Genomic DNA, 54088 nt, shown 5'->3' with positions numbered 1-54088 from the left:
GCCGAATATCGGCGAGGGCGACGAGATCGTGCTGTCGATCATGGAGCATCATTCCAACATCGTTCCGTGGCATTTCATCCGCGAACGCCAGGGCGCCAAGCTGGTCTGGGTTCCGGTCGACGATCTCGGCGTGTTCCATATCGAGGAATTCGAGAAGCGCCTGACGGATAGGACAAAACTGGTCGCGATCACCCATATGTCGAATGCGCTGGGCACGGTGACGCCGATCAAGGAGATCGTGCGGATTGCCCATGCCCGGGGTATTCCGGTGCTGGTCGACGGCAGCCAGGCGGCCGTGCACATGCCGGTCGACGTGCAGGATCTCGACTGCGATTTCTACGTATTCACCGGCCACAAGGTCTATGGCCCGTCCGGCATCGGCGTGCTCTACGGCAAGCGCGATATGCTGGAGCGGATGAGGCCGTTCCAGGGTGGCGGCGAGATGATCTTCGAGGTGACTGAAGAGGAGGTCACCTACAACGACCCGCCGCACCGCTTCGAGGCCGGCACGCCGCCGATCGTCCAGGCGATCGGGCTGGGCGCGGCGCTCGAATATATGGAGAAGATCGGCCGCGAGCGGATCGCCGCGCACGAAGCGGAGCTGAAGAAATACGCCCATGAGCGGCTGCGCTCGATCAATTCGCTGCGCATTTTCGGCGACGCGCCGGGCAAGGGCGCGATCGTCTCCTTCGAGCTGCAGGGCATCCATTCGCACGACGTCGCGATGGTGATCGACAGGCAAGGCGTTGCGGTGCGGGCCGGAACCCATTGCGCCCAGCCGCTGTTGAAACGCTTTGGCGTGACCTCCACATGCAGGGCATCGTTCGGCATGTACAATACGAAGGCCGAAATCGACGTTCTGGCCGAAGCGCTTGAAAAGGCGCGGAAATTTTTCGGGTGATGAGCATGGACGACGCAACGGTTACGACAGAACAGACTTCGCCGGCAGCGGCTACGCCTGCTGCGGCCATTCCCGCCGAGGAACTGGCGCGGCTGACCGACGACATCGTCTCGGCGCTGAAGACCGTCTACGACCCGGAAATCCCCGCCGACATCTATGAGCTCGGCCTGGTCTACAAGATCGACATCGAGGACGATCGCTCGGTCAAGATCGACATGACGCTGACTGCGCCCGGCTGCCCGGTCGCCGGCGAAATGCCGGGCTGGGTGCAGAACGCGGTCAGCGCCGTCGAAGGCGTTTCCGATGTGGAGGTCAACATGACCTTCGACCCGCCCTGGACTCCCGACCGCATGTCGGAAGAGGCGCAGGTCGCGGTCGGGTGGTATTAGGGCGCCCCGATTATGTCGGGACGCCCCTACGCATTCAGTCGATGATGTGAACGACCCTGCGGGTTTCCGGTTCGATCAGGACGGTGCGGCCGTCCATGACGACATACTGATATCTTTGCTCCAGCGTGTTTTCGGCCAGTTCGCCAGGCTTCAGGATGTCGGGGATGATGGCGCCGACTACCAGTTCAAAGTTGGACGGACGATCGACCACGACCGGGTTGGTCTTCACGTATTCGCGGACCACGGTTTCCTGTTCGGGCGAGACCACGACAGTCTGGGCCGCCGCGAAAGCGGTTCCGGCGAGCAGGATCGTGGCGGCAATTGTGCTTCGGAAAATCATATCAACCTCCTGGGTTTGAGGTGCCCTAACCGCCAGCGGCCAAAACTGTTCCGCACATGTGAAGTATGTTACGGCCGATCACGGGCTTGCATGGGGTGGGAATCTTCACCACATTGGTATAGAAAACAGCATTCCGCAGGCCTTGAACCTGCGTGGAATGGAGAAGGACAAAAATGGGACGCTTCGCCGTCATCAGCATGACCGAGAAGGCCGCCGCTCGCGTGAACGAGATCATGGCGACGCGCGAGAACGCCAGGGGCGTTCGCCTGGGCATCAAGAAGGGCGGCTGCGCCGGCATGGAATATACGGTCGACCTGGTGACCGAGCCCAACCCGAAGGACGACCACATCGAGCGCGACGGTGCGCATGTCTATGTCGCGCCGGAGGCAGCGCTCTTTCTGTTCGGCACGGTGATGGATTTCGAGGCGACGACGCTGCGCACCGGCTTCACCTTCACCAATCCCAACCAGAGCTCAGCATGCGGCTGCGGCGAATCGGTCGAGCTCAAGCCCGCCGATCTGAAGCAGCTCGCCGAGGCGAGGGCTGGGGCAGCCTGATCACGGCAAGATTTCAATCCACCCAGAGCCCGCGCTTCCTGTGCCAGTCGGCGATCGACTCCTCCGGATAGACATCAAACGTCTGGTCGCCGTCGTGGGTGTTCGGCTCCACCCATGACGCCTTGTATTTCAGCATGATGTGCACGCGCTCCGGCGCCTTCGGCAGGTCGCTGTCGATCGCCGAGGCGAACGGGTGCACCAGTTCCGGCCAGGTCGGGTCATAGAGCCATAGCGCCGACCCGCATTCGCGGCAGAAGCGGCGCTCGCCGGTCGAAACCTCGCAATGCGTGCGCTCGTCATCCTCGATTTCCGCCCGGTAGAGGCCGAGATGTTCTTCGCCCTCGACCTTGAGCGTGGACGAATCGGCCCCGAGATTGATCGCATATCCGCCGCCGCCCTGCTGCTTGCGGCAGATCGAGCAGTAGCACAGCATGAAAGGAACGGGCGTGTGGCTGGCGACCTGGAAGCGGATCGCGCCGCAGCGGCAGGAACCCTTGAGCAGCATCGGCATTTTTCGCTCCTGATATCCGACGCTGTCAGGATAACGCAGCAGTCGCGGCGACCGCAATGACAGCCGCCCGGACTGCTGACATAATCGGCCGATGGACCACGACGCGATATCCGACCTGTTTGCCGGCCTCGGGCCGGTGTCGATCCGCCGCATGTTCGGCGGCAAGGGCATCTATTTCGACGGCGTCATCATTGCCGTGGAGCTGCGCGGCGAGCTGATGCTGAAAGGCGATGCGGTGGTCGCGCCGGAGTACGAGGCGGCAGGCGCGAAGCAATGGACCTATGTCCATTCGCGCCACGGAAAATCTGTCGCCATGCCCTACTGGACGCTGCCCGACGGCGCGGCCGACAGCGCCGACGAGATGACGCCCTGGGCGAGGAAGGCCTTTGAGGCCGGCAAGCGGGCAGGCAAAGCCTGATCGTTACGTCTCGATACGGGTCGAGCCAGTTATCCGATACCCGGATCCGAACGGGATGCGCATCTCGTTGTTCTTAAACTCTGGTGCTCTGGATTCCGGGTTCCGCTTCGCGGCTCCGGAATGACGAAGATGAATGTACCATAGATGGGACAATGATCGACGTCAGGATCCAGGTGCGTCAGAATCCCGCAAAGCCAAGATTGCCGAAAGCACTCGTCATTCCGGGGGCCGCGAAGCGGAACCCGGAATCCAGAGCACTGGCATTGGAAAACTAAAGCGCTTTGGCGATCCGCGCCGCCAGCCTGGCATTGTTCTCGACCAGCGCGATATTGGTTTTCAGGCTTTCGCCGCCGGTGAGTTCGAGGATTTTCGACAGCAGGAACGGCGTTACCGCCTTGCCCGAGACGCGCTGCGCCTCGGCAGCCTGCTGCGCCGCCAGGATATGCCCGGCCATCACCTCCGCCGCGATCTCGTCGGCCTCCGGCACGGGGTTGGCGATCAGCATGCCGCCATCGGTCCCCAATGCGCGCCGCGTCTTGAAGAAATCCGCGATCGCCTCGGCCGTATCGAGCCGCAGCGGCGCGGCGAATGGCGACTGCCGCGACCAGAAGGCGGGCATGACGTCCGAGCCATAAGCCACGACCGGGATGCCTCGCGTCTCCAGCACTTCCAGCGTCTTTTCGATATCCAGTATCGCCTTTGCGCCGGCAGACACCACGATCACCGGCGTGCGCGCCAGTTCGTCGAGATCGGCCGAAATGTCGAAGCTCTTTTCCGCACCTTTGTGCACGCCGCCTATGCCGCCGGTGGCGAAGACCGAAATGCCGGCGAGATGCGCGGCGATCATCGTCGCCGCCACCGTTGTACCGCCGGTGAGGCCCTGCGCCACCGCAAAGCCGAGATCGGCCCGCGACAGCTTCATGGCGCCCGTGGCCTTGGCCAGCGCCTCGCGCTCGGCGTCGGAAAGCCCGATCTTCAGTCGGCCGCCGATGACCGCGATCGTGGCCGGCGTCGCGCCCTCGTTGCGGATGATCTTCTCGACATTGGCGGCCATGTTGTTGTTGTCGGGAAAGGGCATGCCGTGGGTGATGATGGTGCTCTCCAGCGCCACCACCGGCCGCGCCGCGGCCAGCGCGTCGGCGACGGGCGGGTGGATGTCTATGAAGGGCCGCGCTTTCTCAGGCATCATTGGTCTCTCCGATCTTGCCGCCCTGATGCAACGCCTCGGTCTTTGGCACAAGGGCAAGGGCGGCAGTGAAGTCGCCGGCGGAGAATTCCGGCGCCGAGGCCGGGCTCTCGACCGCCAGCATCGCCGCCGCCATGCCATCGCGCAACGCCTCGCCGAGGGAAAGGCCGCGCAGCAGGGCAACCATCGTTGCTCCCGCCAGCGCGTCGCCCGCGCCGGTCACGTCGACAATTTTGCGCGGGCGCGGCGGTTTGATGGAAAAGAGGGCGGAGCGGTCGAATGCGGCGGTCGGTGCGCCGCCGTGGCTGACAATGGCGCTCGAAAGCCCCATGCCGCGCAGGCGGGGAACGACATCATCGACACGTGCGTCGCCCGGCAATCCGGCAAGGCAGGCCGCCTCGCGAAAATTCATGAACAAACAGGAGAGGGTTTCCAGGATTCCGGAGAGTCGCACCACCTTGGCCGGCGAGATGGCGATGGCGAAGAGCGGCTTGCCCGACGCCAGCCTGGCCAGCCGCGCAAGGGCGTCGGCCGACAGATTGGCGTCGCACAGCAGGGCGTCGGCCTCTGTCACGGCTGCGCGAAAGTTGGCGCGGCGAAGCTGCTTGGCGAATGCGATCTCGTAGAGCGCCATGTCGGCAAGCGCTGCGATCACGTCGCCGTCGCGGTCGAGGAGCGCGGTATAGCTCGGCGTGGTACGGTCGAGAAAGATCGCCGACAAGTCGGCGATTCCCGCGTCGAGAATGGCGCGCGAAACGGTCTCGCCGGCCGCATCGCCGCCGCGAACCGACATGATGGCGCCGCTCGCGCCGCGGCGAACCGCATTGCGCAAGGCGTTGAACGCGCCGCCACCGACATCCTCGGCCATCACGCCGGGGTTGGATGCGCCGGCCACATAGGCGCCTGTGACCTGGCCCCGCCGGTCGATATGCGCGCCGCCGACGGCCAAAATTTTCGGGAAGGACATGAAAGCGCCTGCCGAGCGTCTATTCTTCTAGGTTGGGCGCGACATTAGTGTCAGCATCCCTCGCGGGCAACCGCCGCGCCGAATCGTCACTTGGCGGCGTGGCTGGGCCGGTGGTTCGGCCCATCCGGAGCGTTCCGGTGAGCACAAAACTGGAACAAAATTGGAAAATGCAATGGAATCATACCCTTGAGCCCTCTTGCCAAATGAGAACAAAAGAGGTACGAATTAGCAGGGATACCGGATTGTCGGGCCTTCATTGACGACCAAGGGGTAATGTATCATGGCTCAGAATTCATTGCGGCTGGTAGAGGACAAATCGGTGGATAAATCTAAGGCTCTGGACGCCGCGCTATCCCAAATCGAGCGCGCCTTCGGCAAGGGCTCGATCATGCGGCTGGGGGCGAACGAGAAGATCGTCGAGATCGAGACGGTGCCGACCGGCTCGCTCGGGCTAGACATAGCGCTTGGCGTCGGCGGCCTGCCGCGCGGGCGCATCATTGAAATCTACGGGCCGGAAAGCTCGGGCAAGACGACGCTGGCGCTGCACACGGTGGCCGAGGCGCAGAAGAAGGGCGGCATCTGCGCCTTCGTCGACGCCGAGCACGCGCTCGACCCGGTCTATGCCCGCAAACTTGGGGTCGATCTCGAAAACCTGCTGATCTCGCAGCCCGACACCGGCGAGCAGGCGCTTGAGATCTGCGATACGCTGGTGCGCTCCGGCGCGGTGGATGTGCTGGTCGTCGATTCGGTGGCGGCGCTGACGCCGCGTGCGGAAATCGAAGGCGAGATGGGCGATTCGCTGCCCGGCCTGCAGGCGCGGCTGATGAGCCAGGCGCTGCGGAAGCTCACCGCTTCGATCTCGCGCTCCAACACCATGGTCATCTTCATCAATCAGATCCGCATGAAGATCGGCGTCATGTTCGGCTCGCCCGAAACCACGACGGGCGGCAACGCGCTGAAGTTCTACGCCTCCGTGCGGCTCGACATCCGCCGCATCGGCGCGGTCAAGGACCGCGACGAGGTGGTCGGCAACCAGACCCGGGTCAAGGTGGTCAAGAACAAGCTGGCGCCGCCCTTCAAGCAGGTCGAGTTCGACATCATGTATGGCGAGGGCGTGTCCAAGACAGGCGAGCTCGTTGATCTCGGCGTCAAGGCCGGCGTGGTCGAAAAGTCGGGCGCGTGGTTCTCCTACAATTCCCAGCGCCTCGGCCAGGGCCGCGAGAACGCCAAGCTTTTCCTGCGCGACAATCCCGACACGGCGCGCGAGATCGAGCTGGCGCTGCGGCAGAATGCGGGGCTGATCGCCGAAAAGTTCCTCGAAGGCGGCGGCCCGGGCGACGGTTTCGAAGACGAAGCCGGTGAGATGTAACCGGTTCAGCCCCGATCCTTGCGAAGCCGCCGGCCTCTGTGCCGGCGGTTTCGTTTTGAATGAGCCTGCCGGATATCGCCTGCGAAGCGGCTGTTTTCCGCCAATTCGTGTTTGTGGACAGGTCCGGAAGCGCCCGCTAAAAGGCCATGTCCAATTTCCCCGGCAGGGCGGCAACAAAGGCTGTGACATGAGTGGCGTGAACGAAATCCGGTCGGCATTTCTCGACTATTTCCGCAAGAACGGGCACGAGGTCGTGGCCTCGAGCCCGCTCGTGCCGCGCAATGATCCGACGCTGATGTTCGTCAATGCCGGCATGGTGCAGTTCAAGAATGTCTTCACCGGCCTGGAAAGCCGCTCCTATTCGCGCGCCGCGACCTCGCAGAAATGCGTGCGCGCCGGCGGCAAGCACAATGATCTGGACAATGTCGGCTATACCGCCCGCCACCACACATTCTTCGAGATGCTCGGCAATTTCTCCTTCGGCGATTATTTCAAGGAGCGCGCAATCGAGCTTGCGTGGAACCTGATCACGAAGGAGTTCGGCCTCGACGCCAGGCGGCTCCTGGTCACCGTCTATCATACCGATGACGAGGCGGCCGGGTTCTGGCGCAAAATCGCCGGCCTGCCCGAGGACAGGATCATCCGCATCGCGACCAGCGATAATTTCTGGGCAATGGGCGACACCGGACCGTGCGGTCCGTGTTCGGAAATCTTCTACGACCATGGCGACCAGATTCCTGGCGGCCCGCCCGGCAGCGCCGACGAGGATGGCGACCGCTTCATCGAGATATGGAATCTCGTCTTCATGCAGTTCGAGCAACTGACGAAGGAGCAGCGCGTCCCGCTGCCGCGTCCGTCGATCGATACCGGCATGGGACTGGAGCGCATCGCCGCCGTCATGCAGGGCGTGCACGACAATTACGATATCGACCTGTTCAAGGCGCTGATCCGCGCCTCCGAAGAGGCGACCGGCGTCAAGGCGGAAGGCAAGAACCGGGCGAGCCACCGCGTCATCGCCGACCATTTGCGCGCATCGAGCTTCCTGATTGCCGATGGCGTGCTGCCCTCGAATGAGGGCCGGGGCTATGTGCTACGCCGCATAATGCGCCGCGCCATGCGCCATGCGCAGCTGCTCGGCGCGGCCGACCCGCTGATGTGGCGGCTGGTGCCGGCGCTGGTGCGCGAAATGGGCCTTGCTTATCCGGAACTCGCGCGCGGCGAGGCGCTGATTTCCGAAACGCTGAAGCTTGAGGAAACCCGCTTCCGCAAGACGCTGGCGCGTGGCCTCGGGCTCTTGTCTGAGGCGACGGAGAAACTGGGCAAAGGCGACCGGCTCGACGGCGAAACCGCGTTCAAGCTCTACGACACCTATGGCTTTCCGCTCGATCTGACGCAGGACGCGCTGCGTCAGCGCGGCGTTTCGGTCGATCTCGAAGGTTTCGATGCCGCCATGCAGCGCCAGAAGGCCGAGGCCCGCGCCAATTGGGCGGGCTCCGGCGAAGCAGCGACCGAGACTGTCTGGTTCGTGGTCAAGGAAAAGACCGGCGCGACGGAATTTTTAGGCTACGACACCGAGGAGGCCGAAGGCATCGTGCTGGCGCTGGTCAGGGACGGCGCCGTCGTCGACGGCGCGTCGGCTGGCGAGACGGTTGCGATCGTCGTCAACCAGACGCCGTTCTACGCCGAATCCGGCGGCCAGATGGGCGATAGCGGCACGATGACGGGCGACGGCTTCGCGATCGACATCACCGATACGCAGAAAAAGGGCGACGGCCTCATCGTGCATTTCGGCCGAGTGGCCGAGGGTGCGCTGAAAGCCGGCGCCGCGGTCGGCATGAGGGTCGATCACGCGCGCCGCACCCGGCTGCGCTCCAACCATTCGGCGACGCATCTCGTGCATGAGGCGCTGCGCGAGGTTCTGGGCAGCCATGTCGCACAGAAAGGTTCGCTGGTGGCACCGGAACGGCTGCGCTTCGACTTTTCGCACCCGAAGCCGATTTCGGCCGCCGAACTGGAGCGCGTCGAGGCGATGGCCAACGAGGTCGTTGTGCAGAACAGCCCCGTCGCGACCCGGCTGATGAGCGTCGACGACGCCATCGCCGAGGGCGCGATGGCGCTGTTCGGCGAAAAATATGGCGACGAGGTGCGGGTGGTTTCGATGGGAACCGCAACGCATGGCGACAAGGCCGGCAAGCCGTATTCGGTCGAGCTTTGCGGCGGCACGCATGTCAACGCCACCGGCGACATTGGGCTGATCCGCCTGGTCTCGGAGGCGGCGGTGGCGTCCGGCGTGCGCCGCATCGAGGCGCTCACGGGCGAAGCGGCGCGCCGCCATCTCGACGAGCAGGACCGCCGCCTGAAGGCGGTCGCGGCGGCGCTGAAAGTGTCGCCGGCCGACGCGGTCTCGCGCGTCGAGGCCGTTCTGGAAGAGCGGCGCAGGCTGGAAAGAGAACTCGCCGAGGCGCGCAAGAAGCTCGCGCTGGGCGGCGGCTCATCGGCCGATACGGGCGGCGACAGCGAAACGGTCGCGGGCGTCGGCTTTCTCGGCAAGGCGGTTTCAGGCGTGTCGCCGAGGGACCTGAAGCCGCTGGCGGATGCCGGCAAGGAGTCGCTGGGTTCAGGCGTCGTGGTGTTCGTCGGCGCCGGCGAGGACGGGAAGGCCAGCGTGGTGGTGGCTGTCACCGACGACCTCACCAACCGGTTCAGCGCCGTCGACCTGGTGCGGGCAGCTTCCGCGGCGCTCGGCGGGCAGGGCGGCGGCGGCCGTCCGGACATGGCGCAGGCGGGCGGGCCGGATGCGGCCAAGTCGGGCGAGGCGATCGCGGCGGTCAAGGCGGCGATGGAAGCGGCCTGAGCCGAAATCAGATCCTCTGAAATCAAGCGGCCGGTCCCTTTTGGAACCGGCCGCATTGTTTTGGCGCGGATGGCGTCAGGCCATCGCCTTCTGCAGGTTCTCGTCGATCTTGTCCAGGAAGCCGGTGGTCGAAAGCCAGGGCTGGTCGGGGCCGATGAGAAGCGACAGATCCTTGGTCATGTAGCCGGCCTCGACTGTCTGCACGCAGACCTTTTCCAGCGTATCCGCGAATTTCTTGAGTTCCGCATTGTCGTCCAGCTTGGCGCGATGGGCGAGGCCTCGCGTCCAGGCGAAGATCGAGGCGATGGAGTTGGTCGAGGTTTCCTCGCCCTTCTGGTGCTGGCGGTAGTGGCGGGTGACCGTGCCGTGCGCGGCCTCGGCCTCGACGGTCTTGCCGTCCGGCGTCATCAGCACCGAGGTCATCAGGCCGAGCGAGCCGAACCCTTGCGCCACGGTGTCGGATTGCACGTCGCCGTCATAGTTCTTGCAGGCCCAGATGTAGCCGCCGGACCATTTCAGGCTCGACGCCACCATGTCGTCGATCAGACGGTGCTCGTACCAGATCTTCTTCGCCTTGAATTCCTCTTCGAACTCGGCCTCGTAGACCTCCTGGAAGATGTCCTTGAAGCGGCCGTCATAGGCCTTGAGGATGGTGTTCTTGGTCGAGAGATAGACCGGATAGCCGCGCAGCAGGCCGTAATTCAGCGAGGCGCGGGCGAATTCGCGGATCGATTCGTCGACATTGTACATGGCCATGGCGACGCCGGAGGAGGGCGCGTCATAGACCTCGTGTTCGATGACCTGGCCGTCGTCGCCGACGAACTTGATCGACAGCTTGCCCTTGCCGGGGAAGCGGAAATCGGTGGCCTTGTACTGGTCGCCGAAGGCATGGCGGCCGACGATGATCGGCTTGGTCCAGCCGGGCACCAGGCGCGGCACGTTCTTCATGATGATCGGCTCGCGGAAGATGACGCCGCCCAGAATGTTGCGGATCGTGCCGTTCGGCGATTTCCACATCTTCTTGAGGTTGAATTCCTCGACGCGCTGCTCGTCGGGCGTGATCGTCGCGCATTTGACGCCGACGCCGTGCTTCTTGATGGCGTTGGCCGCGTCGACCGTCACCTGGTCGTTTGTCGCATCGCGGTGCTCGACGCCCAGATCGTAATATTCGAGGTCGATGTCGAGATAAGGGTGGATCAGCTTGTCCTTGATGAACTGCCAGATGATGCGGGTCATCTCGTCGCCGTCGAGTTCGACGACGGGATTGGCCACCTTGATCTTCGCCATGAAAAGTACCTCGTTTTCGGGATCGGAGCGCCGGATTTCCGGGCTTTGCTGCAGGGAGTGCGGCCCCTATAGCAAAGCGGGAATGCGTGCGCAAACGCTGTTGAAACACGCGTTGCGAGACGCAGACAGTGGCGCTACTTTTTCTTCGGCGGAAGCGTTTCGACGAAATTGGCGGCGAGCGCGACCCAGTCGTTCAGTGCCTGCTCTTCGCCAAGCCGGTCGGCCGAGACGACGACGAAACCCTTCATCGCGCGCCCGCCATGCACCATTCCGCTGGCTCCCGGCAGCGCCAGCGCCTGCACTTCCTGATGCGGGCCGACGCGGAACAGGCCGTTGCCGTCTCTCATCGCGCAGCAATGCATGTTACCGTTGATGGTGAAGCAGACGCCGCCGAACATGCGGATTTCTTCGCTGTTGGCGTAATTGTTCGTTTGCGAGCGCATACGGTCGGCGAGCTGCGTTGCCATCGTTCTGCCGTTAGCCCGAGCTTCATCTTCGAAGCGGAATATGGCAGGGACGGCCCAGACGCGCAAATGAAGGATCAGCGCATTCATGACAGACAGGGAAGGCGGGCCGATCGCCGAAGGGCCGGTGATCATACTGGTCGAGCCGCAGATGGGCGAAAATATCGGCATGGTGGCGCGCGCCATGGCCAATTTCGGCTTGGCGGAACTGCGGCTGGTCAAGCCGCGCGACGGCTGGCCGAACGAGAAGGCGACTGCCGCGGCGAGCCGCGCCACGCATGTCATCGAGAACACCGCCGTGTTCGACGACCTGCCCTCCGCGCTCTCCGGCCTGGAATTCGTCTTCGCCACCACGGCGCGCGAGCGCGACGGCTTCAAGCCGGTGCGCGGGCCGGTCGAGGCGGGCAGGGCGCTTCGGGCGCGGCATCGCGCCGGGCAGCGCACCGGCATCATGTTCGGGCGCGAGAAATTCGGCCTCGCCAATGAGGAGATCAGCCTGGCCGACGAGATCGTCACCTTTCCGGTCATTCCCGAATACGCTTCGCTGAACATCGCGCAGGCGACGCTGCTAATGGCCTATGAGTGGATGAAGTCCGGCCTCGAACGGGAGACCGACACGGCTTTTACCGGGCCGACAGTCAAGCCCGCCGCCAAGGAGCATTTGCATGGCCTGTTCGAGCATCTCGAAGCGGCGCTCGACGCGCGCGGCTATTTCCGCACGCCGGCCAAGAAACCGAAAATGGTCGACAAGGTGCGCGCGGTGCTGACCCGCGCCGGCTTTTCAGAGAAGGAACTCGAAGTGCTGCGCGGCGTCGTCGCTTCGCTCGACTATTTTTCGCCGAAGGAACCACGCGGCTCGGGCTATCCGGCGCGCAAGGCCGAGGCGGACGCCAGCGCCGGAAGCGGCAGGCGCAAGCCAGGCGGGGAGGCGCCCGAGAATGACTGACCGGCCGATACTGATGTTCGATTCCGGCATTGGCGGGCTGACGGTGCTGCGCGAGGCACGCGTGCTGATGCCCGACCGCCGCTTCGTCTATGTCGCGGACGATGCGGCCTTTCCCTATGGCGATTGGGAAGAGGAGGCGCTGAGCGCGCGCATCGTCGAACTTTGCGGCAGCCTGATCGCCAGGCACGACCCGGAAATCTTCGTCATTCCGTGCAACACGGCCTCGACGCTGGTGCTTGCCGAACTTCGCGCGGCCTATCCCGATATGCCGTTCATCGGCACGGTGCCTGCGATCAAGCCGGCCGCCGAGCGGACGCGCTCGGGGCTTGTGTCGGTGCTGGCCACGCCGGGCACGGTGAAGCGGCAATACACGCGCGACCTGATCGTCAAATGGGCTTCGAAGTGCAATGTCCGGCTGGTCGGCAGCACGAATCTCGCTGCGCTCGCCGAGACCTATATGCGCCACGGCTTCGTCGACGAGGAGGCGGTGCGGGCGGAGATCGCGCCATGCTTTATCGAGCGCGACGGCGGCCGGACCGACATCGTCGTGCTCGCCTGCACGCACTATCCGTTTCTCGCCAACCGCATGCGCAAGACCGCGCCCTGGCCGGTGGATTGGCTCGATCCCGCCGAGGCGATCGCACGGCGGGCGCTGTCGCTGCTTGCCGAGCGCGCGCCCTTCGAAAAACGCGCCGACGCCGCGCAAGGCCTGGATCTCGCCGTATTCACATCCGGCAGGCCCGATTTCGCCATCCGCCGGCTGATGCAGGGGTTTGGGCTGACGGTCGCCTAGGGTGTGCCGATATTCAGGTGACGCCGGCCTGACCTGAATACCCCCGGAAGCGGGCGGCAGGAACTTCGCCTGCCTTCCCGAGTTCCTCCCGAAGCGCAATCACGGGAGACGCACAGATGCCTGCGAAATCCAAGGCTCAGCAGAAGGCGGCCGGCGCGGCCTTGTCGGCCAAGCGCGGCGAAACCAAGAAGAGCGAGCTCAAGGGCGCGTCCAAGGGGATGGTCGAGTCCATGAGCGAGAAGCAACTCGAGGAATTGGCCGAAACCAAGCGCAAGGGCCTGCCGGAGAAGAAGAAGTCGAAGGACTGATCTCCGGCAGGGCGGTTCTTCAGTATGCGACGGTGAAACGCTTGCGCGGGTGTTCCGCACGCTCCGCTTCGTCGACCAAGGCGACGGCGAAATCGGCGGTAGAGATCGTGCTTTGGCCGGCTTCGTCGAATACCGGCTGCTCGCTGCCCGTCCGGTATTTTCCAGTGCGTTCACCCGGCTTCAAGACGAAGGCCGGGGACAGGAAACTCCAATTCAGTTCCGTTTCGTTGCGCAGTTCGGCGAGCGCGTCGCGCGCGGCCAATGCGCCTTGTTTCCACTCGGCGGGAAATTCGGGCGAATCGACAAACTGGCTGCCGTCGGGCGCGTGAAGGCTGCCGGCGCCGCCCACCACGATCAATCGCGTCTTCGCGGCCTTGGCGGCGCTGACGATTGCGCGCGAGCCATCGAGGTGCTTGCGATAGATGTCCGGGTCGCCCCAGCCGCCGTTGAAGGCGGAAATCACGACCTCGTGTCCGGCGATAGCGCGCGTCAGCCCGGCATGGTCCGTGGCGTCGACCGCCTTTGGCGTCACGCCGTCGAGCCGCTCGACCTTGCCGGCATCGCGCGCTATGGCGGTGACGGCATGGCCGCGGCTGACAGCTTCCTTGAGGATAGCGCTGCCGACGAAGCCCGACGCGCCGATGAGTGCGATTTTCATCCAAAATACTCCATGCTTGGCTCTTTTACCGTTTGGCTAAAGAGGCATTTGTGGTAATCAGGTTACCCAAAGTCACCACTAGCCGCGAAAGCAGGAACGCGTAAGTACGCATGATTATCTGCCCAGGTTACCCGGAGGGAACCGCATGAACGCTCGGACGAACGCTTCCGCTGCATCGCCGATGCTGGACAGCCATCCGGGCTTCGAGCCCGACGAAGAGGGCAATTGCCCCATACGCGAGGTTCTGGATCGCGTCGGCGACACGTGGAGCCTTCTGGTCATCATCAATCTTCAGGCGGCGCCAACGCGCTTCAACGCGCTCAAGCGGTCGATCGAGGGCATCTCGCAGCGCATGCTGACCGTGACGCTGCGTTCGCTCGAGCGCGACGGGCTGGTGCGGCGCACGGTAAGGCCGACGATGCCGCCGGAGGTTGAATATGCGCTGACCGAACTCGGCCATTCGATTGCCGTGCCGGTGGCGGCGCTTGGCATCTGGGCGGTGCGCAACCGCGATGCACTGAAGGCGGCGCGCAGCAGGTTCGACACGGGGCAGCTATAGCTGCGCTTTGCCCTTGACGCACTCTCCCCGGCCGGTCGATAGGCTGACCGCGGCAGGCTCACTCGGCCCGCGGATTGCCTCGGAGAACAGGATAGTGAGTAACCCCAAACGCGGGATGGTGCAGCCGCTGCGGCTTGCGACCGGTTTGGTCCTGTTCGCCTATGCGACTTCTCACCTCCTGAACCACGCCTTCGGGATCAGGTCCGCCGGGACAATGGAAGCGGCCGCCAAGTTGCTGCTGGATCCCTGGCAGTCCGCGCCGGGCCTGGTGCTGCTCTACGGCGCTGTCGCCATCCACGTCGCCTTGGGTCTCTACTCGCTCTACCGGCGCCGCCATTTCCGCATGCCGGCAAGCGAGGCAATGCAGATCGCCCTCGGCCTGACGATACCATTGCTCCTGATCTCCCATGCCGCGGCCATCCGGATCGGCGAGGGCATCTACGATCTGAGTGTCGGCTATGATCGCGTGCTGTACCTCTATTGGGTGGCGACGCCGGATTTTGGCCTGCCGAGACAGTATTTTCTTCTGGCGATCGTGTGGATTCATGGCTGCCTGGGCATTCGCGCCTGGCTGAGATCCAAGCGGTGGTATGTGCGCGCGGTGCCCGCGCTTGCAGCGCTGGCTACGCTGGTGCCGGTGCTCGCCGCTCTCGGCTTCCTGAATGCCGGCCTCGACATGCGTTATGTAGTCGCCAATGCGCCGGCATCGCTCGGCGATCACGTGGTCGATCGGCCGGGCACAAGGCAAGCCAGCGACTGGGCGGAGGTGAGCCGCATCGTCGACGCCATTCTTGTCGGCTATATCGGGCTGGTCGCAGGCGTTTTCACACTGCGCGCGGCCCGCAACTGGCATGCGCGGCGCTATGGTTCGATCCGCGTCACCTATCCGGATGGCCGCATGGTGTCGGTCCCGGCCGGCTTTTCGGTACTCGAAGCCAGCCGCTGGGCGGGCGTACCGCACGCTTCGGTATGTGGAGGGCGCGGCCGCTGCTCGACCTGCCGCGTCGGGATCCTTGCCGGTGCTGGGAACCTTTCCCCTCCGGGCGGAGACGAACTTCGCCTGCTCACCAGGATCGGCGCTCCTCCGGATGTGCGGCTTGCCTGCCAGATCCGGCCGACCGGCGACGTCACGGTCGTTCCGCTGGTCAATCCGGCGAGCGATCCGGTCCTGGCCTCGCGCCGCTTCGGCGCGATCGGGAGTGGCCGCGAGATGGAGATCGCCGCCCTGTTCGTCGACATGCGTCAGTCGACACGGCTTGCCGACGACCGCCTGCCCTATGACGTGCTGTTCCTGTTCGACCGCTACATCCAGATGGTGTCGACGGCGGTCAGAGAAAGCGGCGGCCACGTTACCAACATCGCCGGTGACGGTATCATGAGCGTCTTCGGCGTCGATGGAACCGCCGAGAAAGCGGCTCGCGACGCTTTCAGCGCCGCGTTGCGGGTTTGGGACGGGATCGACGCCCTGAACGCGGAACTCAGGGCCGAGTTGCCCGAACCGTTTCGCATCGGCATGGGACTGCATGTCGGGGTGGCCGTCGTCGGCGCTGGCTGGAAGGGCGGCGCGGACGGGCTGCCGTTCCTGGGCGATACCGGCAATGTTGCGGCAAGGCTCGAGGCCGAGGCCAAACGGCTCGACTGTACACTGGTGGCCTCCGCCGAAGCACTGTCGTTGCTGGACAGTTCAATGGAGGGCGCCGCGCTCGATACGGTGATGATCAGGGGGAAGTTCGAACCGGTTCGCGTGGCGCGGTTCGCCGGGAGCGACGAGTTGCGCAAGCTTCTGGCGCGCCGGACGACCAGGAAGGTAGCGTAGCCTGCGACCGGGGTGACCGCGTTTGACGCTGCCGCCGGTAGCGGCGCAACCGCGCAAGAAACGGAATGCCCTTCTGCCTCCCGCCGAATAGCTTCGACGCGGCGAACAAGGACAGTGAAGGAGAAGGGCGATGAACCCTTGGAATGTGGTGGCGGAACTCGACTGGGACACGATCGCTCGGGAACTCGACGAGTTCGGGGTCGCACGGACGGGCCCGCTGCTTAGCGAGGATGAATGCCATGCCCTGCGGCGTCTTTACGACAATGACGGAGCGTTCCGTAGCCGTATCGTCATGCAGCGACATGGATTTGGAGCCGGGGAATACAAATATTTTGCCAATCCGCTGCCGGAACCGGTCGCTGGGCTGCGCCGGCGTTTTTACGAGCGGCTCGTGCCGTTGGCCAACGGCTGGAATGCGCGCACGGGCATAGACCGGGTCTTTCCGGCGGCGCATGACGGGTTCCTGGCCGAATGCCATGCGGACGGGCAGACGCGGCCAACGCCGCTGCTGCTCAAATATGGGCCGGGCGACTACAATTGCCTGCATCAGGATATTTACGGAAAGCACTTTTCCCGATCCAATTGGTGATTCTGCTAAGTGCCCCCGGCGAGGAATTCGAAGGCGGCGAACTGGTGCTCACCGAGCAGCGGCCGCGCATGCAGTCGCGCGCGGAAGTCGTGCCTTTGGAACAGGGGCATGGCGCGCTGTTTGCCGTCAATGACAGGCCGAAGGCGGGCACGCGAGGCGATTACCGCGTCAAGATGCGCCACGGCGTCAGCCGCATTCGTTCCGGCGAGCGGTTCACCGCCGGGATCATCTTCCACGATGCGGCGTAAAGCAGGCCTGAAGCGCCGATGCGGCCCCGAAATCCTTGACAACAGCGAGGCTCTCCTTTAGAGCCACGCCAACGCCGGGCCGAAAGGTCCGGCGCTTCTGTTGTAATGCCGCAAGACCAGACGGAAAATCGCTTACACTTTTCCAGGTCTTGCTTGAATGACGTGTCCCGTGGGTTTCTTCGCAAAGCGTGCGTGGGAAATCCTGTCAGGTCTCGAAACGGAGGCCAGAGGAGGGCGCGTTTCCTTCATTCGTGACATGAGGTTGCGGGTGTATCTATTTGAAAGGGAATGCGATGAGCAAGCGCGAATCAGCAAAGTACAAGATCGACCGCCGTCTCGGCGAAAACATCTGGGGCCGCCCGAAGTCCCCGGTCAACAAGCGTGAATACGGTCCCGGCCAGCATGGCCAGCGCCGCAAGGGAAAGCTTTCCGACTTCGGCCTGCAGCTTCGCGCCAAGCAGAAGCTGAAGGGCCACTATGGCGACATTTCGGAAAAGCAGTTCCGCAAGACCTACGAGGAAGCCAACCGCCGCAAGGGCGATACGCCTGAAAACCTGATCGGCCTGCTCGAATCGCGCCTCGACGCGGTGGTCTATCGCGCCAAGTTCGTGCCGACCATTTTCGCGGCCCGCCAGTTCGTCAACCACGGCCACGTGAACGTGAACGGCAAGCGCACCAATATCGGCTCGTACCGCTGCAAGGCCGGCGATGTGATCGAGGTCCGCGAGAAGTCGAAGCAGCTGGTCATCGTTCTGGAATCGGTGCAGCTCGCCGAGCGCGACGTGCCGGACTATATCGAAGTCGACCACAACAAAATGGTCGCCACCTTTAACCGCGTTCCCGGCCTGGCCGACGTTCCCTACGCGGTCCAGATGGAACCGAACCTGGTCGTCGAGTTTTATTCCCGTTAATCGGAATACTCCGTTCCAGTTCAAAGGCCGCCTTCGGGCGGCCTTTTCTTTGTCGGTACGGTCCGGTAAGCCGGACGCATTGAGCCAAGCAGGCTGGACGCGCCCATGAATATGATGCCCGATCTGGTCGTCGAAACCGACGATGCAAGCTGCCATCCGATGTTCCGGGATGCGCCGTCCTCGGTCGAATTCAACAAGCTGCGCAAGCGGCTGCTGCGCCAGACGCGGCAGGCTATCGACGAGTTCGCGATGGCCCGACCCGGCGACCGCTGGCTGGTGGCGCTTTCGGGCGGCAAGGATTCCTACGGGCTGCTGGCGCTGCTTCTCGATATGAAATGGCGCGGCCTGCTGCCCGTCGAACTCGTCGCCTGCAATCTCGACCAGGGCCAGCCGAATTTCCCGAAGCATATCCTGCCGGATTTCCTCGAAAGCCACGGTATCCGCCACCGCATCGAATATCGCGACACCTATTCGATCGTCACCGACAAGATCGGCGAGGGCAACACCTACTGTTCGCTGTGCTCGCGGCTGCGGCGCGGCCATCTCTATCGCATCGCACGCGAGGAGGGCTGCTCGTCGCTGGTGCTCGGGCATCACCGCGAGGATATACTCGAAACGTTCTTCATGAACCTCTTCCATGGCGGCAGGCTGGCGGCGATGCCGCCGAAACTCCTCAACGACGACGGCGACGTGACAGTGCTGCGTCCGCTTGCCTATTGCGCCGAGGCCGACCTGCAGAAATTCGCCGACGCGATGAAGTTCCCGATCATCCCGTGCGATTTGTGCGGCAGCCAGGAGGGGCTGCAGCGCAATCTCATGAAGCAGATGCTGGACGACATCGAAAAGCGCATGCCCGGCCGCAAGGACACCATGATCCGGGCGTTGGCAAACGTCCGGCCGTCGCATCTCCTCGACCGCAAGCTGTTCGATTTCGCGGCGCTGCGCTGAATGAACCCGCGAGCGCATGGCCCGAAACCGGTATCGCTTTCGGAATGCACCATGCGCGGGTTCGGCTCTGGAGCGTCCTTTGCGCGTCCGAAAGGACGCGCGCCGTCGCAAGCATCAGACCGGCGGATTGTGCGGCTGGAATAGCCTTCCTTTTTCGGCAACCAGAACCATTCCGAGCGCCGCCAGTCCCAGGAGAAAATAGCCTGCCGCCATCGGAACCACGGTGCCGTCGAAACTCTGGCCGATTATGGCGCCGACGATGCCGCCGCCAACCGTCTGCATAAAACCCTGAACGGAAGAGGCGGTGCCCGCCACATGGCCGAGCGGCTCCATGGCCAGCGCGTTAAAATTGGAGCCGATCCAGCTGAACTGGAACATGGCGAGGGCGAAAAGCGTCACGAACAGCCACAACGGCAGCGGCCCGAGCAGCGACAGGGCGAACGCCAGGCCCGTGACCGCCAGGAAGCCGAGCAGCGCGCCATGGGCCAGCCGACGCATGCCGAACTTTCCGACGAAGCGGGAATTGAGGAACGATGACAGAGCCATCAACCCTGCGACGGCCGCGAAATACACCGGAAACAGCGCGCCCACTTCATAGATGCCCACATAGATCTGCTGCGCGGAATTGATGAAGCCGAACAATGCACCAAAAAGGGCGGTTATGGCGACGGTGTAGCAGATGGCGATGCGGTTGGTCAGAACGATGCGGAAACCGTCGGTGATGACAGCGGCGGTAAGGGGCCGGCGAAACGATGCGTGCAGCGTCTCGGGCAGCCTCCTCCAGGTCCAGATGGTGAAGGCGAGCGAGACAACGCCCATGAAAGTAAAGATCATGTGCCATTCGCCCGCCAACATGATGATCTGGCCGACGCTGGGCGCGACAACCGGGATGATCATAAACACCATAAAGACCAGCGACATGACCTCCGCCATGGCGCGCCCTCCAAACGTATCGCGCACGACTGAAACGGCGATGACGCGGGTGGCCGCTGCGCCGAGACCCTGGACGAAACGGAATGCGAGCAGCGCTCCGAAGGTCGGTACGAAGGCGCAGGCAAACGCGGCCGCCACATAGACTGCAAGGCCCGCAAGCAACGGTACGCGCCGCCCAAACCGATCGGAAAGCGGGCCGAAGAAAAGCTGCGCCAAGCCGAAACCGGTAATATATGCGGTGATGACATACTGGCGCGCATTCTCGTCGGCGACGCCGAGACTGGCGCCGATCTGCTGCAGCCCAGGCAGCATGATGTCGATGGCGAGCGCGTTGAGCGCCATGAGTGCGGCGGCAAGCGCGATGAACTCCCAGCGCGGGATCGACAGGCCTGTCGTCACGGTAGTCGGTGTAGCCTGCTGGTCCATGAGAGCTTCCTAATGCTATGCTCAAAAAGGAAATGCGCCGGGGGGCCCGGCGCATCCTAAAAATTGATTCCGGAGAGAACCGGAATCTATCGGTCTGGTTCCCCTATCAGGCAGCGCCCTTGGCGCTGATGCCCTTTTCGGCGAGGTAGCTCTGCAACTCGCCAGCTTGGAACATTTCGCGGATGATGTCGCAGCCGCCGACGAATTCGCCCTTCACGTAGAGCTGCGGGATCGTCGGCCAGTTGGAATAATCCTTGATGCCCTGACGCAGTTCGTTCGAGGTCAGAACATCGACGCCTTTGTAGTCGACGCCAACATAATCGAGGATCTGCACGACCTGGCCCGAAAATCCGCACTGCGGAAAACCGGGCGTGCCCTTCATGAACACGACCACGTCGTTGCTCTTCACCTCATTGTCTATGTATTCGTTGATTCCGCTCATCATGTTATCCTGAGATTGCGCCGGTCTAGGAACCGACCGTGTTTGGTGTTTCCAACATCGATATCCGGTGGCTGTGTTCGTCAAGCCGCCGGACGACGTCGAGAATTTCATTCATGCGGTTGAGCATCTGGTTTTCAACGAGAACGATATCGCTTCGGACTTCGCCCAAATCCCTTCTCACGTCACCCAGATCACGCTCGATGCGTCCAAGGCGAGTCTCGTGCCGGAGAAGCACCTCCGTCACCGACTTCAGTTGGCTTTCGATGCGCCTCAGATATGCGAATGTGTGGTTCGCAATCTGACCCGCAGTCATGCTCTCCGTCTCTTCCATGAAGGGGATATATCACTCCGGAGCGCTGGTTTGAAGGGCAAGCGCGTGAAGAACACCGCCCATATTGCCCTTCAGCGCGTCATAGACCATCTGGTGCTGCTGCACACGTGTCTTGCCGCGGAAGCTTTCGGCCACCACTTCGGCGGCATAGTGGTCTCCGTCGCCGGCCAGATCGCGGATAGTCACTTTTGCGTCAGGTATACCGTCCCGGATCAGTTTTTCGATCTCGTGCGCGTCCATAGCCATTGATTTGCTCCCGCATCAGCTTCCACAATCCGCCAGTAGCGGTCACGTATACGTCGGACTTTGCGGACCAGAGATCAAGACCGGTCGTGCGCGCGACGTCGGGGTCTGCCGTAAAGATCGGTGCGCCGCGCCTGCGCAATTCTTCGATCAGGGCGAGATCGGTCTCGGCATGCAAGCGTCTGGCGCCGGCCCCGTTGTAGAAATGACCCGCGGAACGGGGATCGATGCCGGAGAGGATCACGGAGGGAGCGCCGCTGGCCAGCGCATAAAAAACTGCCGTCAATCCATTGGAGAATTTGACGGAATTGTCTTTCTCCTCGTTCAATCGCCGCATAATCGCCAGATGCAGCGCCATGCGGTGATATCTGGATATTTGGTGCAGTCGGTCATAGCGGTAGTCGAACGCAGCAAGGCCGCTTTGCAGCGCCTCAAGCCCGAGCGTCCAGCGAATCACGTACAGTTCGCCTGTCCGCCGCCCGGCAAGCACACGCCGCACCGCCCGCGCGTTCTCCGAATCGCCCTCGACGTTGTAAAAATGGATGAAGGTTGCCGCCGGCTTGTCGACGCCCCACTCGTCCAGCTTGGCCTGCGAGGCGTTGACCGTGACGACATGGTAGCTGGCTGGATCGAAGCCCGCAGGCTTGGCGCTCGATGGTGCAGAACCCAGGATCACGACCGGACCGGCGAAACCGCCAGGATGGCGCGGCGGCCTCGGGCCGACAAATTTCAGGCGGGCCCACCGCCGAAAATGCGTCCAGCCAGTCAGACGCCGCCTCCGTACACAGAACCCCCCCTTTGAGTTCTACGCGCCGCTCACTTGTCCATGAAGCTCGGAAACCAGGATTCGTGAGCAGCGGTCAATTCTGTCACAGGTATGGCACGGGTATGCCCGAGTTTCAATTCGCTGCCGCCCGTGGTGCCGATCCATGGGGCGAAAATGCCGAGTTGCTTCAGCTCAGCGAGCATCGCTTCGAATTCGTCGCTTTGAGCCGAAAGATTGATCGTTACCAGGTAGCGGCCCTGGTCCTCGCCGAAAAACTGCGGGATTGGATCGCCTTGGGCAAGCTGCGAGACGGTGGCGCCGATGCTCGAAGCCATCGCCATCTCGGCCAGCCCGACGGCAAGACCGCCATCTGAAAGGTCGTGCACCGCGGTTGCGATGCCCGAGCGGATCAGCTTGCGGACATAGTCGCCGACCTTTTTCTCGTGCGTGAGATCGACCGGAGGTGGGGGGCCGTCGGCGCGGCCGTGAATGTCGCGCATATACGCCGACTGACCGAGATGCATGCCCCACCAGTCGGGAGCGCCGAACAGCAGGATCATCTCGCCTTCGCGGGCAAAGCCGATCCGCGCCATCTTCGACCAATCCTGGATCAGGCCGACGCCGCCTATGGTTGGGGTCGGCAATATGCCCTGGCCGTTGGTTTCATTGTATAACGAGACGTTGCCTGACACGATCGGGAAGCCGAGCGCCCGGCAGGCATCGCCTATGCCCTGCACGGCCTTGACCAGTTGGCCCATGATTTCGGGCCGCTCGGGATTGCCGAAATTCAGATTGTCGGTGGCCGCCAGCGGCATGGCGCCCGTCGCAGTCAGATTGCGCCAGCATTCGGCGACCGCCTGCTTGCCACCTTCATAGGGGTCGGCCTCGCAGTAGCGCGGCGTAACGTCTGAGGAGAAGGCCAGAGCCTTAGTGGCATGGCCCTCGACGCGAACGACGCCGGCGTCGCCACCCGGAATCTGCAGCGAATTGCCCTGGATCAGCGTGTCGTACTGCTCCCAGACCCAGCGGCGGCTGGACAGGTCCGGCCCGCCAAGCATTTTCAGCAGGGCGTCGGCGATGTCGGCTTGCGGGATGTCATCGCTGGCGAGCGGCTGGCGTGGCGTCGGCTCGACCCATGGGCGATCATATTCCGGGGCCTGGTCGCCGAGATCCTTGATAGGCAGGTTTGCGACTTCCTCGCCCTGATGAATGATGCGGAAGCGCAGATCGTCGGTTGTATGGCCGACGATGGCGAAATCCAGCCCCCATTTGCGGAAGATCGCCTCGGCCTCCTCCTCTTTTTCCGGGCGCAGCACCATCAACATGCGCTCCTGGCTTTCGGAGAGCATCATCTCGTAGGCCGACATGCGATCCTCGCGAACCGGTACTTTGTCGAGTTCGAGCTGGATGCCGAGATCGCCTTTTGCGCCCATTTCAACTGCCGAGCAGGTGAGGCCGGCAGCTCCCATGTCCTGGATGGCAATGACCGCGCCGGATGCCATGAGTTCGAGGCAGGCCTCGAGCAGGCATTTTTCGGTGAACGGATCGCCGACCTGAACGGTCGGGCGCTTCTCGTCGATCTTGTCGTCGAATTCGGCCGACGCCATTGTCGCGCCGCCGACGCCGTCGCGGCCGGTTTTAGCGCCGAGATAGACGACCGGCAGGCCGACGCCCTTGGCCTCCGACAGGAAGATAGCATCGGTCTTGGCGAGGCCCGCCGCGAAGGCATTGACCAGGCAGTTGCCGTTGTAGCGCGGATCGAAATTGACCTCGCCGCCGACCGTCGGAACGCCGAAGGCATTGCCGTAGCCGCCGATGCCGGCCACCACGCCCGAGACGAGATGCCGGGTTTTGGGGTGGTCCGGCGCGCCGAAGCGCAGCGCGTTCATCGCCGCGATCGGGCGCGCGCCCATGGTGAAGACGTCGCGCAGAATGCCGCCGACGCCGGTCGCCGCGCCCTGGTAAGGCTCGATATAGGAGGGGTGGTTGTGGCTCTCCATCTTGAAGACCACGCAATCGCCGTCGCCGATATCCACGACGCCGGCGTTTTCACCCGGCCCCTGGATCACCTGCGGACCACTTGTCGGCAGGGTGCGCAGCCATTTCTTCGAGGATTTGTACGAGCAGTGCTCGTTCCACATGGCCGAAAAGATGCCGAGTTCGGTGAAGGTCGGCTCGCGGCCGACGAGGTCGAGGATGCGCTGATACTCGTCGGGCTTCAGCCCGTGTGCTGCGATAAGCTCGTCAGTGATCTTCGCGGTGTTGGAAATGGTCATGGTCCTGTCCGGTTGCTCGGGCTGGAAGTCTGTCTAATGCGATCCGCCAAATCGCGCGAAATTATCAAGCGGTTCCACCGCAATCGTCATTGCCTGCCGCCCAGCGGCTGATGTCGGCGCCGATGCGCGCACCGAGCGGCTCGCCCATCAGCGGTCCGAACACATCGACCCGGGATGAATTTCCCGTGGCCTGGACCACCAACAGCGGCTTGCCGCCATAATCCTTCGCCGGAACCAGCAGGAAACGCGGCGTGCCACTGAACGAGTTCAGCTCATTGGCCATGCGATAGGCCTTGAATGCAGGGTCCTTGGCGGCGAACCAGCATTTATGTGCCGCGATGGCCACGGTTTCCATTGCTTTCAGCGAGGCGCTCTTCCCGACCGCGGCGGGCGCGGGCGTTTTGGACTGGCAGGCCGCCAGCGCCAGAAGCAATGAAGCTGCGCCGGCGACAATCGCAAATTTCTTCATCCGCAAAGATCCGCCTGTCTGGAGAAGTTGTCCGGGTATCAGGCCGGTTCTGGTTGCGGGGCGGCGATGCCGAGCGCGCTTTCGAACAAGGGGCGGCCGTCGCTGCCGCCATGCGCGGCTTCGATCAGGTTTTCCGGATGCGGCATCAGACCAAGCACATTGCCGCGATCGTTGACGATCCCGGCAATGTCGTTGATCGAGCCGTTCGGATTGGTGTTTTCAGCATAGCGGAACAGAACCCGGCCTTCGCCTTCTATGCGGGCCAGCGTTTCGGGGTCGGCGAAATAGTTGCCGTCATGATGGGCGACCGGCGCACGGATGATCTGGCCGGGCGCATAGTTGCGGGTAAAGCTCGTATTGGCGTTCTCGACGCGCAGCTTCACTTCGCGGCAGACGAATTTCAGATGGTCGTTGCGCATCAGCGCGCCGGGCAGCATGCCGGCCTCGACCAGGATCTGGAAGCCGTTGCAGACGCCGATCACCTGCACGCCTTTTTCGGCCTTTTCCGCCACCGCACGCATCACGGGCATGCGCGCCGCAATCGCGCCGCAGCGCAGATAGTCGCCATAGGAAAAGCCGCCGGGAATGACGACCAGGTCGACATCCGGGATCTCCGTGTCGGTTTGCCAGACCGTGACCGGGACTTTGCCGGAGATTTTCGTCAGCGCCGCGATCATGTCGCGGTCGCGATTGAGGCCAGGAAGGACGACGACGGCTGATTTCATGTGGTGTGATCGAATGGTTTTTGAGGTTCGGCGAGTTCGCGCAGTTCGAGGCGGTGTTCTATACGGTCGAGGCGCTCGTGGCGTCCGAGAATGCCGTAGATATTGTGGAGGTCACCCTGCATCGCCACCATCGTGCCGCGCATATTGTTCACCTCCGACTTCAACTCGGGCGCGAAGTCGACCTTATCGAAACGCTCATGCATCTTCTTCAGAAGCTCGTACATGAACTCGCTGGTCGTTTCGGCCATTCCCGTTCCTCTGCACAACCTCAATCTATGGCTACAGTATAGTTCTCGATCACCGTGTTCGCCAGCAATCGGTCGCACATGGCTTTCAGATCGGCTTCGGCCTTGGCGCGGTCGGCGTTGTCGATCTCGATGTCGAACACCTTGCCCTGGCGCACCGATCCGACGCCGGCGAAGCCGAGGCCATCGAGCGCATGCTCGATCGCCTTGCCCTGCGGGTCGAGAACGCCGTTCTTGAGGGTTACGGTCACACGAGCCTTGATCACGCCTGCTACGCTCCTGTCTGGTGTCCAAGTGAGCCGGTTAGTGCGGCTTGCCTTTCGGGCCGTCGGCTGAAGCGACCAGAACCGGGCCGGTCGGGCGGGGCGGCTCGTTCTCGTTCATGATGCCGAGGCGGCGGGCAACTTCCTGGTAGGCCTCGACGAGGCCGCCCATGTCGCGGCGGAACCGGTCCTTGTCCATCTTTTCCTGGGTGTTCACGTCCCACAGGCGGCAGGAATCCGGCGAAATCTCATCGGCAACCACGATGCGCATCATGTCACCCTCGAACAGGCGGCCGCATTCGATCTTGAAGTCGACGAGCTGGATGCCGATGCCCATGAACAGGCCGGAAAGGAAATCGTTGACGCGGATGGCCAGCGCCATGATGTCGTCGATCTCCTGCGGGCTTGCCCAGCCGAAGGCGGTGATGTGCCCTTCCGAGACCATCGGATCGTCGAGCGCGTCGGCCTTGTAGTAGAACTCGATGATCGAGCGCGGCAGAACCGTGCCTTCCTCGATGCCGAGCCGCTTGGCGAGCGAGCCGGCGGCGATGTTGCGGACCACCACTTCGAGCGGGATGATCTCGACTTCCTTGATCAACTGCTCGCGCATGTTGAGCCGGCGGATGAAGTGCGTCGGAATGCCCATCCGGTTCAGATGGTTGAAGATGTGCTCGGAGATGCGGTTGTTGATGACGCCCTTGCCGTCGACGATCTCGTGCTTTTTCTTGTTGAAGGCGGTGGCGTCGTCCTTGAAGAACTGGACCAGCGTTCCCGGCTCGGGGCCTTCATACAGGATCTTGGCCTTGCCTTCGTAGATGCGGCGGCGATTTTTCATCTGGTTTTTCTCTGGATTGGGGCAGGCGCCTGGCAACCGACCCTTGCGTCAACGCTCATGCGCGGCAATGACGGGTTTCAACGCGGTCTCTATCCCAATCCCGCCAATTCCTCAATCGGCAAATCAGGTCAATCAACCGCTTTCCCGAGCGAAATGCCGCACTGCAGCAGAAGACAGGGCGTATTGACCGGGGCGCGACCTTTTGGTTTGTGCTGCGGAAGCCCATATTGATCGGCAGTAACGAATCGCAGCCACCCCCGGAGGACCAGCCATGAGCACCATGAACGATCGCGAAAAGGGCTTTGAGAAAAAGTTCGCGATGGATGAGGAACAGCGTTTCAAGGCGACGGTCCGGCGTAACAAGATGCTCGGCCTCTGGGCCGCCGAGAAGCTCGGCAAGTCGGGTGATGATGCCGAAGCCTACGCCAAGGAAGTGATCAACTCGGATTTCGAGGAAGCGGGCGACCACGACGTGTTCCGCAAGATTCGCAAGGATTTCGACGCTGCCGGGGTAGAGCAGTCGGACCACCAGATCCAACGCACCATGGAAGAACTGCTGGCGCAGGCGATCGAGCAGATAAAGAACAGCTGATCCTGCCGTGGACCAACGAACCGTCCGCCTTAGCGGGCGGTTTTTCTTTGCGTTCACGGACGTTTCCGGGTGAAGATGCGATCCCCGATCGAGGAAAGCTCCACATGCAATTGGCAACGCGACTGGAAGCCGGCGAAACCTTGTTCACAGCCTGGTCGGGCGTACCGGACGCGCTGACCGTCGAAATCGTCGCCGCACAGGCGTTCGATGCCGTCACACTCGATATGCAGCATGGCGGGCACCACGAGGACAGCGTGGTTCGCAGCATATTGCCGGTCATGCACGCCAAGAAGCACCCGGTGGTCCGCATTCCGGTCGGCCGCTTCGACATGGCGAGCCGCGCGCTTGATTTCGGCGCCGAAGCGGTGATCGCTCCGATGGTCAATTCGGTCGCGGACGCCCGGCAGTTTGCCGCGGCGATGAAATATCCGCCGGTCGGAGAGCGTTCCTGGGGTCCGACCTACGCCTTTCCCCGGCAGAAGGGCAGTAATTTTAATGCCTGGTTGGCCGACATGAATGCGCGCACCGTCTCCTTCGCTATGATCGAGACTCGCGCCGCGCTCGATGCGCTCGACGGCATTCTCGACACGCCCGGCATAGACGGCATATTCGTCGGCCCCGCCGATTTCTCGATCGCCTGGAGCAATGGCTCGACCGTGGATGGAACGCTCGAGGACATGATGGAGACGATAGCCTCGATCGCGCGTCGCGCCAGGGACGCCGGCAAGCACGCCGCGATCTATGTCGTCGACCCGAACATGGTTGGCCGCTTCGTCTCGATGGGTTACCGATTAATGGCCCTTGGCGGGGAGCCGAGATACATCGCGCTGGGCGCCGAGACGCTGCTGAAGGCCGCCCGCGGATCGATGGGCTAAAGCTTCGTCAGGAAGTTCGCGAAGGCCATCGTGCCCTCGGGCCACGGGCCGTAGCCCGCTTCGGCATTGATGTGCTCGGCATCGCCCGCATGGATGAACAACGAGCCCCAGGCGGCGGCGATATCCTCGGCGACGTCGATCGGGCAGAACGGGTCGTTGCTGCTCGAAACCACGATAGAGGGAAAAGGCAGCGGCTCGCGCGGGTAGGGGCCGAAGGTCATCAGATGCCTCGGCCTGATGGACGGATTGGCGACATCCGGCGGCGCCACGAAAAACGCGCCGGCGATGGGCTTCCTGAACTGCGGTATGGCCTGGACGACGGTGGAGACGCCGAGCGAATGGGCGATGAAGACCACCGGCTTCTCGGCCTCGTTGACTGCCTTGGCGACCTCGGCCGTCCAATCCTCGCGAACCGGCTTCGACCACTCCGCCTGCTCGACGCGTCTTGCGGTCGACAGCCTGGCCTGCCAGCGGCTTTGCCAGTGTTCCGGCCCCGAATTGGTGTAGCCGGGCACGATGAGTATATCTGCGTCCTTGACCTTCATGGCGCGCCATGTAGCCACGCAGCGCCGGTCGCGCAACCTTTGCGGATGCTCTCGAATGCAGCACTATGATGAACAGCGTGTTCGCTCCCGAAGTGCTTGCGCAAAGCTGCGCGCACGCCGATGTTCACGGCAAGTTCGATTTTCCGGAGGCTACAGGAGCCCGATATGTCAGAAATGCCGTTTGCCGCGACAACGCCGGTCAGCGTGGCCCGCGTCGGCCTGAAGGCGCGTGACGCCGAGGCGCTTGCAAAATTCTATCGCGATGTCGTTGGCCTCGAGGAACTGTCACGAGGCGGCGAAACGATCAGTCTCGGCGCCGGCGGCAAGCCGCTGCTGGAGATCGAGGCCGAACCAGCCGCCAAGCCCGACGATCCGCGCAGCGCCGGCCTTTTCCACACAGCCTTCCTGCTGCCGACCCGCACCGATCTCGCCCGCTGGGTGAAGCATGCGATCGAAAAGCGCATTCCGGTGAGCGGCGCTTCGGACCATCTTGTCAGCGAGGCGCTGTATCTCAACGATCCGGAAGGCAACGGCATCGAAATCTATGCCGACCGGCCGCGCGACACATGGCTGTGGAACGGCTCGTCCGTCGAGATGGCGACCCAGAGGCTCGATATCGACGGGCTGATCGCCGCGATGCCGGCGGGAGATGCCGGTTGGCGGGGTGCGCCTGAAAACAGCGTCGTCGGCCACGTCCATCTGCGCGTCGGCGATCCGGTCGTTGCGGAAGATTGGTGGCGCGAAGAATTCGGATTCGACACCGTTGCCAGATACGGCACCGACGCCGTCTTCCTGTCCTCGGGCGGCTACCACCACCATATCGGCGCGAATCGCTGGCAGAGCGCCGGTGCGGGGATGCGCGATCCAGGCCGCGCCGGGCTTTCCTGGGTGGAAATGCGCTCGTCAGAAACTCGGTCCGAGAGAACTGTCCAGGATCCGTGGGGAACGGCTGTCCGTGTCGTGCCCGGCAAGGCCTGATGGTCGGGAGTGGACCTCGGATCTGCTACTGGCCCTCGATGATTCCGTTTTCGGGCGCCTCGATCCTCAACTCGATGCTGTCGGAGCGATCGAAATAGCCGTCCGCATAGAGAAACAGCGCCACCAGCGCGGCCACGGCCAGCGCTCCGGCCGCAAACCACACCACCTTCCCGTTTGTCGTGGTCGTGTCGTGATTGGCCATTCTCGCCCATCCTGGTTGAACCGGGCAACAACGCGTGATGTTATTGGCGGTTCCTTAATCAGGCTTCGCCGAACACCCGCCGGAAGATCGTGTCGACGTGCCTGGTGTGGTAGCCGAGATCGAATTTTTCGCGAATCTCGTTTTCCGGGAGGGCGGCCGTCACTTCGCTGTCGGCCAGGAGTTCATCAAGAAAATCAGCGCCCTGTTCCCAGACCTTCATGGCGTTTCGCTGCACAAGGCGATAGGCGTCCTCGCGTGAGACACCGGCCTGGGTCAGAGCCAGAAGCACACGCTGCGAGTGGACGAGGCCGCGGAACCGGTTCAGGTTCTTCAGCATGTTTTCGGGATAGACGACCAGCTTGTCGATAACGCCCGTGAGCCGCGCCAAAGCGAAATCGAGTGTGATCGTCGCGTCGGGGCCGATCATGCGCTCGACGGAGGAATGTGAAATGTCGCGCTCATGCCACAGCGCCACGTTCTCCATGGCCGGCATGGCGAAGGAGCGGACCATGCGCGCGAGGCCGGTCAGATTTTCGGTCAGCACCGGATTGCGCTTGTGCGGCATTGCCGACGAGCCCTTCTGGCCCGGCGAAAAATACTCCTCCGCCTCCAGCACCTCGGTTCGCTGCAGATGTCGGATTTCGGTCGCCAGCCGCTCGATCGAGGAGGCGACCACGCCAAGCGTGGCAAAGAACATCGCGTGCCGGTCGCGCGGTATGACCTGCGTCGAAACGGGTTCCGGCTTCAGGCCGAGCTTGGCCGCGACATGCTCTTCAACGCGCGGATCGATATTGGCGAAGGTGCCGACCGCGCCCGAGATCGCGCAGGTGGCGATTTCCTCGCGTGCATGTACAAGGCGCTCGCGGCAGCGCGAGAACTCGGCGTAGGCGAGGGCAAGCTTGACGCCGAACGTCGTAGGCTCGGCATGGATGCCGTGGCTGCGGCCGATCGTGACGGTGTCCTTGTGTTCGAAGGCGCGGCGCTTCAGCGCGGCGAGAAGCTGGTCGATATCGGCTAGCAGTATGTCGCTCGCCCGGGCGAGTTGCACGCTGAAGCAGGTGTCGAGCACGTCCGACGAGGTCATGCCCTGATGGATGAAGCGCGAGTCGGGGCCGACGAATTCGGCGAGGTGGGTGAGGAATGCGATCACGTCGTGCTTGGTGACGCGCTCGATCTCGTCGATCCGCTCGACGTCGAATTTGGCGCCGCCGCCCTTTTCCCATATCGTCCTGGCGGCCTCTTTCGGGATCACGCCGAGTTCGGCCAGCGCGTCGCAGGCATGCGCCTCGATCTCGAACCAGATGCGGAAGCGGGTTTCCGGCGACCAGATGGCGACCATTTCCGGCCGCGAATAACGAGGGATCATCCCGGGTCCAGTTCTGTTGGAGGCAAATCCTGCCGCGTCCTAACAGAGGCGGCGGAAATGCTCAACGTGGACTGCGCGCAAACCATAATGCGGCGGCAAACAGCGCCAAAAAGCCGAACGGGAAGAACAGCCGGACGCCGAGCACCAAAAACTGATAGAGCGCGGCCAGCGTCGTGAAAACCAACTGGAACGCCCACGTGATGGAGAAAGCCTCCGCGTGCCACGCCGAATAGTAGGAACGGTACTGGATAGCGTAGAGGAGGGCCGTCACCGCCACGGTGGCGGCGGCGAAGGAAATGAACCCAGCGGCAAAAGACGCTTCGGCGCGCCGCCGTTCGGACAGGAGCCGGGCGAGAAACAGCCCCAAAGGGAAGGCAAGCGCGCCACCGGCTACAAACAGTACCGCCACGAATTGCAGCTTGGCCGGGGTCTCCCAAGCGTCCAGGAAAAGGTTGGCGTAGGCGCTAGCGCCCATCGCAGACCCCCACAGCACCGCCCCGGCGAGAGCTGTGCCGACAGAAGGCGCGGCGCGGCGCAGCCGCGCCGGAAACGCGCCGCTACCGGGGCGACCGTGAGCGGCGCTGTCGACCGGCAAGATCACCACCGCCCCGGGACCGCGATCCAGCGGAAATCCGGGCCCTCAAAGCCGTATGTGCGTACCGAAATGAGCACCGCATAGGCGGACTGGCCGCCGTCGTGGTAGAAAGTCTGCACTGCGCCTATGCCGTAGCCGTAGGGGCAGCCGCGGCTCTGCGGGATCGACTTGTCCTCGTGCAGAACCTGCGTCTGGCCGCCTTTCGACGCGTCTATGCGCAGGAGGCGGAAGCCATTGACCTCGCCGTGGTTCTCGCACCGCTCGGTGTTGTTGAGCGGGATTTCCTCCAGCCGGAACTCGAGAGGCTTGTCGACCGGATAGAAGATCGGCCGCGGATTGACCAGCATCCGGTGGGGATCGGCGGACAGTTCGGTCACGGCATTAGACCCGGCGGTGAAGCCCCGGTTGGCGGCCAGCACCGACTGGCCGACGATCTTTTCGCCGCGCTCGCCCGATTGCCGCCGCGCTTCCTCGATCATGGCGTTCTCGTCTTCGAGACGCACCCGGATCGGCGTTGCCGGCAGGAACTTATCGCTGTCGACATCGATGTAGTAGCGGTTGGAATAGGGGAAGCCGGAGCCGTCAAACGCGCCGTATTCCTCGAAGGCGAAAACCGAGCCGTCATCGCTGAAGCCCAGTATTTCGAGTTCGGCGACGTCGCCCGCGAGCGAAGCCGGCGCGACCGCCAGAAGGATAAGCAGGGCAAGGGCGGTTCGCATGGTTTCTCCGTGGAGCCATCGAGCTCGCCTGAATATCGCGCGCGAACCCTAATTTCGCGTTCACGAACGCGATGCATCCAATTCTGCCGCCGACCGTTAGGGCGTCAGGTCAGAAGCAAGGAGGCAGACAATGGCCGACATGAGCGGCATTCGCGAGCATATGGAAGTGATCGGCGCCGACGGCGTGCATATCGGCACGGTGGACAAGGTCGAAGGCCAGCGCATCAAGCTGACCCGCAAGGACAGCGGCGAGGGCTCCCACAAGGGGCATCACCACTTCATACCGGCCAGCCTCATCGCCGAGGTGGAAGGCGACAAGGTGCGGCTGTCGGCCAATTCCAACGTCGCCGTCACCTTCGAAGAGGAATAACAGCCCAGTAGCCCCGGCTCAGGGGCGAGAGGACCATACCGGAAACAGATCGCCGTCGGCGGCCGTTGCAGCATGGACGCCGCGTGCTATGGCGCGCGCCATTGTCGCGCCGGCGGCGGCATAAAGGTCGATCGCGTCGTCCAGTTCGACCGTCTTGCCGCTGCGCCCGGTCGCCAGCGCGAAGACGAGATCGCCGTCCGCCGGCGTGTGCGTCGGCCAGATCGCACGCACGAAGCCGTCATGCGCGGCGATGGCAAGACGCTTGGCGTCGGCCTTGGTCAGTACCGCGTCCGTTGCGATGACAGCGATGGTGGTGTTTCCGGTCGCGTTCCTGTCGCGAATTTTCAGCAGGACTTTCCTGGCGTTGTCGGGCATTGGCGAGGGATAGCCGAGGCCGCCGAACTCGTTGCCGATCTCGAAAGGGGCGGCCCAGAAATGGCGGCTGCGCCCCACCGTCACCGAGCCAATCGGATTGACCGCCGCGAGCGCCCCGATGGTGATGCCGTTGTCGAGCACGACCGAAGCCGAGCCGAGGCCGCCCTTCAGGCCGGCCGACAGCGCTCCGGTTCCGGCGCCGGCGGTGCCGATCGAAAAATCGCGGCCTACCGCCTGCACGGCATCGTGGCCGAGTTCGCGATAGGGCGGATAGCGGCCCCAGTCCTTGCCGCCGCCGTTGCGAAGGTCGAACAGGATAGCGCTGGGCACGATCGGAACGCGATACCCGCCCACCTTGAAGCCGATTCCCTGCTCGCGCAACGCCGCCTGCACGCCCGACGCGGCGTCGAGCCCGAAGGCGGAGCCACCGGAGAGAACCACCGCGTTGATTGCCTGAACGGAATTGTGCGGCTCAAGCAGATCGGTCTCTCGCGTGCCCGGTGCGCCGCCAAGTATCTGGTAGCTGGCAATCGCCGGCTCCTCGCAGACTACGACCGTGACGCCCGATTTCAGGCGCTGATCGTCGGCATTGCCAACCAGCAGGCCGTCGACATCGGTGATCAGGTTGCGCGGCCCATGGCGGAACATCAGTAGCTCTCCATCGGAACGAAGCGCTCGCCGTCATAGCGGAAGGCGCGATAGGGATTGTCGGCGAGGTCGCCCTTGGCGTCGAAGCGAATGGGCCCGATCGCCGTCTTGAATTCCTGCTCCGCCAGGATGTCCAGCAAAGGCTTGCCGGCAGCATCCGCATCTTCAAGCGCGGCGCGAGCGATTTCGACCGCCGCGAATGCAGGAAGGACATAACCGTCGGGGGCGGTCTGGCGCTCCCTGAGGGCTGCTAGCGCGTCCTTGCCGGCGATTTCGGACCATTCCGGCAGGCCTATCATCAGCGTGCCTTCGGCAAGCGGCACTTCGCCGGGCGCTGCTCGCAACGCTTCGCCGCCGGCGAAGATCATGCCGCCGCCCGTGACCGCCGCGTCGCGGGTCATGATCGCTATGTCGTCACGATCGCCGCCGACGAAGACGTGCGTCGCGCCGGCCCTGCGAAGACGCCCGATCAGGCCGACCTGGTTGTCCATTTGCGGCCGGAAATTGTCGGTGAAAACCGGCTTGAGCGCGGCCTGTTCGGCGGCGGCGCGGACACTTTCCGCAAGCTCGCGGCCATAGATCGTGCCGTCGTCGGTGATGGCGAAAAGCTCGTCGCGCCAGAGTTTCGGTATGATTGCGGCGGCGGCTGCGTTCTCGTCGCCGGCACGCGGCCCGAGCCGGAAAACCGGCCAACCGGTCTTTTCACGGCTATCCGTCAGGCTGTCGGTCCTGACGCCGACAGTTATGACGGGAATGCCGGCCAGCTTCAGGATGGGCAGCGCCGCCTCGATCGCTTCCGTGCACAGGAATCCGAGGACAACCCGCACCTTCGCCTCGACGAACTGGCGGGCGGCGCCTGCGCCGCCTTCGGCCGTGCAGGCGTCGTCGGCGACTTCCAGCTCTGCTGCATTGGCCGCCGTGGATGCGCCTTCCAGGACTTGGGCGCCGAGAATGGCTGACGGGCCGCTGAGCGGCGCGGAGATGCCGAGTCGAGATTCCTGGGCTTGCGCCTGTGCGGCCAGCAACAGGCCGGCTATCCCCGCCAGGCAGCTTGTGCCAAGTCGCATGTCGTTCGACGTCCTCCGTCCGGCGGCTCCAGGCCGCCTGCATTGCCGCCACTGGTAAAGGGTGGCCGCTTCCCGCGCAACTCGCGAGATCAAAGACGAAACGGCTATTGACCTAAACCATAGTTGAGGTTGCAGACTCGTTTTCTCATGCCGCGCAAAGCGGAATTGGAAAGGAAAATGAGATGGTAGAAGAAAAGCCGAATCGCGAGCCGCTCTATCGCGTCGACAACTTCGTCGTTCCGGAGCACGGCCGAGACGAATTCCTGGGCCGGGTAGCGACGACCCATGCCTTGCTGCGCAGCCAGGACGGCTTCGTGCGCGATTTCATCCTCGAGCAGCAATCCGGCCCAGGCGAGTTCAACATCGTAACCTTCGTCGAGTGGTCCAGCCAGGATGCAATTGGCCCCGTGTCAGCAGCGGTGGCGAAGCTGCACGCGGATATCGGCTTCGATCGCCAGGAAATGTTCTCGCGGCTAGGCGTCAAGACCGACATCGCCAACTACACGCGGCTGGACATTTAGCGGCTTGCCGGCTTCGCTTGTGGCGCGGGCTTCATGGCCATATATAGCGGGCAATGCAAATCACGGGAAATCGCGGGTGCTGAAGAAAACCGACATCGAGCCGCAGGCCTATCGCGACGCGATGGCGAACTTCGCCGGCGCAGTGCATGTGGTAACGACCGATGGCCCGGCCGGAAAGCGCGGCGCCACGGTGATCGCCACCTGCTCGGTTTCCGACATGCCTCCGACCGTGCTGGTGTGCGTCAACCGTGAAAATCCCAAGAACGATGCATTCCTGAAAAACGGCAACTTCGCGCTGAACACCCTCCGCGCCGACCAGCAGCCGCTGGCGGTCGCGTTTTCGGGCCTCAGCGGACTGCCGCCGCAGGAGCGCTTCGCCCTGGCGCAGTGGGACACGATCGCGTCGGGTGCGCCGGCGCTGATGGACGCGCTCGCCGTCTTCGACTGCGAACTGGTCGACACCAAGGACCACGCCACCCACCGAGTGCTTTTCGGCAAGGTGACAGGCCTGCGCATCGGCGATACGCTCGAACCGCTGATCTATTTCAACAGGGGATACCGCGCGCTCTAGGGTCTTGGCCCGAGTTGCGGCCCTGCATTCCGGAGGTCGAATGAGCGAGTTGCAACCGCGTCCCGCGCCGCAGACGATCGACGAGACGCTCGACATGCTGGCCGGCGCAGACTATGTCGCCGACCGGTCGCTGGCGACCGTCCTGTTCCTGTCGCTGCGCATGAAGCGGCCGCTCTTCCTCGAAGGCGAAGCCGGCGTCGGCAAGACCGAGATCGCCAAGGTTCTCGCCCAGGCGCTCGGCCGCAAGCTCATCCGCCTGCAGTGCTATGAGGGGCTCGACGTCTCTTCGGCGGTCTATGAGTGGAACTACGCCGCCCAGATGATCGAGATCCGCATGGAAGAGGCGGCGGGGTCGGTCGACCGCCGCGACATGGAACGCAATGTCTTCTCGGAAAAATACCTGATCCGCAGGCCGGTGCTGGAAGCGCTGACCGGCGAGGCGGGCGCCGCCCCCGTATTCCTCATCGACGAACTCGACCGCACCGATGAGGCCTTCGAGGCGTTCCTGCTCGAGATTCTTTCGGATTTCCAGGTGACGGTGCCCGAACTCGGCACGATCAAGGCCGAGGAGCCGCCGATCGTCATCATCACCACCAACCGAACGCGCGAGATCCATGACGCGCTGAAGCGGCGCTGCCTCTATCATTGGGTCGACTACCCCGACGCGAGACGCGAACTGGAGATCGTGCGACGCAAGGTGCCGCAGGCGAACCAGCGCCTCTCGGCGGAGGTCGTACGATTCATCCAAAAGCTGCGCGAGATCGATCTGTTCAAGGTGCCCGGCGTCGCCGAGACCATCGACTGGGCCGGCGCGCTCACCGAACTCGACACGATCGCGCTCGACCCCGAAACCATATCCGACACGATCGGCGTGCTGCTCAAATACCAGGACGACATCGCGCGGATCGAACAGGGCGAAGGCCGCCGCCTGCTCCACGAGGTGAAGGCGGAGCTTTCAGCGGCCGAGTAGATGGAAAAATTCTCTTCCGCTCCCAAAGTCGCCAAGCCGGAAGGGCGCATCGCCGACAACATCGTCTATTTCGCCCGGGCGCTGCGCAAGGCTGGCATGCGGGTCGGTCCGGCTTCGGTGAAGGATGCGATCGAGGCGGTGCTGGCGGCAGGCATCGGAACCCGCGAAGATTTCTACTGGACGCTGCATGCCGTGCTGGTCACCCGCCACGAGGACCACGCTACCTTCGATGAAGCGTTCCGGCTGTTCTGGAAATCGCGCGAGCTGATCGAGAAGATGCTGGCTATGTTTTCGCCGGTCGCGCCCGATCACCGCGAGCCGGAAAAGCCGCGCCCCGCCGAAAGCCGTGTCAGCGAGGCGATGTTCGAAGGCCATCGGAAAAACCAGCCGCCGCGCGAAATTCCTGAGATCGAGGTCGATGCTCGCTTCACCTTCTCCGGCAACGAGGTTTTGCGTGGCAAGGATTTTGCGCAGATGAGCGCGGCCGAGATCGGCGACGCCAAGCGCGCAATCGCGGCGCTCACGCTGCCTTTCGACATGGTCGCGACGCGGCGGTTCAAGATCGACCAGCGCGGCCGCACCATCGATCCGCGCGCCATGATGCGCTCGGCAGCGCGCACCGGCGGCGCTCTGATCCTGCCCAAATTCCGCACCCGTCGAGAAATCCACCCGCCGCTGGTGGTGCTTGCCGACATTTCCGGGTCGATGAGCCAGTACACGCGGATTTTTCTGCATTTCCTGCATGCGCTGACCGAGAAGCGGCGGCGCGTGCACACCTTCGTCTTCGGAACGCGGCTCACCAACCTGACGCGTCAGATGCGCCATCGCGATCCCGACGAGGCGCTCGCCGAGGCTTCGGCAGCCGTGAAGGACTGGTCGGGCGGCACCCGGATCGGCGACACGCTGCACGAATTCAACCGGCTATGGTCGCGGCGCGTGCTCGGGCAGGGGGCGGTCGTGCTCATCATCACCGACGGGCTCGAGCGCGACGATGTCGCCGGCCTGAGCGAGGAGATGGAGCGGCTGAAAAAATCCTGCCGCCGGCTGATCTGGCTGAACCCGCTGTTGCGCTTCGAGGGCTTCGAGCCACGCGCCCGCGGCGTCAGGGCGATGCTGCCGCATGTCGACGAGTTTCGCGCGGTGCACAATCTGAATGCGCTGGCCGATCTTTGTGCCTCGCTCGACAAGGCATCGAGCCGCGATGTCGACCCGCGCCGCTGGCTGGCTATTGGCAGGCCGCGCGCGGCGCAACATATTCTTCTCACGGAGGATCGACCATGAACGATCTCGCTCATCTCGACGAAAGCCGCGATCCGCTGACGATCGCCGAGGGCTGGCTGCAGGACGGCAAGGAGGTGGCGATCGCTACCGTCGTCGAGACCTGGGGTTCCGCCCCGCGTCCGGCGGGCAGTCACCTCGTCATCGACGCCGACGGAAATTTCCACGGCTCGGTGTCGGGTGGCTGCGTCGAAGGCGCGGTTGTCGCGGAAGCCGCCGACGTGATCGAAACGGGCAAGCCGAGGATGCTGGAATTCGGCGTCGCCGACGAAACCGCCTGGCAGGTCGGGCTGTCCTGCGGCGGGCGCATCAAGGTCTATGTCGAGCGGCTGGGGTGAGCGCATGAATCCTGTTTCGCTGAAAAAACTGAACGAGGAGCGCCGGGCGCGGCGCGCAGCCATTCTGGTCACCGACCTCGGCGATGGCAGCGACCGCCTTGTACGCGAGGGCGAGGCAGTTCAAGGCGGGCTCGGCGATGCGATCGCCAAGGCATTCAGGTCGGGAAGCTCCGGCTCGGTCGAGGTCGACGGACGGGCGTTCTTCCTCAACGTGCATCTGCCGCAGCCGCGCCTGGTGGTGATCGGCGCGGTGCATATCAGCCAGGCGCTTGCGCCGATGGCGCGCGTGGCCGGTTATCCGCTGGAGATCATCGACCCCCGCACCGCCTTCGCCACCGAGGACAGGTTCCCGGATGTGACGCTTCATGCTGAATGGCCTGAGAATGTGCTCGCCGGCCGGCCGCTCGACGGCTACACCGCGCTTGCCGCGCTCACCCATGATCCCAAGATAGATGATTTCGCACTGAAGGCGGCATTCGATGCCGGCTGCTTCTATGTCGGCGCGCTCGGCAGCCGCAAGACGCATGCGAAACGCGTCGAGCGCCTGCTGGCGATGGGTGCGACGGCCGACGAGATCGCGCGCATCCACGCGCCGATCGGCATCGATATCGGCGCGGCAAGCCCGTCGGAAATCGCGGTGGCGGTGCTAGCGCAAGTGATTCAGGCATTCCGCTCGCGCGGAGCGGCCGCCGGCAGGGGTGAGGCGGCGTGAAGTTCGGTCCTGTTCCGGTCGGGCAAGCCGAAGGCGCGGTGCTTGCGCATTCCATCCAGATCGCCGGCCGGCGATTGCGCAAGGCGCATGTGTTGACGGTGGAGGATATTGCAGCGTTGAAGTCGGCGGGCGTTGCCGAAGTTGTCGCGGCGGTGCTAGCGCCTGACGATCTCGGCGAGGACGAGGCGGCGGCGAGGATCGCCGGCGGTATGTTGTTTCGCGGCATCGAGGCCAGGCCGCCATCCACCGGCCGCGTCAACCTCCATGCGCGGGAGGCCGGCGTATTCACGGTCGATGCGGCGATGATCGATGCGATCAACGCCGTCGATCCCGCCGTCACGATCGCAACGCTGGCGAATTTCGCGGCGGTCGAGCAGGGCCAGATGGTGGCGACGGTGAAGATCATCCCGTTCGCGGCGCCGCGCGACACGGTCGAGGCCGTGACCGGGCTTTGCGGGCGCGGCGAGATTTTCGCCGTGCATCCCTTCAGTCCAAAGCGCGTCGGGATTGTCCAGACCGTGCTGCCCGGCATCAAGGACAGCGTGCTCGCCAAGACCACGCGCATCACCGAAGCCCGGCTGGCGCGTTCGCAGAGCCGCGTCGTGGATGAATTGCGGACGCCGCATGAGACGGATGCGGTGGCGGCTGCCATCGCCAAGCTGGCGGCGAATTGCGATCTTGTCGTCGTCTTCGGCGCATCGGCGGTCAGCGATTTTGACGATGTCATCCCGGCTGCTATCCGCGCTGCCGGCGGCGCGGTTATCCGCACCGGCATGCCGGTCGATCCGGGCAATCTGCTGGTTCTGGGCAGGCTCGGCAGCAAACCGGTGCTCGGCGCGCCTGGCTGCGCCCGCAGTCCCAAGGAGAACGGGTTCGACTGGGTGCTGGACCGGCTGGTCACGGGCCTCGACGTGACGGCGGCGGATATTGCCGGGCTGGGCGTCGGCGGGCTTCTGATGGAAATCCCGACCCGGCCGCAGCCGCGCGAAGCGCCGGCCGCGCCGGTGGAGCCGAAGGTCGAGATCGTACTGCTCGCCGCGGGCCGCTCGAGCCGCATGGGCGGGCCGAACAAGCTTATGGCTCTGTTCGAGGGCAAGCCGCTGGTCCGCCGCTCGGCGGAGCGGGCGCTGGCTGCGCGGACTGCGTGCGTGTCCGTCGTCACCGGCCACCAGGCCGATCGGATCCGCTCCGCATTGTCCGGCCTCGACGTGAAGATCGTTCACAATCCGGATTTTGCGTCAGGCCTCTCCGGCTCGCTGAAGCGAGGCGTGGCAAGCCTGTCGACGGACGCAGCCGGCGCCATGATCGTGCTGGCCGACATGCCCGGCGTCTCGGCCGGCGACCTTGATCATCTGATCGGCGCGTTCGAAAAAGCGGGCGGCGCGGCGGTCGTGAGAGCCGTACACAACGGCAAGCGCGGCAATCCGGTAATCCTGCCGCGCTCGCTGTTTCATGCCGTTTCGCTTCTGGAGGGCGATACCGGCGCGCGCCATCTGGTCGAGGCGGAGGGCCTGAACGTGATCGATGTCGAGATCGGCGAGGGCGCGGGGATCGACGTCGACACGAGGGACGCGCTTGAAAGCGCCGGCGGCGTGCTGCAGGATTGAACTGTCCGTCAAAACCATCTTGCTGTTGACAAATTGTTTGATGACAAGAATGCGATCGGACGCATCGAGGAGCAGGCGTGCAAAGATCCCACATCCGGTTTTGCCGCCTTGCCTTGATTTTCATACTGTGTGCCTTCCCGTCCATCGCGTCGGCCGAGACCCTGAAACCCTATAAGGACGAGCTGTTCGCCTACCCGGCGATCCTCTCGCGGAACGGCGGCCATATGGTCGTCGGCTATGACGAGATGCGCGACATCAATGGCCGCGACGAAATCCCCGAGCGGCGGGCCCGCGGGAAATATGTCTCGACCAGTGTGCGCAAGGCGCAGCAGGATCTGGTGCTGAGGACCGACGCGGGCAAGATCCGCCATGTTGCTGTCGGTAGGCGCGCGGGCGCGAAATTCATTGCCATCTACCTGCACGGGCAGGGCGGCAACCGAAAACAGGGTGTCGACGACTTCAGCTTCGGCGGCAATTTCAACCGCATCAAGAACCTGATGGCTCGTAATGGCGGGCTCTATCTGTCTCCTGACTTTTCCGATTTCGGCGGGAAAGGCGTGGCGGAAATCGAAGCGCTGATCGCGCATTATGCGGAACGGTCCCCCGGCGCGAAAATATTCGTTGCCTGCGGCTCGATGGGCGGCGCGCTGTGCTGGAGCCTCGCGAGCGACAAGGCGATCGGTCCGCGCCTATCCGGTCTGCTGTTGCTCGGCTCGCATTGGTATGACGGCTTTCTGACCAGCCCCGCCTTTCGCGCGAAAGTGCCGGTATTCTTCGGCCATGGCAGTCGCGACACAGTCTTCCCGGTAGCGAAGCAGGAAGCATTCTTCCGCTCGATCAAAGCGAAATCGCCCGGCTATCCGGTTCGCTTCGTGCGCTTCGAGACCGGAACCCACGGTACTCCGATCCGCATGATCGATTGGCGCGAAACGCTGAACTGGATGCTTTCCGCCCGGTGAGCTGCTTGTGGCGCTCACATCGAGCGGCCGTCGAAATCGATGACCGGCACGGAAGCAAGATCGACGCCTTCAAGGCAGCGTATGTTGATGTAGGCGGAAGGCTCGGCCTCCAAGGCCGCGTCCTCGGCGAATGGATGCATGCCGCATGTCCGGCAAAAGCGGTGCTCGATGGCATGCTTGTTGAACACGTAGGTCCCCATGCCGTTTCCGGAACCGGTCAGGCGCAGCTTGTCGCGCGGCACGGCCCACAGCAATGCGCCCTTGCGGGAACAGATCGAGCAGTTGCACGCCACGGCCGCGGTGAGTTCCCCCTCGACCTCGAAAGCGACTTTGCCGCAGTGGCAATTGCCTTTGTAGAGCATGCGTTTCTCCCTGGATTGATGGAGGATCGGCAAGTGGGCGCGTAGACGGCCCTAAGGCGCGGTGTTGTAGTCGAGCACGGTTTCCGGGTTGATCTCGCCGTCATAGGTCGCATCGACGTCGTACTGTACGAGGCTGAACTCGCCGTCGCGGAACAGCCAGATTCCGGTCGAGGAGACATCGCCCACGCCGCGCCACTTGGCGTGCGATGTGATGGTCTTGGTCGCTTCATCGTAAAACGAATTGATGAGCTCGCCATCGCTTCGATAGCCGATGATGTTTATGGCTTCGACTTTTCCTTCGCTGTCGCCGTTTTGATACTGAATCTGAAGTTCGGGCGTAGCGAAATGGATTTCCCTGACACCGCGGACTTCATCGGCCTGATAGTAGTAATGCGCTTCATTGTAGGCACCCATGGTGCAGAAGAAGCGGAAGAGTTGCGCTTCCTGTTCGCCGCCGTCAGCGCTGACGGTGTTGTGGAATTTGATGATGTAGCGCTCGGGTTCGGTGGGTTGCGTATCTTGGCCCCGTGGAGCGCATTCCTCGCCATGACTTGCCGCAAAAATCTTCTTCGCCTGATCGAGTTCGACGTCGCGCGCCGGCGGCGGCGGCCCGTCGCCGCATTTCGCCGGGAGCGCTCCCTCGGCCGATAGGTCGGAGGGTTTCAGCGCGCCGCGCTCCAGATGCAGCGCCGTAAACGGCGGCTCCTGAATTTGCGGATTTACAAGGCGCGCTGTGTAGCAGCCGGCGAAAACCCGTTCGGTATCGTCCATGCCAGTCGCAGCGATCGCGACGGGGACGTTGAAGAATGTGCTGCCGGCCGCACCTTCGACGCCTGGCTCGCCGGTCACGACGCGTACGGACTTCGTGCCTTCATAGCCTGCGACAAAGCTTTCGAAATTCGCCGACGGCTTCGTTTCGCCGAAATAGGACCAGGCGCGGGAAAATTCTCGGCGGTTGATGGCATTGTAGAACGACTTCACGACAGCTTCCGCGTCGGAGCGGTCGTCGAGATAGTCCGGCTCGGCGGCCCTTGCGTCCCAGGGAGCGGCGATGCCGGCGATCGATATCGACATGGCGGTTGCGAGAATCGCTTGTCTCATCGGGAATCTCCGTCAGCGAAAGCAGGCTAGCATGGATTGCGGCGTCGTGATGGCGCTTGAAAGATCGCCTGTGGAGTTCCTATCTCCGCTCCGGCCATTCCGGCCCGTTCGAGGGATTTCCACATGACGATTTCAATGTATCAGGCGTCGATTCCGGTTTTGATCAACCGGCTGAACGCGCTGTCGCAAGTGCTTGCCAAGGCGGAAGAAAACGCGGCCGCGCGCAAGATCGACCCTAACGTCTTCCTTTCCGCGCGGCTTGCCCCCGACATGCTCACGCTGACGCAACAGGTCCAGATCGCCAGCGACAACGCCAAGGGCATCGCTTCTCGTCTCGCCGGGCGCGAGATCCCGAGCTACGAGGACAATGAGGCGTCCTTCGCCGAGCTTCAGGAGCGGATCGCGAAAACGGTGCGGTATCTCGAAAGCTTCGCTCCCGCCGACATAGACGGCTCCGAGGAAAGACCCGTCGAGATGCGGCTGCGCGGTGGCCTGGTGAAGTTCGCCGGCCAGCAATATCTTCTCAATTTCGGGTTGGCGAACTTCTATTTTCATGTCGTCGCTGCCTACGCCATCCTGCGCCACAATGGCGTGCCGCTGGGCAAGGCCGATTTCATCGGCTCGATCTGATCCGGGCAGGGCGGCCGGCGATTGCGCCGGCCTGCCGCTTAGCCGGTAAATTCGTCCACATGTTTCGGAGGGATTTTTAACCGGATTCTCGTACTTGTGACCGGGATCAATCGGAAGGCGAGGGAGGCTGTTATCGGAACGGGCGCAAACCGCGATTTCGCTTCGTTGCTCGACGATCTCTTCGTCGCCAAGACGCCCGCCGACGATACGGCACGGCCGCCGTCGATTCCGTTCGACTATCTGTCGGTCGCCGACGAACTGCATTCCGGCCGGATCAAGGTTTCGAGCGACGAAGCCGCGGCCGAATACCGCCGGACCAATGAGGAGTTCGAGGCCGAACTGGCGGCGCTGCTCGGCCAGGCCGAACCGCTGCTGGCGGGCGACGCCGTACCCGTCGAAGGCCTGTCATCGATAGAGCCGGCTGCCATCGCCGTCGAACTCGGCCTCGACCAGGCCAAGGCAGCCGCCGATTTCGGCCGCTTGCGGCGCAGTTTCGCGTTCAAGAACCATCCCGACCGCGTCGCGCCGCATCTGCGCCAGCGGGCCATGGTGCGCATGCAGGTCGCCAATATGCTGATCGACGACGCCAAAAGGCGAGCCGCCGCCAAGCGCTGATCCCGCAGTCGGAGAACTTTGTTGCATTGCCTGCCTCTTGGCGCGCCGTCCGGCGCTGGCTATGATGCGCACCTCACCCGCGCTTTTGCCGCCCAAACCATTTTCCCGCCGGAGATTTCAAACCATGCAACAGCGCCGTATTGGCCGCACCGATCTTCATGTTTCCAAAATCTGCCTCGGAACAATGACCTGGGGCCAGCAGAACACCGAGGCCGAAGGCCACGCCCAGATGGACCTCGCCTTCGAGCGGGGCGTCAATTTCCTCGATACCGCCGAGCTTTACCCGATCCCGCCCAAGCCCGAGACGCAGGGGCGAACCGAAACCTATATCGGCAACTGGATGAAGGCGCGCCGGAACCGGGCGGATGTTATCGTCGCCTCCAAAGTGGTCGGGCGCACAGCCAATGACTGGTTCCGCGGCGGCCGCCCTTCGAAGCTGGTGCGGGCCGATATATTCGACGCGATCGACAAATCGCTCGCCAGGCTCCAGACCGACTATATCGACCTCTACCAGATACATTTTCCGGAACGGCAGATCCCGTGGGGATCGAACCCGATGCGGGTCGGCAATTGGCCGGCGCCGCGCGACGAGGACGAGACGCCGATTGCCGAAACGCTGGCCGTTTTCGACGAACTGGCGAAGGCCGGAAAGATCCGCCATTTCGGCCTGTCCAACGAAAGCTCGTGGGGCGTCATGCGGTTCGTCGCGGAGAGTGACAAGGGCGTAGGGCCACGCGTCGCCAGCCTGCAGAACGCCTACAACCTCGTCAACCGCACCTTCGAGGTCAATCTGGCCGAGGTTTGCGACCGCGAGGAGGTGTCGCTGCTTCCCTATTCGCCGTTGGCCCAAGGCTATCTCACCGGCAAGTACGATCATGGCGCGCGGCCTGAGGGATCGCGTTCGCAGCTTTTCAATCGCGGCCAACGCTACGAGACGCCGAACGCGGCTGAAGTGCAGCTCGAATACAATGAACTCGCCCGCAGCTTCGGCCTGGAGCCGGCGCTGTTCGCCAACGCTTTCGTTACCAGCCGGCCTTTCGTGACATCCAACATCATCGGCGCGACCAGCATCCCGCAGCTCAACATGGCGCTCGATTCGGCGGAGGTGCGCTGGACCGACGAGATGCAGCAGGCGGTCGACGGGATCCACCAGCGCACCGGCAATCCATGCCCCTGATTGGCGCGACGGATTGCGCGCGCTGGTGAGTTCACGGCGGCACGCAAATGAACTAACAAGCGCCATCTGACGTTCGCGGCGGGCAAATTCCAGCCCGCGCGAGCCAAATCGCGAACAGCAAGAAGAGATTTCACTATGACAATCGCACAAGAGACCGCCGAACTGCTGACCAGCCTCGGCGTTTCGAAGGAGAGCTTCACTGGCGGCGACCTGCCCGCCAAAAGCCCGATCACCGGCGAGAAGATCGCCGACGTCCGCTCGGTTTCGCCTGCCGAAGCCGGCCGCATCATCGAACAGGCCGACGCGGCTTTCCGCGCCTGGCGGCTCGTGCCGGCGCCGCGCCGCGGCGAACTGGTGCGGCTGCTCGGCGAGGAACTGCGCGCGCACAAGGCCGAACTCGGCCGGCTGGTTTCGATCGAGGCCGGCAAGATCCCCTCCGAAGGACTGGGCGAAGTCCAGGAGATGATCGACATCTGCGATTTCGCGGTCGGCCTTTCGCGCCAGCTCTACGGCCTCACCATCGCCACCGAGCGTCCGGGCCACCGCATGATGGAGACCTGGCACCCGCTCGGCGTGGTCGGCGTGATTTCCGCGTTCAACTTCCCCGTCGCGGTCTGGTCGTGGAATGCAGCGCTTGCGCTGGTCTGCGGCAATGCCATCGTCTGGAAGCCATCGGAAAAGACACCGCTGACGGCGCTCGCCTGCAATGCAATCCTGAAGCGCGCAATGGCGCGGTTCGGCGATGCGCCCGAGGGGTTGGCGCAGCTGCTGATCGGCGACCGGGCGGTCGGCGAGGCATTGGTCGATCATCCGAAGGTGGCGCTCGTCTCCGCTACCGGTTCGACCCGCATGGGCCGCGATGTCGGACCGCGCCTGGCCAAGCGTTTTGCCCGCGCCATTCTCGAACTCGGCGGCAATAATGCCGGCATCGTCTGCCCGTCGGCCGATCTCGACATGGCGCTGCGCGCCATCGCATTCGGCGCCATGGGCACGGCCGGCCAGCGCTGCACGACGCTGCGCCGGCTCTTCGTGCATGAGAGCATCTACGACGCGCTCGTCCAGCGCTTGAGGAAGGCATATGAGAGCGTGTCGGTGGGCAATCCGCTGACCACCAACGCCCTTGTAGGCCCGCTGATCGACGAGGCGGCGTTCCGCGGCATGGAAAAGGCGATCGAACGTGCCCGGGCCGAGGGCGGCAAGGTCACCGGCGGAAGCCGGATCGACACCGGCGACGCCGCGGCCTTCTATGTCAGGCCGGCGTTGGTCGAAATGCCGGACCAGACCGGCCCCGTCACGGAAGAGACCTTCGCGCCGATCCTCTACGTGATGAAATATTCCGATTTCGACGAGGTGCTGGCCAAGCATAATGCAGTCGGCGCAGGGCTTTCCTCGTCGATCTTCACGCTGGACATGCGCGAGGCCGAGCGCTTCCTTTCCGCCGACGGCTCGGATTGCGGCATCGCCAACGTCAATATCGGCACCTCGGGCGCCGAGATCGGCGGCGCTTTCGGCGGCGAGAAGGAAACCGGCGGCGGCCGCGAATCCGGCTCCGACGCCTGGAAGGCCTATATGCGCCGCGCCACCAACACGGTGAACTATTCCAAGGCGCTGCCGCTGGCGCAGGGCGTGTCCTTCGACATCGATTAGGCCGGCTTCAAACCTTCCAAGCCCGGCGCGCTTCCACGCGCCGGGCTTTTTTGCATTGTCTTTCCGGAGAACAGTTTCGTCGCTCGGGCGTTAGACACGCACACTGACCGATACAGCGAGCGGAACCATGGACAAGAACCCCAAGACGCCGCCAAAGGCGGCGGAAGCTTCTGAAAAACAGCGCGAAATCCAAGGCGGCATCGACGCCGCCGACAAGGCGGATACCGGCAAGAAGTCGGAAGGAGCCATGCAGGCCGGCGCTCGGCGCTATCCGGAGCCGCCCTTTCCGAAGCAGCATCAGCCCAAGCCGGGCTCCGAAGCGCGGCTCGATCCCGCGCCGATGTACGACGCGCCGTTCTACATCGGCTCCCACAAGCTCGAGGGCAAGATCGCCCTGATCACCGGCGGCGACAGCGGCATCGGCCGGGCGGTGGCGGTTCTGTTCGCCCGTGAAGGCGCTGAAGTCGCCATCAGCTATCTCGACGAGCACGAGGACGCCAAGGCCACGAAAAAGGCGGTAGAAGCCGAGGGCAAACGCTGCATCCTGATCCCCGGCGACATCTCGACGCGCGAAGCTTGCCGTGCGGCGGTCAGGCAGACCGTCAATGAACTGGGCGGCCTCGACATTCTGGTCAACAACGCCGCCTTCCAGATACATGCAGCGAAATTCGAGGATTTGACGCCGGAACATTTCGACAGGACGCTGAAGACCAACCTCTACGGCTATTTCCACATGGCCCAGGCGGCGGTGGAGCATCTGAAGCCGGGCTCCGCCATTATCAACACGGGTTCGGTCGTCGGCATAACGGGCAGCAAGCAACTGATCGACTACTCGATGACCAAGGGCGGCATCCACGCCTTCACGCGAGCGCTGGCGGCCCAGTTGGTGCCGCGGGGCATCCGCGTCAACGCGATCGCGCCCGGCCCGGTCTGGACGCCGCTCAATCCTTCCGAAAAGGAAGCCGAGGACGTGTCGAAATTCGGCGCAGACACGCCGATGAAGCGCCCGGCCCAGCCCGAGGAGATCGCGCCGGCCTATGTGTTCCTCGCCTCGTCGCATTGTTCCAGCTACATCACAGGGGAGATTTTGCCGATCATCGGCGGCTACTGACGTGCCTGCCTGCTGATAGTTGGCCGCGGGCTGCTGACAAGGGCGGGCTGCCGGGAAAGGAGAACGCGGGCCGCCAAGCCTGGCCGGAACAATCCCTCGTTGTGGAAGTTTGGCCGCAAAAGGGTCCGCGCATGAAAACCACCATGGCGGTCATATTTGTGCTGCTGGGGCTTGTCGTGGCCGGCGGCGGCATCTGGCTCGCGAACCTTGGCGGCTCGCTCTACTACATCGTGGCCGGCGTCGGCCTGCTTGCGACCGGGCTGCTGCTGTTTGCAAATCGGCCGGTCAGCCTCCTCGTCTATGCCCTTGTCATTGCCGGATCGCTCGCCTGGGCGATATACGAGGTCGGGTTCGACTGGTGGCAGCTTGCGCCGCGCGGCGGGCTGCTCATCGTCCTGGGGTTGTTGTTGTTGATGCCCTGGGTCCTGCGCCCGCTGGCCCGGAAGGGCGGCAGGCTGTGGATCGGTTCTGCCTTGACGCTTGCGGCCGCAATTATCGCGTCGGCCGCGGTAGCCGTCTATTCCATGACCATCGACGTGCACGAGATCACCGGTACCGTTCCGGAAGCGGAGGCGTCGACGCTGCCGCCGAGCGAGGCGACTGTGCCGCCGGCCGAGTGGCATGCCTATGGCCGCACGCCGGGCGGCAGCCATTATTCGCCGCTGACCGCGATCACGCCCGCCAACGTGGGGGGATTGCAGAAGGTGTGGGAATATCACACGGGCGATGTGCGCGTCGAAGGCGATCCCGAGGAGACGACCTACGAGGTGACCCCGACATTGGTCGACGGCCTGCTCTACTTGTGCACGGCGCACCAGATCGCGATCGCGCTCGATCCGCTGACCGGCAGGGAGGTGTGGCGCTACGACCCGCAGGTCGGCGTCAACAAGCAGCGCCAGCACCAGACCTGCCGCGGCCTGTCGTACGTCGTGGTCGAAGGCGCAGCCGCCGATTCCAACTGCGCCAGCCGCGTCCTGCTGCCGACGGCCGATGCAAGGCTGATCGCGCTGGATGCCAAGACCGGCACGGTCTGCACCGGTTTCGGCGACAATGGCGTCGTCAACCTGGCCCTGAATATGCCGAACTTCTATCCCGGCTCCTACTATTCGACGTCGCCGCCGGTCGTTGCCGGTGGTCTCGTGATCGTCGGAGGAGCCGTCAACGACAATGTCTCGACCACCGAGCCTTCTGGCGTCATCCGAGCATACCGCGCCGACACCGGCGAACTCGTCTGGAATTTCGACAGCGGCAATCCCGACGAGACAGCGCCGATCTCGGCCGTCCAGCCGTATGTCGGCAACTCGCCCAATGCCTGGTCGCTGCTCAGCGTCGACGAGCAGCTTGGGATGGTTTATGCGCCGATGGGCAATGCCCCGCCGGATCAGTATGGCGGCGACCGGACTCCCGAGACCGAGCGCTTCTCCTCGTCTGTCACGGCGCTCGATCTGCGGACCGGACAGGTTCGCTGGGTATTCCAGGCCGTGCACCACGACCTTTGGGACATGGACACGCCGTCGCAGCCTCAACTCGTCGACCTCGTCAGAGACGGCGAGACGGTTCCGGCGCTGGTCCAGGCCACGAAGCAGGGCGACATCTATGTGCTCGACCGCCGCACCGGCGAGCCGCTGCTGCCGGTGACCGAGGAACCGGCGCCGCAGGGTGCGGTGGAGGGCGACTTCACCGCGCCGACGCAGCCGACATCGGCGCTCAGTTTCAAGCCCGAGCCCCTGCGCGAGAAGGACATGTGGGGCGCAACGCCGGTCGATCAGCTCTATTGCCGCATCCGCTTCCGCAGCCTCAACTATGAAGGCCGCTACACTCCGCCCTCGACCAAGGGTTCGATCGTCTATCCCGGCAATTTCGGCACTTTCAACTGGGGCGGCGTGGCTGTCGATCCGGTTCGGCAGATCGTCTTCGCCAATCCCGTTTATCTCGCCTTCATCGTCAAGCTGATACCGCGCGAGGACGACACGACCAGCTACGTTTCGGAGGGTGAGCCGGGTTTCAACGAGAATTTCGGCGCGCCTTTCGCCGCCATGATGAGGCCGTTCTGGTCGCCAATCGGCCTGCCATGCCAGGCGCCGCCATGGGGCTTTGTCGCCGCTGCCGACCTCAATACCGGTGAGGTGATCTGGAAACGCCGCAACGGCACGGTGCGCGATTTGTCGCCGTTGCCGCTGCCCTTCGAGATGGGCGTTCCCGCTATCGGCGGCCCGATCGTGACGGCAGGCGGCGTCGCCTTTCACAGCGGCACGCTCGACTATTTTGTTCGCGCCTTCGACGTGAGCAACGGCCGGGAACTCTGGCGCGATCGGCTGCCCGCCGGCGGCCAGGCGACGCCGATGACCTTCCAGGGTTCGGACGGACGGCAATATGTGGTGGTTGTCGCCGGCGGCCACGGCTCCACCGGCACCGCGGCCGGCGACGCCATAATTGCCTACGCTCTGCCCTCGAACTGAGCTTTCTTATCCAAAAGTGCGATGCAGATCGGTCACGCTCCCAGATAAAACGCATCTTTTATCCGGACGTTTTGGGGTGCGCAGCCGCGCCGATGCCGTTATGGTGCGCGCGAGGCGGTGGGGACTGCATTGAGGACGCCTGTGCTGGGTTCGTGTTCTAGTCGCCTGTGGGCAATGACGGCTGTTTGCGTTTTCGCCCTGGCGATCGCCGGACCCGCTTCGGCGTTCGAGTTGTTCGGAATCAAGATTTTCGAGCCGAAGGCCGACGAGACCGAGGACGTCATCGGCGAGCCGCAACGCTATTCGGTTGATTTCGTGGTTTCGCCGGTAGCCGAAGCCGACGACATCGAAGACACGCTTAAGGGCGCTTCCACTCTCTGGCAGGATCGCGAAAAGGCCGCCTCCGGGGCGGCCGGGCTTCTGGCCAAGGCGCGCGGCGACTATCGCCGCATCCTCGCTGCACTCTATGCGCAGGGCCGCTATGGCGGCTCGATCAGCATTCTGGTCGATGGGCGCGAAGCCGCCGACCTGCCGCCCGACACCGAATTGCCCGATCCCGCCGCGGTGCGGGTCGCAATCGATCCGGGACCACTTTTCCATTTCGGCCGGACCAGCATCGTCAATCGCGCGCCGCCGCCCATCGATCCTGACGACGAGGTCGAAGCGCCTGAGCACGAGGGCTTCTCGCCGGGCCAGGTCGCGCGGTCGGGCGTCATCCTGCAGGCCGAAAACCTGTCAGTGGAGGCTTGGCGGCAGCAGGGCCACGCCAAGGCCAAAGCCATCGAACGCCGGGTGGAAGCAGCGCACGACACCAATCTGATCGACGCGACGCTCGAACTCGATCCGGGGCGCAGGGCGGCTTACGGGCCCGTGACTGTCCAGGGCACGCAGCGCATGGAGCCGGATTTCGTCGCCTACATGACCGACCTTCCGCTCGGCCAGGAATACGACCCCGACGACATCAAGCGGGCCAATACGCGGCTCGCCAAGCTCGACGTGTTTCGCGCCCAGCGCATCGAGGAGGCGGAGGCGATCGGCGAGGATGGCCTGCTGCCAATCAGCGTCATCGTGCAGGAGAGGCTCCCCCGCCGCTTCGGCGTCGGCGCCAGCTATTCGACGCTCGACGGGGCAGGCTTCGAGGCCTACTGGATGCACCGCAATCTGTTCGGCCGCGCCGAAAGGCTGCGCTTCGACGCCAGGGTGGCCGGGATCGGCAACGACGCCGGCGAGGGCGGCGGCTTCGATCCAGGCGACTTCACCTATCGCCTTGCCGCAACCTTCACCAAGCCGGGCGTCTATACGCCGGACACGGATTTCATCGCTTCGCTGATCGGCGTCCGCGAGGTGCTCGACCCGTACACGCGCACCGCCATCACCGCGCAGGCCGGCTTCAACCACATGTTTTCCGAACACCTCTCGGCCAGCCTCTTCGCCTATGGCGAGCACGCGCGCTTCGATGACGATTTTGGGGAACGCACCTTCAACATGGCAGGCTTCCTCGGCGGCCTCATCCTCGACCGGCGCGACAATGCAGCAAACGCTACCGAGGGCTACTATATCGAGGTTCTTGCCGACCCGTTCTACGAGTTCGAATACGGCAATGCAGCGCTCCGCGCGACCGTGGAAGGCCGCGTCTACTACGGCTTCCTCGAAGACGATCTGCTCGTCGCCGCCGCGCGGCTGAAGCTCGGCTCGTTGGTCGGGTCGCCGGTCGATGAAACCGCGCCGGACAAATTGTTCTTCGCCGGTGGCGGTGGCTCGGTGCGCGGCTATGCCTATCGCAGCATCGGCATTCCCTCTCCTGACGGGGGTGTCGCCGGTGGGCGCTCGCTGATCGAAGGCTCGGCCGAACTGCGCGCCCGCGTCACCGATTCCATCGGCGTCGTCGCCTTCGCCGACGCGGGCTATGTCGATTCCGATTCGTTTCCCGAGTTTTCCGAAGACTTGAAAATCGGCGTCGGCGCCGGCCTGCGCTACATCACCGGGCTCGGCCCGATCAGGCTCGATCTCGCAATGCCGCTCGATCCGGGACCGGACGACCCGGATGTGGCCTTCTACGTTGGAATAGGACAAGCGTTTTGACCCGCATCATCCTGGCCATCGCATTCTTCCTCTTCACGCTTCCGGCCCTGGCGCAGGACACGGAGCAGGAGGACCGATCCTACTTCATAGGCTTCGTCGAGGACCAGCTTTCGACACCCAACCGCCAGATCAGGATCAGAGGCATCCAGGGCGTGCTGTCGTCCAATGCGACGATCAGCGAGATCACCATCGCCGACCGCGAGGGCATATGGCTGCGGATCACCAATGCCCGCATCGTCTGGACCCGTTCGGCGCTGCTGCTCGGACGCCTCGACATCGACACGCTTGCGGCGGACAGCATCGACGTTTTGCGCAAGCCGCTGCCGGAAGAAGGTCTGCCGCCGCCCGAGGCGGGATCCTTCCGCGTGCCGGAGCTGCCGCTTTCGGTGACGCTGGACGCTCTTGAAGTGCCGCGCGTCACATTCGGCGAGGACGTGTTCGGGCTCGCCTCGCAACTGGCCATCACCGGCCGGCTCCAGCTTGCCGGCGGCTCTCTCGACACCGCGCTCGACGTGACACGCCTGGATGGGCCGGGCGGACAACTCGGGCTGACCGCGATCTACCGCAATGACACGCAGGTGCTCGACCTCGATCTTTCGCTGACCGAACCGGCAAACGGTATCGTCGCCAATGTGCTCAACAT

Annotated in this window: 59 protein-coding genes and 2 pseudogenes (1 of these 61 cut by a window edge); 34 read left to right on the top strand and 27 right to left on the bottom strand. The window is 63.7% G+C overall.

What is annotated here, in order from left to right; all coding sequences use genetic code 11:
* A protein-coding gene (locus MAXJ12_RS14350; protein ID WP_008836621.1) for a cysteine desulfurase crosses the window boundary here: on the top strand, nt 1-901 show its 3' portion. Its footprint begins 341 nt before the window's first position; the window shows 901 of its 1242 coding nt (coding positions 342-1242); the start codon falls outside the window, past its left edge; the stop codon is at nt 899-901.
* Nucleotides 902-906: 5 nt separating this feature from the next.
* Complete coding sequence (locus MAXJ12_RS14345; protein WP_040586317.1) at nt 907-1290, top strand: SUF system Fe-S cluster assembly protein; 384 nt, start codon at nt 907-909, stop codon at nt 1288-1290.
* Nucleotides 1291-1324: 34 nt separating this feature from the next.
* Here MAXJ12_RS14345 and MAXJ12_RS14340 read toward each other — a convergent pair whose 3' ends face one another.
* Entirely contained in the window at nt 1325-1630 is a 306-nt protein-coding gene (locus MAXJ12_RS14340) for a DUF1236 domain-containing protein (RefSeq protein WP_008836619.1), read from the bottom strand.
* Nucleotides 1631-1803: 173 nt separating this feature from the next.
* On the opposite strand from MAXJ12_RS14340, the gene sufA reads away from it, so the two are divergent.
* Nucleotides 1804-2187, top strand: a complete 384-nt coding sequence (gene sufA / locus MAXJ12_RS14335; RefSeq protein WP_008836618.1) for a Fe-S cluster assembly scaffold SufA — start codon at nt 1804-1806, stop codon at nt 2185-2187.
* A 13-nt stretch (nt 2188-2200) separates the two neighbouring features.
* Here sufA and MAXJ12_RS14330 read toward each other — a convergent pair whose 3' ends face one another.
* The gene (locus MAXJ12_RS14330) at nt 2201-2698 is read right to left on the bottom strand and encodes a GFA family protein (RefSeq protein ID WP_040586304.1); all 498 of its coding nucleotides are present in this window, start codon (nt 2696-2698) and stop codon (nt 2201-2203) included.
* 91 nt (nt 2699-2789) lie between these two features.
* Between MAXJ12_RS14330 and MAXJ12_RS14325 the strand changes: the two genes are divergently transcribed.
* Entirely contained in the window at nt 2790-3116 is a 327-nt protein-coding gene (locus MAXJ12_RS14325; RefSeq protein ID WP_008836616.1) for a TfoX/Sxy family protein, read from the top strand.
* Nucleotides 3117-3387: 271 nt separating this feature from the next.
* Here the strand turns inward: MAXJ12_RS14325 and MAXJ12_RS14320 are convergent, their stop codons facing one another.
* Both MAXJ12_RS14320 and MAXJ12_RS14315 read right to left on the bottom strand, forming a co-directional pair.
* A complete protein-coding gene (locus MAXJ12_RS14320) occupies nt 3388-4305 on the bottom strand; it encodes a pseudouridine-5'-phosphate glycosidase (RefSeq protein WP_008836615.1) in 918 nt (305 codons plus the stop codon).
* Nucleotides 4295-5269, bottom strand: coding sequence for a carbohydrate kinase family protein (locus MAXJ12_RS14315; protein ID WP_008836614.1), 975 nt, complete (start codon nt 5267-5269; stop codon nt 4295-4297). The genes MAXJ12_RS14320 and MAXJ12_RS14315 overlap by 11 nt, the downstream gene beginning before the upstream one ends.
* Nucleotides 5270-5549: 280 nt before the next feature.
* Here MAXJ12_RS14315 and recA point away from each other — a divergent pair, with 280 nt between their 5' ends.
* Both recA and alaS read left to right on the top strand, forming a co-directional pair.
* Nucleotides 5550-6638 (top strand): recombinase RecA, encoded by a 1089-nt coding sequence (recA, locus tag MAXJ12_RS14310; protein WP_008836613.1) that lies wholly within the window; start codon nt 5550-5552, stop codon nt 6636-6638.
* 187 nt (nt 6639-6825) lie between these two features.
* Nucleotides 6826-9492: an alanine--tRNA ligase gene (alaS, locus tag MAXJ12_RS14305; RefSeq protein WP_008836612.1), complete on the top strand. Its 2667-nt coding sequence runs from the start codon at nt 6826-6828 to the stop codon at nt 9490-9492.
* A gap of 75 nt (nt 9493-9567) precedes the next feature.
* On the opposite strand, the gene MAXJ12_RS14300 is transcribed toward alaS, so the two are convergent.
* Together MAXJ12_RS14300 and MAXJ12_RS37650 are read right to left on the bottom strand one after the other, a co-directional pair.
* On the bottom strand, nt 9568-10779 hold the full coding sequence (locus MAXJ12_RS14300; RefSeq protein WP_008836611.1) for an NADP-dependent isocitrate dehydrogenase: 1212 nt from the start codon (nt 10777-10779) through the stop codon (nt 9568-9570).
* Between the two features lie 134 nt (nt 10780-10913).
* Complete coding sequence (locus tag MAXJ12_RS37650; protein ID WP_040586316.1) at nt 10914-11246, bottom strand: TfoX/Sxy family protein; 333 nt, start codon at nt 11244-11246, stop codon at nt 10914-10916.
* An 85-nt stretch (nt 11247-11331) separates the two neighbouring features.
* Between MAXJ12_RS37650 and MAXJ12_RS14290 the strand changes: the two genes are divergently transcribed.
* The 3 genes from MAXJ12_RS14290 (at nt 11332) to MAXJ12_RS14280 (ending at nt 13290) form a co-directional block, all read left to right on the top strand.
* Nucleotides 11332-12189, top strand: a complete 858-nt coding sequence (locus tag MAXJ12_RS14290; RefSeq protein ID WP_008836609.1) for an RNA methyltransferase — start codon at nt 11332-11334, stop codon at nt 12187-12189.
* A complete protein-coding gene (gene murI, locus MAXJ12_RS14285) occupies nt 12182-12982 on the top strand; it encodes a glutamate racemase (protein WP_008836608.1) in 801 nt (266 codons plus the stop codon). Before MAXJ12_RS14290 ends, murI begins: the two co-directional genes overlap by 8 nt.
* A 116-nt stretch (nt 12983-13098) precedes the next feature.
* Nucleotides 13099-13290, top strand: coding sequence for a DUF3008 family protein (locus MAXJ12_RS14280; RefSeq protein WP_008836607.1), 192 nt, complete (start codon nt 13099-13101; stop codon nt 13288-13290).
* Nucleotides 13291-13309: 19 nt separating this feature from the next.
* Here the strand turns inward: MAXJ12_RS14280 and MAXJ12_RS14275 are convergent, their stop codons facing one another.
* A complete protein-coding gene (locus MAXJ12_RS14275) occupies nt 13310-13948 on the bottom strand; it encodes an NAD(P)-dependent oxidoreductase (protein WP_008836606.1) in 639 nt (212 codons plus the stop codon).
* A 145-nt stretch (nt 13949-14093) separates the two neighbouring features.
* Here MAXJ12_RS14275 and MAXJ12_RS14270 point away from each other — a divergent pair, with 145 nt between their 5' ends.
* The 5 genes and pseudogenes from MAXJ12_RS14270 to ttcA all read left to right on the top strand — a co-directional run bounded on the left by MAXJ12_RS14270 (nt 14094) and on the right by ttcA (nt 19019).
* Nucleotides 14094-14507 (top strand): winged helix-turn-helix transcriptional regulator, encoded by a 414-nt coding sequence (locus MAXJ12_RS14270; RefSeq protein ID WP_008836605.1) that lies wholly within the window; start codon nt 14094-14096, stop codon nt 14505-14507.
* Nucleotides 14508-14601: 94 nt separating this feature from the next.
* Nucleotides 14602-16323: an adenylate/guanylate cyclase domain-containing protein gene (locus MAXJ12_RS14265; RefSeq protein ID WP_139043897.1), complete on the top strand. Its 1722-nt coding sequence runs from the start codon at nt 14602-14604 to the stop codon at nt 16321-16323.
* Nucleotides 16324-16453: 130 nt separating this feature from the next.
* Nucleotides 16454-17160, top strand: a pseudogene (locus tag MAXJ12_RS14260) (2OG-Fe(II) oxygenase).
* A gap of 293 nt (nt 17161-17453) precedes the next feature.
* Nucleotides 17454-18071: a 30S ribosomal protein S4 gene (rpsD, locus tag MAXJ12_RS14255; RefSeq protein WP_008836601.1), complete on the top strand. Its 618-nt coding sequence runs from the start codon at nt 17454-17456 to the stop codon at nt 18069-18071.
* 105 nt (nt 18072-18176) lie between these two features.
* The gene (gene ttcA, locus MAXJ12_RS14250; protein WP_008836600.1) at nt 18177-19019 is read left to right on the top strand and encodes a tRNA 2-thiocytidine(32) synthetase TtcA; all 843 of its coding nucleotides are present in this window, start codon (nt 18177-18179) and stop codon (nt 19017-19019) included.
* A gap of 114 nt (nt 19020-19133) precedes the next feature.
* Here ttcA and MAXJ12_RS14245 read toward each other — a convergent pair whose 3' ends face one another.
* The 11 genes from MAXJ12_RS14245 to purC form a co-directional block, all read right to left on the bottom strand.
* Nucleotides 19134-20333, bottom strand: a complete 1200-nt coding sequence (locus MAXJ12_RS14245; protein WP_040586314.1) for a multidrug effflux MFS transporter — start codon at nt 20331-20333, stop codon at nt 19134-19136.
* 151 nt (nt 20334-20484) lie between these two features.
* Nucleotides 20485-20820: a Grx4 family monothiol glutaredoxin gene (gene grxD, locus MAXJ12_RS14240; RefSeq protein WP_008836598.1), complete on the bottom strand. Its 336-nt coding sequence runs from the start codon at nt 20818-20820 to the stop codon at nt 20485-20487.
* Nucleotides 20821-20845: 25 nt separating this feature from the next.
* Nucleotides 20846-21151: a hypothetical protein gene (locus MAXJ12_RS14235; protein WP_008836597.1), complete on the bottom strand. Its 306-nt coding sequence runs from the start codon at nt 21149-21151 to the stop codon at nt 20846-20848.
* A 12-nt stretch (nt 21152-21163) separates the two neighbouring features.
* The gene (locus MAXJ12_RS14230) at nt 21164-21397 is read right to left on the bottom strand and encodes a BolA/IbaG family iron-sulfur metabolism protein (protein WP_008836596.1); all 234 of its coding nucleotides are present in this window, start codon (nt 21395-21397) and stop codon (nt 21164-21166) included.
* On the bottom strand, nt 21345-22070 hold the full coding sequence (locus MAXJ12_RS14225; protein ID WP_008836595.1) for a hypothetical protein: 726 nt from the start codon (nt 22068-22070) through the stop codon (nt 21345-21347). The genes MAXJ12_RS14230 and MAXJ12_RS14225 overlap by 53 nt, the downstream gene beginning before the upstream one ends.
* Before the next feature lie 140 nt (nt 22071-22210).
* The gene (purL, locus tag MAXJ12_RS14220; protein ID WP_008836594.1) at nt 22211-24436 is read right to left on the bottom strand and encodes a phosphoribosylformylglycinamidine synthase subunit PurL; all 2226 of its coding nucleotides are present in this window, start codon (nt 24434-24436) and stop codon (nt 22211-22213) included.
* A 64-nt stretch (nt 24437-24500) separates the two neighbouring features.
* Nucleotides 24501-24905 (bottom strand): hypothetical protein, encoded by a 405-nt coding sequence (locus MAXJ12_RS14215; protein ID WP_008836593.1) that lies wholly within the window; start codon nt 24903-24905, stop codon nt 24501-24503.
* 38 nt (nt 24906-24943) lie between these two features.
* Nucleotides 24944-25630: a phosphoribosylformylglycinamidine synthase subunit PurQ gene (gene purQ / locus MAXJ12_RS14210; RefSeq protein WP_008836592.1), complete on the bottom strand. Its 687-nt coding sequence runs from the start codon at nt 25628-25630 to the stop codon at nt 24944-24946.
* Entirely contained in the window at nt 25627-25878 is a 252-nt protein-coding gene (locus tag MAXJ12_RS14205; protein WP_008836591.1) for a hypothetical protein, read from the bottom strand. The genes purQ and MAXJ12_RS14205 overlap by 4 nt, the downstream gene beginning before the upstream one ends.
* A 20-nt stretch (nt 25879-25898) precedes the next feature.
* Nucleotides 25899-26141, bottom strand: a complete 243-nt coding sequence (gene purS / locus MAXJ12_RS14200; protein ID WP_008836590.1) for a phosphoribosylformylglycinamidine synthase subunit PurS — start codon at nt 26139-26141, stop codon at nt 25899-25901.
* Between the two features lie 37 nt (nt 26142-26178).
* On the bottom strand, nt 26179-26973 hold the full coding sequence (purC, locus tag MAXJ12_RS14195; protein ID WP_008836589.1) for a phosphoribosylaminoimidazolesuccinocarboxamide synthase: 795 nt from the start codon (nt 26971-26973) through the stop codon (nt 26179-26181).
* A 271-nt stretch (nt 26974-27244) separates the two neighbouring features.
* Between purC and MAXJ12_RS14190 the strand changes: the two genes are divergently transcribed.
* Both MAXJ12_RS14190 and MAXJ12_RS14185 read left to right on the top strand, forming a co-directional pair.
* Nucleotides 27245-27565: a DUF1476 domain-containing protein gene (locus tag MAXJ12_RS14190; protein ID WP_008836588.1), complete on the top strand. Its 321-nt coding sequence runs from the start codon at nt 27245-27247 to the stop codon at nt 27563-27565.
* 104 nt (nt 27566-27669) lie between these two features.
* Nucleotides 27670-28440, top strand: coding sequence for an HpcH/HpaI aldolase family protein (locus tag MAXJ12_RS14185; protein WP_008836587.1), 771 nt, complete (start codon nt 27670-27672; stop codon nt 28438-28440).
* On the opposite strand, the gene MAXJ12_RS14180 is transcribed toward MAXJ12_RS14185, so the two are convergent.
* Nucleotides 28437-28985: an RBBP9/YdeN family alpha/beta hydrolase gene (locus MAXJ12_RS14180; RefSeq protein ID WP_008836586.1), complete on the bottom strand. Its 549-nt coding sequence runs from the start codon at nt 28983-28985 to the stop codon at nt 28437-28439. The genes MAXJ12_RS14185 and MAXJ12_RS14180 overlap by 4 nt on opposite strands.
* Nucleotides 28986-29150: 165 nt before the next feature.
* Here MAXJ12_RS14180 and MAXJ12_RS14175 point away from each other — a divergent pair, with 165 nt between their 5' ends.
* The gene (locus MAXJ12_RS14175; protein WP_008836585.1) at nt 29151-29963 is read left to right on the top strand and encodes a VOC family protein; all 813 of its coding nucleotides are present in this window, start codon (nt 29151-29153) and stop codon (nt 29961-29963) included.
* 25 nt (nt 29964-29988) lie between these two features.
* On the opposite strand, the gene MAXJ12_RS37645 is transcribed toward MAXJ12_RS14175, so the two are convergent.
* The 4 genes from MAXJ12_RS37645 to MAXJ12_RS14160 all read right to left on the bottom strand — a co-directional run bounded on the left by MAXJ12_RS37645 (nt 29989) and on the right by MAXJ12_RS14160 (nt 32845).
* Complete coding sequence (locus MAXJ12_RS37645; RefSeq protein ID WP_008836584.1) at nt 29989-30165, bottom strand: hypothetical protein; 177 nt, start codon at nt 30163-30165, stop codon at nt 29989-29991.
* Nucleotides 30166-30223: 58 nt separating this feature from the next.
* The gene (purB, locus tag MAXJ12_RS14170) at nt 30224-31531 is read right to left on the bottom strand and encodes an adenylosuccinate lyase (protein ID WP_008836583.1); all 1308 of its coding nucleotides are present in this window, start codon (nt 31529-31531) and stop codon (nt 30224-30226) included.
* A gap of 61 nt (nt 31532-31592) precedes the next feature.
* Complete coding sequence (locus tag MAXJ12_RS14165; protein ID WP_008836582.1) at nt 31593-32132, bottom strand: hypothetical protein; 540 nt, start codon at nt 32130-32132, stop codon at nt 31593-31595.
* Nucleotides 32129-32845, bottom strand: coding sequence for a DUF2259 domain-containing protein (locus MAXJ12_RS14160; RefSeq protein WP_008836581.1), 717 nt, complete (start codon nt 32843-32845; stop codon nt 32129-32131). The genes MAXJ12_RS14165 and MAXJ12_RS14160 overlap by 4 nt, the downstream gene beginning before the upstream one ends.
* Before the next feature lie 130 nt (nt 32846-32975).
* On the opposite strand from MAXJ12_RS14160, the gene MAXJ12_RS14155 reads away from it, so the two are divergent.
* Nucleotides 32976-33215 carry a DUF2171 domain-containing protein gene (locus MAXJ12_RS14155; RefSeq protein WP_008836580.1) on the top strand — a complete coding sequence of 80 codons (240 nt, stop codon included), beginning with the start codon at nt 32976-32978 and terminating at the stop codon, nt 33213-33215.
* A gap of 18 nt (nt 33216-33233) precedes the next feature.
* Here MAXJ12_RS14155 and MAXJ12_RS14150 read toward each other — a convergent pair whose 3' ends face one another.
* Both MAXJ12_RS14150 and MAXJ12_RS14145 read right to left on the bottom strand, forming a co-directional pair.
* Nucleotides 33234-34238, bottom strand: coding sequence for a P1 family peptidase (locus MAXJ12_RS14150; RefSeq protein WP_008836579.1), 1005 nt, complete (start codon nt 34236-34238; stop codon nt 33234-33236).
* Nucleotides 34238-35305 carry a branched-chain amino acid ABC transporter substrate-binding protein gene (locus MAXJ12_RS14145; protein ID WP_008836578.1) on the bottom strand — a complete coding sequence of 356 codons (1068 nt, stop codon included), beginning with the start codon at nt 35303-35305 and terminating at the stop codon, nt 34238-34240. Before MAXJ12_RS14145 ends, MAXJ12_RS14150 begins: the two co-directional genes overlap by 1 nt.
* A 182-nt stretch (nt 35306-35487) precedes the next feature.
* On the opposite strand from MAXJ12_RS14145, the gene MAXJ12_RS14140 reads away from it, so the two are divergent.
* The 8 genes from MAXJ12_RS14140 (at nt 35488) to MAXJ12_RS14105 (ending at nt 42261) form a co-directional block, all read left to right on the top strand.
* Nucleotides 35488-35826 carry an antibiotic biosynthesis monooxygenase family protein gene (locus MAXJ12_RS14140; protein WP_008836577.1) on the top strand — a complete coding sequence of 113 codons (339 nt, stop codon included), beginning with the start codon at nt 35488-35490 and terminating at the stop codon, nt 35824-35826.
* 76 nt (nt 35827-35902) lie between these two features.
* Nucleotides 35903-36397, top strand: a complete 495-nt coding sequence (locus tag MAXJ12_RS14135; RefSeq protein WP_008836576.1) for a flavin reductase — start codon at nt 35903-35905, stop codon at nt 36395-36397.
* Between the two features lie 40 nt (nt 36398-36437).
* Nucleotides 36438-37367 (top strand): AAA family ATPase, encoded by a 930-nt coding sequence (locus tag MAXJ12_RS14130; RefSeq protein WP_008836575.1) that lies wholly within the window; start codon nt 36438-36440, stop codon nt 37365-37367.
* Nucleotides 37368-38648, top strand: coding sequence for a vWA domain-containing protein (locus MAXJ12_RS14125; RefSeq protein WP_008836574.1), 1281 nt, complete (start codon nt 37368-37370; stop codon nt 38646-38648).
* Nucleotides 38645-38983, top strand: a complete 339-nt coding sequence (locus tag MAXJ12_RS14120; RefSeq protein ID WP_008836573.1) for an XdhC family protein — start codon at nt 38645-38647, stop codon at nt 38981-38983. The genes MAXJ12_RS14125 and MAXJ12_RS14120 overlap by 4 nt, the downstream gene beginning before the upstream one ends.
* A gap of 4 nt (nt 38984-38987) precedes the next feature.
* Nucleotides 38988-39695 carry an XdhC family protein gene (locus MAXJ12_RS14115; protein ID WP_040586311.1) on the top strand — a complete coding sequence of 236 codons (708 nt, stop codon included), beginning with the start codon at nt 38988-38990 and terminating at the stop codon, nt 39693-39695.
* Nucleotides 39692-41302 carry an NTP transferase domain-containing protein gene (locus tag MAXJ12_RS14110; protein WP_008836571.1) on the top strand — a complete coding sequence of 537 codons (1611 nt, stop codon included), beginning with the start codon at nt 39692-39694 and terminating at the stop codon, nt 41300-41302. The genes MAXJ12_RS14115 and MAXJ12_RS14110 overlap by 4 nt, the downstream gene beginning before the upstream one ends.
* A 77-nt stretch (nt 41303-41379) precedes the next feature.
* A complete protein-coding gene (locus MAXJ12_RS14105) occupies nt 41380-42261 on the top strand; it encodes an alpha/beta hydrolase (protein ID WP_008836570.1) in 882 nt (293 codons plus the stop codon).
* Between the two features lie 14 nt (nt 42262-42275).
* Here the strand turns inward: MAXJ12_RS14105 and MAXJ12_RS14100 are convergent, their stop codons facing one another.
* Entirely contained in the window at nt 42276-42623 is a 348-nt protein-coding gene (locus MAXJ12_RS14100) for a GFA family protein (protein ID WP_008836569.1), read from the bottom strand.
* A gap of 51 nt (nt 42624-42674) precedes the next feature.
* Nucleotides 42675-43724 carry a DUF1176 domain-containing protein gene (locus tag MAXJ12_RS14095; RefSeq protein WP_008836568.1) on the bottom strand — a complete coding sequence of 350 codons (1050 nt, stop codon included), beginning with the start codon at nt 43722-43724 and terminating at the stop codon, nt 42675-42677.
* A gap of 123 nt (nt 43725-43847) precedes the next feature.
* Here MAXJ12_RS14095 and MAXJ12_RS14090 point away from each other — a divergent pair, with 123 nt between their 5' ends.
* From MAXJ12_RS14090 to MAXJ12_RS14055, 8 genes and pseudogenes are all read left to right on the top strand, one after another.
* Complete coding sequence (locus tag MAXJ12_RS14090) at nt 43848-44354, top strand: DUF1993 domain-containing protein (protein ID WP_040586298.1); 507 nt, start codon at nt 43848-43850, stop codon at nt 44352-44354.
* A gap of 96 nt (nt 44355-44450) precedes the next feature.
* Complete coding sequence (locus MAXJ12_RS14085) at nt 44451-44969, top strand: hypothetical protein (RefSeq protein ID WP_008836566.1); 519 nt, start codon at nt 44451-44453, stop codon at nt 44967-44969.
* 124 nt (nt 44970-45093) lie between these two features.
* A complete protein-coding gene (locus MAXJ12_RS14080; RefSeq protein ID WP_008836565.1) occupies nt 45094-46146 on the top strand; it encodes an aldo/keto reductase in 1053 nt (350 codons plus the stop codon).
* A 135-nt stretch (nt 46147-46281) separates the two neighbouring features.
* The gene (gene amaB, locus MAXJ12_RS14075; RefSeq protein ID WP_008836564.1) at nt 46282-47793 is read left to right on the top strand and encodes an L-piperidine-6-carboxylate dehydrogenase; all 1512 of its coding nucleotides are present in this window, start codon (nt 46282-46284) and stop codon (nt 47791-47793) included.
* 127 nt (nt 47794-47920) lie between these two features.
* Nucleotides 47921-48904 (top strand): SDR family oxidoreductase, encoded by a 984-nt coding sequence (locus MAXJ12_RS14070; protein WP_008836563.1) that lies wholly within the window; start codon nt 47921-47923, stop codon nt 48902-48904.
* 131 nt (nt 48905-49035) lie between these two features.
* Nucleotides 49036-51363 carry a membrane-bound PQQ-dependent dehydrogenase, glucose/quinate/shikimate family gene (locus MAXJ12_RS14065; RefSeq protein ID WP_008836562.1) on the top strand — a complete coding sequence of 776 codons (2328 nt, stop codon included), beginning with the start codon at nt 49036-49038 and terminating at the stop codon, nt 51361-51363.
* Between the two features lie 231 nt (nt 51364-51594).
* On the top strand, nt 51595-53445 hold the full coding sequence (locus MAXJ12_RS14060) for a BamA/TamA family outer membrane protein (RefSeq protein WP_341872535.1): 1851 nt from the start codon (nt 51595-51597) through the stop codon (nt 53443-53445).
* Nucleotides 53442-54088, top strand: a pseudogene (locus tag MAXJ12_RS14055) (translocation/assembly module TamB domain-containing protein); the annotation flags it as partial. The gene MAXJ12_RS14060 and the pseudogene MAXJ12_RS14055, both read left to right, overlap by 4 nt.

The organism is Mesorhizobium alhagi CCNWXJ12-2 (genome assembly GCF_000236565.1).
Taxonomy (GTDB): Bacteria; Pseudomonadota; Alphaproteobacteria; order Rhizobiales; family Rhizobiaceae; genus Allomesorhizobium; species Allomesorhizobium alhagi.
The sequence above is the reverse complement of the archived record's forward strand: the minus strand, read 5'-3'. Positions and strand labels throughout refer to the sequence as shown.

What these genes read in the sequence shown, in the direction of transcription:
- MAXJ12_RS14345 (WP_040586317.1), top strand. Translation starts at nt 907, where the DNA reads ATGGACGACGCAACGGTTACGACAGAACAGACTTCGCCGGCAGCGGCT.
- MAXJ12_RS14340 (WP_008836619.1), bottom strand. Translation starts at nt 1,630, where the DNA reads ATGATTTTCCGAAGCACAATTGCCGCCACGATCCTGCTCGCCGGAACC.
- sufA (WP_008836618.1), top strand. Translation starts at nt 1,804, where the DNA reads ATGGGACGCTTCGCCGTCATCAGCATGACCGAGAAGGCCGCCGCTCGC.
- MAXJ12_RS14330 (WP_040586304.1), bottom strand. Translation starts at nt 2,698, where the DNA reads ATGCCGATGCTGCTCAAGGGTTCCTGCCGCTGCGGCGCGATCCGCTTC.
- MAXJ12_RS14325 (WP_008836616.1), top strand. Translation starts at nt 2,790, where the DNA reads ATGGACCACGACGCGATATCCGACCTGTTTGCCGGCCTCGGGCCGGTG.
- MAXJ12_RS14320 (WP_008836615.1), bottom strand. Translation starts at nt 4,305, where the DNA reads ATGATGCCTGAGAAAGCGCGGCCCTTCATAGACATCCACCCGCCCGTC.
- MAXJ12_RS14315 (WP_008836614.1), bottom strand. Translation starts at nt 5,269, where the DNA reads ATGTCCTTCCCGAAAATTTTGGCCGTCGGCGGCGCGCATATCGACCGG.
- recA (WP_008836613.1), top strand. Translation starts at nt 5,550, where the DNA reads ATGGCTCAGAATTCATTGCGGCTGGTAGAGGACAAATCGGTGGATAAA.
- alaS (WP_008836612.1), top strand. Translation starts at nt 6,826, where the DNA reads ATGAGTGGCGTGAACGAAATCCGGTCGGCATTTCTCGACTATTTCCGC.
- MAXJ12_RS14300 (WP_008836611.1), bottom strand. Translation starts at nt 10,779, where the DNA reads ATGGCGAAGATCAAGGTGGCCAATCCCGTCGTCGAACTCGACGGCGAC.
- MAXJ12_RS37650 (WP_040586316.1), bottom strand. Translation starts at nt 11,246, where the DNA reads ATGGCAACGCAGCTCGCCGACCGTATGCGCTCGCAAACGAACAATTAC.
- MAXJ12_RS14290 (WP_008836609.1), top strand. Translation starts at nt 11,332, where the DNA reads ATGACAGACAGGGAAGGCGGGCCGATCGCCGAAGGGCCGGTGATCATA.
- murI (WP_008836608.1), top strand. Translation starts at nt 12,182, where the DNA reads ATGACTGACCGGCCGATACTGATGTTCGATTCCGGCATTGGCGGGCTG.
- MAXJ12_RS14280 (WP_008836607.1), top strand. Translation starts at nt 13,099, where the DNA reads ATGCCTGCGAAATCCAAGGCTCAGCAGAAGGCGGCCGGCGCGGCCTTG.
- MAXJ12_RS14275 (WP_008836606.1), bottom strand. Translation starts at nt 13,948, where the DNA reads ATGAAAATCGCACTCATCGGCGCGTCGGGCTTCGTCGGCAGCGCTATC.
- MAXJ12_RS14270 (WP_008836605.1), top strand. Translation starts at nt 14,094, where the DNA reads ATGAACGCTCGGACGAACGCTTCCGCTGCATCGCCGATGCTGGACAGC.
- rpsD (WP_008836601.1), top strand. Translation starts at nt 17,454, where the DNA reads ATGAGCAAGCGCGAATCAGCAAAGTACAAGATCGACCGCCGTCTCGGC.
- ttcA (WP_008836600.1), top strand. Translation starts at nt 18,177, where the DNA reads ATGAATATGATGCCCGATCTGGTCGTCGAAACCGACGATGCAAGCTGC.
- grxD (WP_008836598.1), bottom strand. Translation starts at nt 20,820, where the DNA reads ATGAGCGGAATCAACGAATACATAGACAATGAGGTGAAGAGCAACGAC.
- MAXJ12_RS14235 (WP_008836597.1), bottom strand. Translation starts at nt 21,151, where the DNA reads ATGGAAGAGACGGAGAGCATGACTGCGGGTCAGATTGCGAACCACACA.
- MAXJ12_RS14230 (WP_008836596.1), bottom strand. Translation starts at nt 21,397, where the DNA reads ATGGCTATGGACGCGCACGAGATCGAAAAACTGATCCGGGACGGTATA.
- purL (WP_008836594.1), bottom strand. Translation starts at nt 24,436, where the DNA reads ATGACCATTTCCAACACCGCGAAGATCACTGACGAGCTTATCGCAGCA.
- MAXJ12_RS14215 (WP_008836593.1), bottom strand. Translation starts at nt 24,905, where the DNA reads ATGAAGAAATTTGCGATTGTCGCCGGCGCAGCTTCATTGCTTCTGGCG.
- purQ (WP_008836592.1), bottom strand. Translation starts at nt 25,630, where the DNA reads ATGAAATCAGCCGTCGTCGTCCTTCCTGGCCTCAATCGCGACCGCGAC.
- MAXJ12_RS14205 (WP_008836591.1), bottom strand. Translation starts at nt 25,878, where the DNA reads ATGGCCGAAACGACCAGCGAGTTCATGTACGAGCTTCTGAAGAAGATG.
- purC (WP_008836589.1), bottom strand. Translation starts at nt 26,973, where the DNA reads ATGAAAAATCGCCGCCGCATCTACGAAGGCAAGGCCAAGATCCTGTAT.
- MAXJ12_RS14190 (WP_008836588.1), top strand. Translation starts at nt 27,245, where the DNA reads ATGAGCACCATGAACGATCGCGAAAAGGGCTTTGAGAAAAAGTTCGCG.
- MAXJ12_RS14185 (WP_008836587.1), top strand. Translation starts at nt 27,670, where the DNA reads ATGCAATTGGCAACGCGACTGGAAGCCGGCGAAACCTTGTTCACAGCC.
- MAXJ12_RS14180 (WP_008836586.1), bottom strand. Translation starts at nt 28,985, where the DNA reads ATGAAGGTCAAGGACGCAGATATACTCATCGTGCCCGGCTACACCAAT.
- MAXJ12_RS14175 (WP_008836585.1), top strand. Translation starts at nt 29,151, where the DNA reads ATGTCAGAAATGCCGTTTGCCGCGACAACGCCGGTCAGCGTGGCCCGC.
- MAXJ12_RS37645 (WP_008836584.1), bottom strand. Translation starts at nt 30,165, where the DNA reads ATGGCCAATCACGACACGACCACGACAAACGGGAAGGTGGTGTGGTTT.
- purB (WP_008836583.1), bottom strand. Translation starts at nt 31,531, where the DNA reads ATGATCCCTCGTTATTCGCGGCCGGAAATGGTCGCCATCTGGTCGCCG.
- MAXJ12_RS14160 (WP_008836581.1), bottom strand. Translation starts at nt 32,845, where the DNA reads ATGCGAACCGCCCTTGCCCTGCTTATCCTTCTGGCGGTCGCGCCGGCT.
- MAXJ12_RS14155 (WP_008836580.1), top strand. Translation starts at nt 32,976, where the DNA reads ATGGCCGACATGAGCGGCATTCGCGAGCATATGGAAGTGATCGGCGCC.
- MAXJ12_RS14150 (WP_008836579.1), bottom strand. Translation starts at nt 34,238, where the DNA reads ATGTTCCGCCATGGGCCGCGCAACCTGATCACCGATGTCGACGGCCTG.
- MAXJ12_RS14145 (WP_008836578.1), bottom strand. Translation starts at nt 35,305, where the DNA reads ATGCGACTTGGCACAAGCTGCCTGGCGGGGATAGCCGGCCTGTTGCTG.
- MAXJ12_RS14140 (WP_008836577.1), top strand. Translation starts at nt 35,488, where the DNA reads ATGGTAGAAGAAAAGCCGAATCGCGAGCCGCTCTATCGCGTCGACAAC.
- MAXJ12_RS14130 (WP_008836575.1), top strand. Translation starts at nt 36,438, where the DNA reads ATGAGCGAGTTGCAACCGCGTCCCGCGCCGCAGACGATCGACGAGACG.
- MAXJ12_RS14125 (WP_008836574.1), top strand. Translation starts at nt 37,368, where the DNA reads ATGGAAAAATTCTCTTCCGCTCCCAAAGTCGCCAAGCCGGAAGGGCGC.
- MAXJ12_RS14120 (WP_008836573.1), top strand. Translation starts at nt 38,645, where the DNA reads ATGAACGATCTCGCTCATCTCGACGAAAGCCGCGATCCGCTGACGATC.
- MAXJ12_RS14115 (WP_040586311.1), top strand. Translation starts at nt 38,988, where the DNA reads ATGAATCCTGTTTCGCTGAAAAAACTGAACGAGGAGCGCCGGGCGCGG.
- MAXJ12_RS14100 (WP_008836569.1), bottom strand. Translation starts at nt 42,623, where the DNA reads ATGCTCTACAAAGGCAATTGCCACTGCGGCAAAGTCGCTTTCGAGGTC.
- MAXJ12_RS14095 (WP_008836568.1), bottom strand. Translation starts at nt 43,724, where the DNA reads ATGAGACAAGCGATTCTCGCAACCGCCATGTCGATATCGATCGCCGGC.
- MAXJ12_RS14090 (WP_040586298.1), top strand. Translation starts at nt 43,848, where the DNA reads ATGACGATTTCAATGTATCAGGCGTCGATTCCGGTTTTGATCAACCGG.
- MAXJ12_RS14080 (WP_008836565.1), top strand. Translation starts at nt 45,094, where the DNA reads ATGCAACAGCGCCGTATTGGCCGCACCGATCTTCATGTTTCCAAAATC.
- amaB (WP_008836564.1), top strand. Translation starts at nt 46,282, where the DNA reads ATGACAATCGCACAAGAGACCGCCGAACTGCTGACCAGCCTCGGCGTT.
- MAXJ12_RS14070 (WP_008836563.1), top strand. Translation starts at nt 47,921, where the DNA reads ATGGACAAGAACCCCAAGACGCCGCCAAAGGCGGCGGAAGCTTCTGAA.
- MAXJ12_RS14065 (WP_008836562.1), top strand. Translation starts at nt 49,036, where the DNA reads ATGAAAACCACCATGGCGGTCATATTTGTGCTGCTGGGGCTTGTCGTG.